Source organism: Mycobacterium sp. NGS34 (assembly GCF_059812845.1).
On the sequence record NZ_JCALDM010000005.1, the window covers coordinates 397,898 to 455,568 of the forward strand.

A 57,671-nucleotide genomic window follows, 5' to 3' on the forward strand; every position below is an offset into this window, starting at 1 on the left:
CGCGAGCCATCGGGGTGCGGCTGAACTGCCTCGTCGAGGTGGAGGTAGTCTTCTTCGGCGACCGACGCCCGTCGGACCCGGGATCGGGCAACCTGGACACCAGCGGCATCGACGTCGCGCGCGCGATGATGGACAAGGTCAGCGCCCTGAGCTGACGCGGCGCCTTACCGCGGCCTGAGACGTTGCTGCCTTGCCGCTGAGGCTTCGGTGTGTCCTACTGCGGCCCGGACCTTTCAAAAGTAAACTTTCGGTGAACTAAAAGGAGCCGAAAGATGAATGACGCGCGTATGAGAGGTAAATCACAGCGACGATGTCCCACGCGCCTGGCACGGCACTGGTGCAGCGTGGCCGCGCTGCTTGTCGTGATGTCGACAGCCGGCTGCGCCACGGTTGTCGACGGCACGGCTCGGCCGGCGCCGGGCATGGCTCCGCGATCGCTGACCGGGCAAACCATCAAACAGGTGCTACTCGGTCACCGGGCGCTGTCGCGAATCCTCAACCAGTCCTTCAGGATTGACCCCCACTTCCGGCCGCGGTTCGGCGGACCCGACGCGTTGCTGGACGACGGATGGCTCTCGCCCGGCGACTGCCTGGGCGTCGCGTCCATGCTGCAGCGAGCCGTCTATCAATCCAGCAAGGTGCGCCACGTCGCGGTGCAAACCTGGCGGCACGCGCCCAAGTCCGTTGAGGTGACCAGCGTGCAGGAGGGCGTGGTCAGCTTGCCGGGCCCCGCGGAGGCCCAGGCGCTGTTCGACAAATTCGCCCGGCAGTGGCAGCAATGCGATGGCACGACGATGCCCTTGTCCGGCACGGTTTTCCGGCTCAAGGCCACGATCGCCAGCGTTCAGACCGCGGATTCGGTTGTGGCGGCCGACATTTCGATGGGGTTTGCCTCGCGCAGCACGGATTCGGCGTCGCTCCCGTCGGGTCGTGCGCTTGGCGTCCGTGGCAATTGCCTGGTCGAGGTCGAGGTCGCCTTCTTCGGTAACACGGAGCCGTCGGACCGCGGCGCCGATCCCCGGGCCCGTGCCGTCGACATCGCGCACGCCATCCTCGACAAGGTCGGCGCGCTGAGCTGAGGCGTTCTAGACCGGCGCGTTGGCCGGCTGGAACGTCCCCGAACCGTCGGCCTCCTCCTCGGCCCGGATGACGTGGACGACGGCGTTGATGAGGGCCAGGTGGGTGAACGCCTGCGGGAAGTTGCCCAGGTGCCGCCCGGTGCGCGGCTCGATCTCCTCGGCATAGAGGTGCAGCGGGCTGGCGTAGGACAGCAGCCGCTCGCACAGCCGCTTGGCGCGGTTCACCTCGCCGATCTCGACCAGCGCGGACACCAACCAGAACGAGCAGATCGTGAACGTGCCCTCCTCGCCGGACAGCCCGTCGTCGGTCTGCTCGACCCGGTAGCGCAGCACCAGGCCTTCCTCGGTGAGTTCGTTGGCGATCGCCAGGACGGTGTTGCGCACGCGCGGGTCGTCCGGCGGCAGGAACCGGGTCAGCACCACCAGCAGCAGCGAGGCGTCCAGCGCGTCGCTGCCGTAGCGCTGGGTGAACACGCCGCGGGAGTCCACCCCGTGCTCGAGGATGTCGTTCTTGATCTCCTCGGCGATGGCCCGCCACTGCTGCGCGTAGCTCTTCTCGCCCTGCCGCTCGGCGAGCTTGGACCCGCGGTCGAGCGCCACCCAGCACATCACCTTCGACGACGTGAAGTGTTGCGGCTCCCCGCGCACCTCCCAGATCCCGCGGTCGGGCTCGCGCCAGTGCTTGATCGCCTCTTCCACCTGCTTCTTCAGCACCGGCCACAGGGTCTCCGGGATCTGCTCACGCGACTTGGCGTGCAGGTAGAACGAGTCCAGGATCGAGCCCCAGATGTCGTGCTGAACCTGGTCGTAGGCGCCGTTGCCGATCCGCACCGGCCGGGCGTGGTCGTAGCCGGAGAGATGGTGCAGCTCCTCTTCGACCAGGCTGCGCTCGCCGCCGACGCCGTACATCACCTGCAGCGGGTGGCGCTCGTTGCTGTTGGCGCCGGACACGTCGGCGATGAAGGCGAAGAAGTCGTCGGCCTCGCGGTCGAGGCCCAGGGTGTAGAGGCCCCACAGCGCGAACGTCGAGTCGCGGACCCAGGCGTAGCGGTAGTCCCAGTTGCGCTCGCCGTGCGGCGTCTCGGGCAGCGACGTGGTGCTGGCGGCCAGCAGTGCGCCGGTCGGCGAGTACGTCAGGCCCTTCAGCGTGAGCGCGCTGCGCTGCAGGTAGGCGCGCCACGGGTGGTCGGGGAAGTTGCCGATGTTTATCCACTGCCGCCAGCACTCGGTGGTCTGCCACATCTTGTCGGCGGCCTCTTCGTAGGTCTGCGGCGCCGGGTGCTTCGTCCAGCTCAGCGCGACGAACACGTCGTCGCCCTCTTTCATCCGGGTCCGCGCCCGCGCCTCGCGGCCCTCCAGCCCGATGCGCAGGTTGGTGGTCAGCCGCAGCGTCGGGTGCGCGTCGGGCTGTTTGCTGGCGCGCGCGATGGCCTCGCCGTAGGCGTTGGCCGAGTACTCCCAGGTGACGCCGACACGGTGGTAGTCGAAGGCCGGCTCGCAGCTCATCATCAGCTCGACCGTGCCGCTGACGCAGCGAACCGTGCGCAGCAGGATGTGCTCGGCGTCCCAGTCCATCGGGGTGCGGCGATGGGTTCGCGAGCGGCGCTCGATGTCGTGCCACGGGCCCATCACCAGCGCGTCGCGCACGATCAGCCACCCGGTGTGGGTCTGCCAGGTGGTCTCCATGATCAGGCTGCCCGGCAGGTAGCGGCGCGCCGACGGCACCGAGACGCCGTAGGGGCCGAGCCGGAAGTGGCCGGCGCTACGGTCCAGGATCGCGCCGAACACGCTCGGGGAGTCGGGTCGGGGCACGCACAGCCATTCGACCGACCCGGCGGGGGAGATCAGGCACGTCGTCTCCCAGTCGGAGAGGAACGAGTAGTCGGCGATCGGCGGAAACGGGTTCCGCAGCGACGTGCTGGGCGCGAGCGGCGCGGGCGCGCTGAAATCGATCGGCGAAGCCAGCGCCGTTTCGGGAGGCGCCTCGAACGCTTCCAGGCGTGCCTCCGCGGGAGCACCGTCGGCCGGCTGGTCGGCGGGTTGGGCGTGCAGGACCATGCCGACATCATCGACTGTCAACCTGCCCGGCGTCCAATGTTTCCATTAGGTGTCGGGGTGCCGTGGCGAATAGTGTGAGCCGGGTGGGCGGGTTCCTGAATTGGTGGGACGGCAACGAGCTGTGGCTCTCGGGCCTCGCGTTTGTGCTGCAAGCCATGATCGTGATGCCCGTCGTTTTGGCGGTGGCCTACGTCACGGCCGGCCTGCTGGACCGCCTGCTCGGCAGGGGCATCAAGTTGATGCGCCGCGTTCGGCACGCCGATGGGGCGCCCGGGTAACGCGCATGCCTCGGTCGCACGTGACGTTGATTCTGGTCACGCTGGTGGTGCTGGTGATCGTCACATGGCTAGCGACGCACTGATGCGCAAGCCGGCGCGCGGTGGCGGCCCGGCGAATTCCTGTTAGGCTTCGCGACATGCACATGGCAACCGGCGTCGTCGAATGCGCCGTCTTTGTGCACTGTTGTCGCTGACTTCCCACCCGTGCGCGGTTTGGTAGGAGTCGTCGACTCTCCTGAAGTCGTATCGCCTTTCCGCTACAACGGGATCCCGAAAGTTGTCCCGCTTGAACAGCAATGAAAGGCCACCAATGCTCACCGACATCGGCAGCACTGCGCGCTGGCGGCCTGTCGTCTTACTCGCGCTGATCGTCGGTGTCGTCGCCGCGTGCCAGGGCGGCCCCAGCGACGTCGTCGGCGGCAGCGGCCCCAGCAACGCGCACACGAGTCTCACGCTGGTCGCCTATTCCGCCCCAGAACCCGGTTGGAGCAAGGTGATTCCCGCCTTCAACGCCTCCGAGGAGGGCAAGGGCATCCAGGTGATCACCTCCTACGGCGCCTCCGGCGACCAGTCCCGCGGTGTGGCCGAGGGCAAGCCGGCCGATCTCGTCAACTTCTCGGTCGAGCCCGACGTCACCCGGTTGGTGAAGGCGGGCAAGGTCTCCAAGGATTGGAACACCGACGCCACCAAGGGAATCCCCTTTGGGTCGGTGGTCTCGCTGGTGGTGCGCAAGGGAAATCCGAAGAACATCAAGGACTGGGATGACCTGCTGCGGCCCGGCATTGAGGTCATCACGCCGAGCCCGCTGAGTTCGGGGTCGGCCAAGTGGAATCTGCTCGCCCCGTACGCCGTCAAGAGCGAAGGCGGCGCCAACGGTCAGGCCGGCATCGACTTCATCCACAAATTGGTGAGCGAACACGTGAAACTGCGTCCCGGCTCGGGACGGGAAGCCACCGACGTCTTCGTCCAGGGCAGCGGCGACGTGTTGATCAGCTACGAGAACGAGGCCATCGCGACCGAGCGGGCGGGCAAGCCGGTCGAGCACGTCAACCCGCCGCAGACCTTCAAGATCGAGAACCCGCTGGCGGTGGTGACCACCGGCCCGCACCTGGCCGCCGCCGTCGCGTTCAAGAACTTCCAGTACACCGCGGCGGCGCAGAAGGTGTGGGCCCAGGCCGGCTTCCGGCCGGTCGACCCCGCCGTCGCCGCCGACTTCCGCGATCAGTTCCCCGCACCGGCGAAGCTGTGGACGATCGCCCAACTCGGTGGCTGGGGCACGGTGGACCCGCAGCTCTTCGACAAGAACACCGGCAGCATCACCAAGATCTACACGAAGGCCACCGGATGACGGCGACCGTTGCGCCGGACGCCGCCCGGGCCGCCTGGCGGCCCCGCGGAGCAGGCACCACATCGCTTCGGGTCGGCGTGGCGACGCTGTGGCTGTCGGTGATCGTGCTGTTGCCGCTGGCGGCGATCGCGTGGCAGGCCGCCGGCGGCGGCTGGCACGCGTTCTGGCTCGCCGTGACGTCGAACGCCGCGTTGGAATCGTTTCGGGTGACGCTCACCATCTCCGCCGGGGTGACGGCGGTCAACCTGGTCTTCGGGCTGCTGATCGCCTGGATGCTGGTGCGCGACGACTTCTTCGGCAAGCGGCTCGTCGACGCCATCATCGACCTGCCCTTCGCGCTGCCGACCATCGTCGCCAGCCTGGTGATGCTGGCCCTGTACGGGAACAACAGCCCGGTGGGGCTGCACCTGCAGCACACCGCGTGGGGCGTGGCGGTGGCGCTGGCGTTCGTCACACTGCCGTTCGTGGTGCGCGCCGTCCAGCCGGTGCTGCTGGAGATCGATCGCGAGACCGAGGAGGCGGCCGCGTCGCTGGGCGCCAGTGGCCCGAAGATCTTCACCTCGGTCGTGCTGCCGGCACTGACCCCGGCCCTGTTATCCGGTGCGGGCCTGGCGTTCTCGCGGGCGATCGGCGAATTCGGTTCGGTGGTGCTGATCGGCGGCGCGGTGCCGGGCAAGACCGAAGTGTCCTCCCAGTGGATACGCACGCTGATCGAGAACGACGACCGCACCGGCGCCGCCGCGATATCCATTGTGCTGCTGGCCATCTCCTTCGTCGTGCTGTTCCTCCTGCGGCTCGTGGGCGGCCGCGCGGCCAAACGCGAGGAGTTGGGTTGATGACGGCGTCGTCGACGAGGTCTCGCTACCTCATCCGATTCCTCGGGCTCGCATACATTTTCGTGCTGCTCGTCGTTCCCGTGTCGTTGATCCTGTGGCGGACGTTTCGCCCAGGGGTCGGTCAGTTCTTCGACTGGGTGAGCACGCCGGCGGCGGTGTCGGCGCTGAACCTGACGCTGCTGGTGGTGGCCATCGTGGTGCCGCTCAACGTGGTTTTCGGAATTCCGACCGCGCTGGTGCTGGCGCGCAACCGTTTTCGCGGTAAGGGCGTGCTGCAGGCCGTCATCGACCTGCCGTTCGCGGTCTCGCCCGTCATCGTCGGTGTGGCGTTGATCCTGTTATGGGGGGCGGGCGGCGCTTTCGGGTTCGTCGAGAACAACCTCGGCCTCAAGATCATTTTCGGGCTGCCGGGCATCGTGCTGGCCAGCATCTTCGTCACGCTGCCGTTCGTGGTGCGCGAAGTGGAGCCGGTGCTGCACGAGCTGGGAACCGACCAGGAGGAGGCCGCGGCCACCCTGGGTTCGAGTTGGTGGCAGACGTTTTGGCGGATCACGCTGCCGTCCATCCGGTGGGGACTGACCTACGGCATCGTGCTGACCGTCGCGCGCACGCTCGGCGAGTTCGGCGCGGTCATCATCGTGTCGTCCAACCTGCCGGGCAAGTCGCAAACGCTGACGCTGCTGGTCGCGGACCGGTACAACCGCGGCGCCGAATACGGCGCCTACGCGCTGTCGACGCTGCTGATGGGTGTGGCCGTGCTGGTCCTGATTTTCCAGCTGGTTCTCGACGTCCGCCGGGCACGAGCGACCAAGCAAGCCTGACAAGGAGACTCGCAGATGACAGACCACCCGACCGAGCGCCGCGAGCACGCGATCACGGTGCGGGACGCCTATAAGCGTTATGGCGATTTCGTCGCGCTGGATCATGTGGATTTTGTGGTGCCCAAGGGGTCGTTGACGGCGTTGTTGGGTCCGAGTGGGTCGGGTAAGTCGACGTTGTTGCGTGCGATCGCGGGGTTGGATCACCCGGATAGCGGGACGGTGACGATTAATGGGCGTGATGTGACGGGGGTGCCGCCGCAGCGCCGGGGTATCGGGTTTGTGTTTCAGCATTATGCGGCGTTTAAGCATCTGACGGTGCGCGACAACGTGGCTTATGGGTTGAAGATTCGTAAGCGGCCCAAGGCCGAGGTCAAACAGAAGGTGGACAACCTGTTGGAGGTGGTGGGGCTTAGTGGGTTTCAGACTCGCTATCCCAATCAGCTCTCGGGGGGTCAGCGTCAGCGCATGGCGTTGGCGCGGGCGTTGGCGGTTGATCCGCAGGTGTTGTTGCTTGATGAGCCGTTCGGGGCGTTGGATGCCAAGGTGCGGGAGGATTTGCGGGCGTGGTTGCGCCGCCTGCATGACGAGGTGCATGTGACCACGGTGTTGGTGACTCACGATCAGCAGGAGGCGCTGGACGTGGCGGATCGGATCGCGGTGCTCAACAAGGGCCGCATCGAGCAGGTCGGCTCGCCCACCGACGTCTATGACTCCCCGGCGAGTTCGTTCGTGATGTCCTTCCTCGGTGCGGTGTCCGAGCTGAACGGCGCGCTGGTCCGTCCGCATGACATTCGGGTGGGCCGCAAGCCCGACATGGCGGTGGCCACCGCCGATGCCACCGCCGAATCGATCGGGGTGGTGCGCGCGACCGTGGATCGGGTGGTCGCGCTGGGTTTCGAGGTCCGCGTGGAACTGACCAGCGCGGCCACCGGCGGCCCGTTCACCGCCCAGATCACCCGCGGCGACGCCGAAGCACTCGCGCTACGCGACGGCGACACCGTCTACGTGCGCGCCACCCGGGTGCCACCCCTCCCGAGCGACGTGGTTCCCCGTGGCGGAGTCGGCGACACGGACGAGGATCAGAACACGCTGACGTCGGCCTGAGCCACGCGGGACCCGCGTTATCCGTTGTCGCCCATCACCGCACCCTCGCGGCGCGGATCGGCGCCCCCGGTCCACATCGATGAACTCCGGGTGATCGCCGACAACCCGCTGGACTGGTCGGCCAGGTTGACCTGGTGCCCCAGCGCGCGCAGGCCAGTCACCAGCGGGTCATGGGCGCCGTCATCGGAGGTGTTGATCTCGGGGTCCTCGCCGCCGACGTTCGTCTGCGCTGAGTTCTGCGCACCGAAGTCGATCAGCGATACCGCCTGCTGCGGGTTCAGGCCCCAATCAAGCATTGCCACAAGCGTTTTCACGACGAACTGGATGATCGTCGAACCGCCGGGCGATCCCGTCACCGCGTACAGCGCGCCGCGCCCCGCCGGCGAGGAATCGAACACCAGCGTCGGCGCCATCGAGCTTCGCGGCCGTTTGCCGGGCTGCACGCGGTTGGCGGCCGGCGATCCGTCGGCCGCACGGGGGTCGGCCGCGAAATCGGTGAGCTGGTTGTTCAGCACGAACCCGTCGACCATGTGGAACGAACCGAACGCCGCCTCGACGGTCGTCGTGAACGCGGCCGCGTTGCCGTAGGAGTCGATGACGCTGACGTGGCTGGTGCCGTGCTCGGTCCCGGGCGGTGCGACGTCGGTGGGCACACCGAAGTCTCCCGGTTTGGCGGTTCCCATGCTGCGCTGCGGTGAAATCAGGGCGGCGCGTCCGGCCAGATAGCCCGGGTCGATCAGCGCGCTGAGGGAACCGCCGGGCATGCCGACGAAATCGGGGTCCGCGACGTACTTGTCGCGGTCGGCGTAGGCCAGCCGCTCGGCTTCGGACACGAGGTGGACGCCCAGCACGCTGGGGCGACCGCCGTTGAGGTCGACGTCGGTGGGCGGGTATTGGCCCATCGGAAAATGCTCGAGGATTCCCAGCGTGGCGGCCACCGCGACGCCGCCCGACGACGGCGCCGGCATGCCGCAGACCTGCCGGCCGCGATACGTCACGCACAGCGGGTCGCGCCGCTTGGCGACGTAGCCCGCCAGGTCCTCCTCGGTGATCAGGCTCGGCGTGCGGCCGTCCGAGGTGTCGCGCGCCGCCGCGACGATGTCGTGGGCGATGTCGCCGGTGTAGAAGGCGTTGGCGCCCGCGGAGGCGATGGCGGACAGGGTTTTTGAGTACGCCGGGTTCGTCAGCCGCGTTCCCGGGGCCTTGGGGCCGCCGTCCGGGTTGAGGAGGTATCCGCGCGCCTGCGGGTCGACGCGCAGTGCGGCCGCCGAGTCGGAGATGGCGGCGGCCATCCGGGGGCTGATGTCGAATCCGTTGTCCGCCAACGCCGTCGCGGGGGCGAAGAGATCGCGCCAGGGCAGGTGCCCGTGGTCGTTGTGCACGAGTTCGAGCAGCCGCGGAATGCCCGGGACCCCGATCGATCGTCCGGAGGCTCGCGCGGCGGGCATGGGCGCGGCGTGATCGGCGTCGCTGACCCAGCGCAGGTAGTTCTCGCTTGCCGCCGCGGGGGCCACCTCACGGCCGTCGTAGGCCTGAACGGAACCGGTGCGGGCGTCGTAGTAGAGCGCGAACCCGCCGCCGCCGATCCCCGACGACTGCGGTTCGACCAACCCCAGCACCGCCTGGGCGGCCACCAGCGCGTCGGCGGCCGTGCCGCCGTCGCGCAGCACCCGGCATGCCGCCTGGGTCGACAGCGGGTTGGCCGTGGCCACGGCGTAGTGCGCCGTTCGCACGACGGTCATGTCGCGGCGGTAGCCGGTCGCGTTCTCGGGGTTGGTCGCAATGCCTGCCGAAACCGAAGGCGCCGAGGGCTTTTGGGGAACCGGTGTGCCGTTGGGAACGATCTCGCATGGCCCTGACGCGATGGGCGTCGCCGCGTGCTTGCCGCCGCCACACCCGGCCAGCCCCACCACCAGCGCTGCCAGCAATGCCCCAATCGAGCGGGTGTTCAAGCCACGAAGTTTACGCGGGATCAGTTCGGGCGAATCAGGCGGCGATCCCGTCAGCGCGAGTCCTGCGGGCCGCATCGAAGCGATCCAGCACCGTCTCGGCCACCAACCGGTGCGCGCCCAACGGCTCCGCCAGCTCGATGCCGGCATAGTCGGCGAACCTCCGCACCCGATCCGGCAGCACCCCCGGCGCCAGGAACCACGGGGCGATGACCACCCGCCGGGCGCCCTGCCGCCGCAACCGGCCGGCGGCCTCGGCCAGCGACGGTTGCGGACGGGTCACGAACGCCGTCGTCGCCCCCGCCCAGCCGGTGCCCGCCAGCAGACGGGGTGCCACCTGCCGAGTCCGCGCGTTGGCCATCGGGTCGGACGACCCGATCGCCGCCACGAGCACGCCGACCCGCTCGTCGTGCCGGGAGACGCCCAAGTCCGTAACCCGCTGCCGCAGCAGCGTGATCAGCCGCGGATCCTCGCCCAGCACGTCGGCCTGGGCGGCATCGACACGTGTCTGGGCGATCTGGGCCGGGATGTCTACGCGGGCGTGGTAGGCATCGGCCAGCAGCAACGGGGTGACCACCGCCTCGCCCGACAGGCCGCCGAGCACCTCGGCCAGGCTGGGGGCGTTCAGCTCACAAAAGGCCAGCCGCACGTCCAACTCGGGCCGCATGCGCGCCACCCGATCCGCGACGTCCCGCGCGTTGGCGGCCGAGCGTGGATCCTCGCTGCCGTGCGCGGTGAGCACGAGGGCGGTCACGACGCGTGCAGCCCGCATTCCGTCTTGGCGTGCCCCTGCCAGCGCCCGCTGCGCGGGTCGGCTCCCTCGGCCGGCTTGGCCGTGCAGGGGGCGCAACCGATCGACGGATAGCCGTCGTAGACAAGGGGATTGACCAGCACGTCATGCTCGTCGATGTAGTTCTCCATGTCCTCGTCGGTCCACGTCGCGAGGGGGTTGATCTTCACCAGCTTGTAGCCCTCGTCGAAGCTGATCACCGGGGCGTTGGCCCGGGTCGGCGAGTCGCTGCGGCGCAGCCCGGTCACCCACGCCGAGTAGCCGCGCAGGGCCTTGCCGAGCGGCGCCACTTTCCGCAGCCGGCAGCACTCGCTCGGGTCGCGCGCGAACAGGTCCTTGCCCAGCAACCTGTCCTGCTCGGCCACCGTGTGCTCGGGCGTGACGTTGACCACCCGGATGTCGTAGACGGACTCGATGGCGTCCCGGGTGCCGATGGTCTCCACGAAGTGATAACCGGTGTCCAGGAACATCACCGGCACGCCCGGGCGCACCTTGGCGGCCAGATCGATCAGCACGGCCTCCTGCATGCTGGACGCCACGACGTAGTTACACGTCGCCCAGCCGCGCGGCCCGTTGACACCGCCGAAGTTCTCGTCGGTCCAGCGCAGCAACTCGGTGGCGCTGGCGCCCTCGAGTTCGGCCGCGCCCCGCGCCGCCAACTGGCGCAGTTGGGCTTCCGTCGGAATCGTCAGTTCTCCGTTCAACGCAAATCGCCTTCCTCGGCGCGAACGACCCACTGCGCGAATCGTTCACCGTCGCTTCGGTGCTTGATGAAGTTGCGTACCACCCGCTCGATGTAGTCGCCCAGCTCGTCGCTGGTGACCTTGTGCTGACGCAGTTTTCGGCCGAAACCGCTGTCCAGGCCGAGGCTGCCGCCCAGATGCACCTGGAAGCCCTCGACCGACCCGCCGTGGCCGTCGTCGACCATCTGACCCTTGAACCCGATGTCGGCGACTTGAATCCGCGCGCACGAGTTCGGGCAGCCGTTGATGTTGACCGTGATCGGCACGTCCAGGCGGGAGTTGATGTCTTCGAGGCGACGCTCCAACTCCGGCACCAACGACTGTGCCCGCAGCCGGGTCTCAGCGAAGGACAGCTTGCAGAATTCAATCCCGGTGCACGCCATCAGGTTTCGGCGCCAATGTGAAGGCCGCGACTGCAACCCCAGCGCCTCGAGGCCGGCGACGAAATCATCGAGCTTCTCGTCGGCGATGTCGAGGATGACCAGCTTCTGATACGGGGTGAACCTAATGCGGTCGGATCCGGCCCGCTCGGCCAGGTCGGCCACCGCGGCCAGGATGGTGCCGGACACCCGCCCCGCGATCGGGGCGACCCCGACGGCGTTGAGACCATTCTTGAGCCGCTGCACCCCGACATGGTCGATCGGATGCGCGACCGGCTCGGGCGCCGGCCCATCGATCAGCGGACGCTTGAGGTATTCGGTCTCCAGGACTTCCCGGAACTTTTCTATGCCCCAGTCCTTGATCAGGAACTTCAGCCGCGCCTTGGCACGCAGCCGCCGGTAGCCGTAATCGCGGAACACCGAAGTGACCGCCGCCCAGACCTCGGGCACGTCTTCCAGCGGAACCCAGGCGCCGACCCGCTGACCCAGCATCGGGTTCGTCGACAGGCCGCCGCCGACCCACAGGTCCAGGCCGGGGCCGTGTTCGGGGTGGTTGACGCCGATGAACGCGATGTCGTTGACCTCGTGGACGACGTCCTGCTGGCCCGAGATCGCGGTCTTGTACTTGCGCGGCAGGTCGGCGAAGTCGGGCTTGCCGATGTAGCGGCGCACGATCTCGTCGATCGCCCAGGTGGGGTCGAGTACCTCGTCCAGCGATTCGCCGGCCAGCGGCGAGCCCAGGATCACGCGTGGGCAGTCGCCGCATGCCTCGGCGGTCTGCAGGCCGACCGCGTCGAGCCGCCGCCAGATCTCGGGGACGTTCTCCACTTCGATCCAGTGGTATTGCACGTTCTCCCGGTCGGAGATGTCGGCGGTGTCGCGGGCGAACTCGATCGAGATCTGTCCGAGCGTGCGCAGGGCGGCAGCGGACAGCGCGCCACCGTCGCAGCGCACGCGCATCATGAAGTACCTGGCCTCGAGCTTGTCCATGTTCTCGTCGCCGGTCCAGCTGCCGTCGTAACCCTGCTCACGCTGGGTGTACAGGCCCCACCAGCGCATCCGGCCGCGAAGGTCGTTCTTCTCGATGCTGTCGAAGCCTTCTTTGGCGTAGATGTTCTCGATGCGTTCCCGTACCTCAAGTGGCGGACCGGCCTGCTTGAACTCTTCGTTGGCGTTGAGCGGCTCGCGATTCCCGAGCGCCCACTGGCCCTCGTCGCGAGCCTTCGCGGGACGGGCTGTGGTCATCGGGATCTCCTTCGCGAACATCGCAGGCTTGGACGCGCAGCACACCGCTTTTATTTCGGCTGCGCAGATCCGGCAGCCAGCTGAGTACAGGTGGGGCGGGTCTACGGCATCAAGGCAGACAGCGACAACAACAGCTGCAGACGCGCTTGAGATCAATGTGCCGCCGGGCCACGAGGGCGATTCGCAGGCTGCGATTGGCGACGGTCACGGCAGCCATTGTGCCATGGGTCGCGCCGGGCTTTGTCATCAGGTCATATTTTTTCTCACGCTGACCCAAAGTAGCGAGCGATCCTGGACGTCCGGGCAAACGCAGCCGCGAATCACCTGGGAACGCGTTCCCCGTCGTCGGGCGGCGCTTTACCCCGTGTGGCCTGCAGGGATTCGTCTCGCGCGACGGCGCGGGCCGGCGCCGTGGGAAAATTCGGCATGACCCTTCGCGAGGCCACGGTGGACCTGCCCGCCCTGCGGCCCAACCCCGGGCAGCCGTTCGGGCTGTACGTGCACGTCCCGTTCTGCATAACCCGCTGCGGATATTGCGACTTCAACACCTACACCCCGGCCGAGCTGGGCGGCGTCAACCCCGACGCCTGGCTGGAGGCGCTGGGAACGGAGCTGGGGCTGGCGGCCGAGCGGTTGGGCGGCCCGACCCTGAGCACCGTGTTCGTCGGCGGCGGCACGCCTTCGCTGCTGGGCGGCGCGCGCGTGGCCAAGCTGCTGGGCATGGTGCGGGAGCACTTTGCTCTCGCGCCGGATGCCGAGGTCACCACCGAGGCCAACCCGGAGTCGGCGTGGCCCGACTTCTTCGCGGCCATCCGCGCGGCCGGGTTCACCCGGGTGTCGCTTGGCATGCAATCGGTGTCCCCGCGGGTGCTGGGCGTGCTCGACCGGGTGCACACTCCGAACCGGTCGGCGGCCGCCGCCCGCGAGGCGCTGGCCGAGGGCTTCGAACACGTCAGCCTCGACCTGATCTACGGCACGCCGGGGGAGTCCGACGACGACCTGCTGCGCTCCGTCGACACCGCGATCGACACCGGCGTCGACCACGTGTCCGCCTATGCGCTGGTCGTGGAGGAGGGCACCGCGCTGGCGCGGCGGGTGCGGCGCGGGGAGCTGGCCGCCCCCGACGACGACGTGCTGGCACACCGCTACGAATTGGCCGACGCCCGGCTCTCCGGGGCCGGCCTGTCGTGGTACGAGGTGTCCAACTGGTGCCGCCCGGGCGGTGAATGCCGGCACAATCTCGGTTACTGGGACGGCGGCCAGTGGTGGGGTGCGGGCCCGGGCGCCCACGGCTATGTCGGCGCGACGCGCTGGTGGAATGTCAAGCACCCGAACGCTTATGCCGAGAAGTTGGCGGCCGGTGAACTGCCGGTCTCCGGTTTCGAGCAGTTGGACACCGATGCGTTGCACACCGAGGATGTGCTGCTGAAAACCCGACTGCGCCAAGGGCTTCCGCTGAATCTGTTGACCGCCGCCGAACGCGAACGCGCCGAAACCTCGGTCGCGGACGGGCTGCTGGTATCCGAGGGCGACAGGCTGGTGCTCACCCCGCGCGGCCGCCTGCTGGCCGACGCGGTGGTGCGGACCCTGCTCGGGTAGTACTCAGTCGGCCGTCAATCCGTGGCCTGAGCGACCCTCAACTCTTGTTCGGCTCGATCCATCGCGGCCACCTTCTCGAGATCGATGATGGCGACCTTCTCGATCTCCGTGAGGGCCACCTTTTTGATATCCGCGGAGGAGACCTTCTCGACGGCGGCTATGGCGATCCGCGTGCTCGTCTCGTGTTTGGACAGGGACCGCATGTGGTCCCACCCCTCGATCACCAGCCTCGGACTCTCGTCCTGACCGCTGAACTCGTCCAGGTAATAACGGAGAGACTCACCCGTCGTGTGATCGACAAGAGGCACCTGGGAACTCAAGTGGAGATACACCGTCCGTGTGCCGTTCGGAAGCTGTCCCAGCTCCCGAATCATGTGGAACAGGTTGAAACACACCAGGGGACCATCCAGGTACAGGTGGTACGTGTCTTCATCGACTTCCCGTTTGGACACCGGATTGCGGAAGAGACTGAGGAAACGCACGCCGAAATTCGGCTTGGCGCATTCCGACGCGTTGCTCAGGGTGTGCCAGAGGCCCAGGTACCACAGGTTCAGCACCAACTCCAGGACGATGCCGGTGACGATGCCCACCAGTAGGTCCGTCGCCACGGTCACCAGCACGGTGGTGACGAAGACGACGAACTGCTCCGTCCCGATCCGCGCCATCTTGAGCCACAGCGCGGGCTTACACAGCTTGTAGCCGATGAATACCAGGATGGCCCCCAGGACCGCTTTCGGGACCATGTTGATCACCTCGCGGCCGAGCAGCACGAACGCCAACAGGAAGCAGGCGTTGTAGAAGTTCGCCCATTGGGTCCGGCCGCCGGCCATGATATTCGCCGTGCTCTTGACCATGCCGGGGATGATCGTCAGTCCACCGAGCAGGCTGGAGGCGCCGTTGGACGCGCCCATCGCCAGCAACGTCTTGTCCGGATCGGAGCGGCGGCGATATGGGTCGATATTGTCCACGGCCGCGATCGTCGCCAGGGACTCGGTCGCGTCGATCAAAAGCAGGGTGATAACCAGGTATGCCAAGGGCAACAGCAGTGCGGGAGTGCTGAATGCCTCGGCGAAGTGGGGGAATACGATCCCGTGAAACAGCGAATCGGGCACGTTGATGAGCTTGGATTTGTCGAGTTTCAGGATGAATGTGCTGACCACCGTGCCGCCGACGAACACCCAGACCGGAGCCGGCATGATCTTCAGCAGCCGCCCGGGTAGGGCCGACAGCACAAAGAGCGCCACCAAGCAACCAACTCCGAGGGCGAAGCACTTGCCGCTCATCGACGAGAGATGGCTGGGCACTTCCTCCAGAACCGTCAAGAATTCGTGGGCCTCGAACTTCGCACCCATGAAGTGAGGAATCTGCCTCACGATGATCATCAGGCCGATCGCCGTCAGCATGCCGTGGATGGCCGCGGCCGGGAAGATGGCGCTCAGGCGCGCCACCTTCAACTTGGCAAGAATCACTTGAATCACACCAGCGATAGCGATCGCCACCAGGATCAGGGGGTAACCCACGGCAAGCAAATCGGATGTCGGGGCGCCGTGCCCGAGGCGGGCCTGTCCCAGCGTGATCATGCCGGCGAACAGGGTCGGCGCCAGTCCCGCGGCCGGGCCGCTGATGGTCACGTACGAGCCGCCCAATACCGGCAGGATGAACCCGGCGATGATCGCCGACATGATCCCGCAGACCGGCGGCGCACCCGAGGTGATTGCGATTCCCATCGAGAACGGAAGCGAGATCATCGCCACCGTGAGACCCGAGCGAAGGTCGTAGCGCCAGTGTTTGAGACCGGCCAGGCCGTTGCGGGGCTTTTCGGTCGGAACGGTTGCCGGAACGGATACGGCTTGTAGCACGGTGAGCGCCCTCTCGACAACGGCTCGAACATGTTGTGGGTCGAATTCATATGGAACTCATGTAGTTTCCACCCCACCGAATCCGCGGAGCCCTCAGTTAACCGGTCTTTACGAATAATTGACATCACTTTTACGAACAGCCGACGCGCACTGTGCCAGCTTGGAAACACCCCGGAAACATCCGGTCCGCTTGGGGTGTCGAACCACCGGCCTGCCTGGCGTGATCAGGGCGTTTAGTCGGGTTCGCACCCGGCACTGTGTAGTTTGGGCTCACAGACTTCGCACCCGCCGCGAGACAGGCTGCTCGATCCCGAGATGACGTTTTCTCAGACGCCCGGGAACCAGTGCGCGATCAGGCGATTGAACTCGATGTAGAGCGGGATTCCGATGGTGACGTTGTAGGAGAACGTCAAACCGAGTGAGGCCGCCAATGGCAGCGTCGGGCTGGCCTCGGGGATCGCCAGCCGCTGCACGGCCGGCACGGTGATGTAGGACGCGGCGCCGCACAGCACCGCGAACAGCACGTAGGTGCCCGGCTGGAAGTGGGTGTCGGTGAGGTCGGCGTAGGTGTAGGCGGCCAGGATCCCCAGCGCCGCAAAGAAATTCGGGGCCAGCAGACCGAAGACGATGAAGCCTCGCCCGGCGAGCTTGAGATCGTGCAACTTGCGCGACGCCGTCATGCCCATCTCGAGCAGGAACAGGCAGAGCACACCCTGGAACGCCGCGACGAAGAGCTCGTTCTGGTCGTGAACGACCTTCTGTCCCTGCAGCGCGCTGACGAAGCCGACGATGATGCCGCCGATGAGGAGCACGAGGCCGGGATTGAGGAACACCTCCTGCATGAGTTCGCGGGAGAAGATCGGCATCCTCGTGGCCTTACCGCGGGGCGCGCTGTCGTCGGGCTCCCAGTTCGGATGCTCCAGCTTTTCCAGCGAGAGTTCCAATTCCTGCTCGACGCCTCGTTGGCGCTCGGCGCTGAGGCTCTCGCCGGGCCGCGGCCGCGTAGCGGTGCCGGGACCCACCCCGACCGCTACCGGCGCGGCGTAGCCGGGCTCGTCGGGCATGTAGCCAGCGTCGTTGAGACCGCGGTGGCGCAGTCGCAGCACCAGGTACAGCGCCACCAGGCAACCCGGAATCTCCATGATGGCCAGCAGGACCGGCATGTAGGCGTTGAATGCGATACCCACGCCCGACAGGACGGCCACGCAGGTGGCGAAGGTTCCCGCCGAATCCGAACCGTAATAGCCGGCGACCGTGGCGCGGTCGACTCGACGCATGCGGGTCGTGTACTTGAGCACCACGTACGCAAGGACTCCGATGACGAAGTTCAATGCGAAGCCCATCAGCGCAAAGCCGGCGATGTTGTCGATGTCGGCCGGTTGGATCTTGGCGAGTTCTTCGCCCCCCTGCCAGCCGATCGACACCAACAGGTACATCGTCAGACCCTGATAGATCACATAGGGAAACTCGAACCGCACCTTCATGATCGGGATCAGGAAGCCGAAGTAGAAGAACAGCAGCAGCGGCTTGAAGAGATTGTGGGTGAAGTTCTCCCAGAACTCATGAAGCATTGGTGCCTCCGACGGTTGATTCGGCCGTGCCGCGCGCAGCATCCAGCGCCGGGGAGTCCACGAACATCATTAGTACCTTGGGGACTCACGGGACTTGGGTCAACGGAGTGAAGGTGTCTTTACGAATCGTTAACAACGCGTAACGCGGCTGCACAAATGCCCCGCCCGCCGCAACGGTGGGCGCCGCGCCGGCCCAATCGCGTTGTGAGCCATTGGGCCTCGCGCGACGCGGTTCTCAGGTGAACCAGTGCCCGACCAGGCGGTTGATCTCGATGTAGAGCGGGATGCCGATGGTGACGTTGTAGGAGAACGTCAAACCCAGCGATGCGGCCAGCGGCAGGGTGGGGCTGGCCTCGGGGATCGCCAGCCGCTGCACCGCGGGCACGGCGATGTAAGACGCCGCGCCGCACAGCACGGCGAACAGCACGTAGGTTCCCGGCTTGAAGTCGCTGTGCGTGAGCGAGGCGTAGGCATGGGCGACCACGATCCCAAGCGGGGCAAAGATATTCGGCGCGAGCAAGCCGAAGAAGATGAAACCCGGGCCCGCCGATCGCAAGTCCTTCAGCTTGCGCGACGCCGTCATGCCCATCTCGAGCAGGAACAGACACAGCACACCTTGGAAGGCCAGCACGAAGAACTTGTCGTCGTCCGCGACCACCTTCTGTCCCTGCAGCCCACTGATGAGGCCGATCAGGATGCCGCCCATGAGGAGCACGAGCCCGGGGTTGAGGAACACCTCCTGCAACAGCTCACGGGAGAAGATGGGCATCCGCTTGGGCTTGCCCATAGCCGGGGTTTGATCGGGCTCCCAGTTGGGGTGCTCCAGCTTTTCCATCGAGAGCTCGAGCTCCTGCTCGACTCCGCGCGCGTTCTCGTCCGCGAGGCTCTGGCCGTGCGGCGGGCGCGCGGCGGTGCCGGGGCCGATCCCGACCTTGACCGGCGCGACGTAGCCGGGCTCGTCGGGCATGTAGCCGGCCTCACTCAGGCCGCGATGCCGCAGCCGCGCAACGAGATAGAGCGCCACCAGGCAGCCCGGGATCTCCATGACGGCCAGCATCACCGGCATGTAGGCGTTGAACGCCATTCCGACCGCGGTCAGCACGGCCACACAGGTGGCGAAGGTTCCCGCGGAGTCGGACCCGTAATATCCGGCGACCGTCGCCTTGTCTATTCGTCGCATGGAACTCATGCGGCCCAGGAGCAGGTAGGCCAGCCCGCCGATCACGAAGTTCAACACGAAGCCCACGACCACGAACCCCGTGATGGTTCCGATCTCCTCGGGCTTGATCTTGGCGAGCTCCTCACCGCCATGCCAACCGATTGCCAGCAGCAGGTACATCGTCAGGCCCTGATAGATCACGTACGGGAACTCGAACCGGACCTTCAGGATCGGGATCAGGAACCCGAAGTAAAAGAACAACAGCAGCGGCTTGAACAGGTTATGGGTGAAGTTGTGCCAAAACTCCTGCAGCATTTGGTGCCTCTCTTCAGTGATCCGGCGATCAGGGAAAGCACCGCCCGCCAGCGATCCACCGCGAACATCCCGATGATCGTGCCAAAATTTAGCCTCGCCCTCGGGGGCCCGCCACTCAGAAATCGCCCGGGAATCCCGCGTTTAACGTCAGCGAAACGCAATCGCGGATTCTGCCAAAGCCAATGGTCACAGCGGTGCTGGTAGGGGCGGGTGTGGCCCGCTAGGCGTGAATCCTCTGTGACTTTTCTGGGGATTAACTGTGGGGATGGCGCGGCGGCCCCGGGCGGCGCGTTTCCGCCTCCGCAGGGGAGGGTTGCGCGGCGTTACATAGGTTAGGCTACATTTACTAACCGTGACCGATGTCAGCGTCGAGACGAGTTCCGCCGGCACCACGTCACCGATTCCGTTGCCTCCCGACATCCATCCGGCCGACCTGGCGGCCCGGCTGGCCGCCGCGCTGCCCGAGCGCTCGGGCGAGGAGTACCTCCTCTACGAGCGCACCGGGCAATGGGTCCTGGCCAGCGGTGTGCGGGCGATGGTCGAGCTGGACAGCGACGAGCTGCGGGTGATCCGCGACGGCACCACGCAGCGCCAACAATGGTCGGGGCGGCCGGGACCCGTGCTCGGTGAAGCCATCGACCGGCTGCTGCTCGAAACCGACCAGCTTTTCGGCTGGGTCGCATTCGAGTTCGGCGTCTATCGCTACGGGCTGCAGCAGCGACTGGCGCCGCACACCCCCTTGGCCCGGGTGTTTTGGCCCCGCACCCGCATCGTGGTGACGCAGGAGGCGGTCCACCTCGACGGCGCCGACGTCGCCCACGCCGACGCCGTACGCCGATTGTTGAGCGACGGCGCCGACGGGATGCCGGACGCCCGCGCCATCGACCTGAGCGACGACCCGTCCGGCTACCGCGCCCGGGTCGCGGCGGCCGTCCGCGAGATCGCCGGGGGCGAGTACCACAAGGTGATCCTGTCGCGCTGCGTCGAAGTGCCTTTCCCGCTTGACTTCCCGTCCACCTACCGGCTGGGCCGCCGGCACAACACACCGGTGAGGTCCTTCCTGCTGCGGCTCGGCGGCATGCGCGCCGTGGGCTACAGCCCCGAACTCGTCGCGGCCGTTCAACACGATCGGACGGTGGTGACCGAGCCGCTGGCCGGGACCCGGGCGCTCGGTCGCGGCCCGGTGCATGACCGTCAGGCCCGCGACGAACTGGAGTCGAACTCCAAAGAGATTGTCGAGCATGCCATTTCGGTACGCAGCTCGCTACAGGAGATGACCGAGATCGCCGAACCGGGGACCTCGGTGGTCAGCGATTTCATGACGGTGCGGGAGCGGGGGAGCGTGCAGCACCTCGGCTCGACGGTCAGCGCCCGCCTGGACGCGTCGAGGGACCGGATGGACGCGCTGGAGGCGCTGTTTCCCGCCGTCACCGCCTCGGGCATCCCGAAGGCGGCCGGCGTCGAGGCCATCCTGCGCCTCGACGAAGGGCCGCGCGGCCTCTATTCCGGTGCGGTCGTGATGGTTTCGGCGGACGGCGGCTTGGACGCGGCGCTGACGCTGCGCGCGGCCTACGAGTGCGACGGCAGGACGTGGTTGCGCGCCGGCGCGGGCATCATCGAAGAGTCCGAACCCGAGCGCGAGTTCGAGGAGACCTGCGAAAAGCTGTCCACGCTCGCGCCGTACCTGATCGCCCGGCAATAGCGCCCGACCTGCGGCGGTAAGGCGGTTCGCCTTTGCCGCGCCGCTGTTGTGCGGCAGCTCTCCCTCCCCATGGGACTTTCGGCCCTATTTCGGCTCCTTCCGGCGTGTCATCTTGGTGTAACTGGCTGACACACGTAAATTCAGTGTTACTGATCGAAACACATAACTGGGAGGGCTCCGTGTCCGATGCCTTGACCAACTTGCAGCTACTTCGTGAGCTCGAACCCGTGGTCGAGAAGTTGCTCGACCGCCATCTCTCGCTGTTCAAGGAATGGAACCCGCACGACTACGTTCCGTGGTCGGACGGCAAGAACTTCTACGCGCTGGACGGCCAGGACTGGGAGCCGGGACAGAGCCGGCTGTCCGACGTGGCGCAGGTCGCGATGGTGCAGAACCTGCTGACCGAGGACAATTTGCCGTCGTATCACCGCGAGATCGCGATGAACTTCACCATGGACGGCCCCTGGGGCCAATGGGTGAACCGGTGGACCGCCGAGGAGAACAGGCACAGCACCGCGCTGCGCGACTATCTGGTCGTCACGCGCGCGGTCGACCCGGTCGAGCTGGAGAAACTCCGCCTGGAGCAAATGACCCGGGGCTTCAGCCCCGGCCAGAACCAGCAGGGTGACCTGTTCGCTGAGAGCCTCTTCGACTCGGTCATGTACGTGTCGTTTCAGGAGTTGGCCACCCGCGTCTCGCACCGCAACACCGGCAAAGCCGCCAACGACACCATCGCGGAACAGTTGATGGCCCAGGTGTCGCACGACGAGAACCTGCACATGATCTTCTACCGGGACGTCAGCGCCGCCGGTCTGGACATCGCGCCCAACCAGGCGATGCGCTCGGTGCACCGGATCCTGCGCAACTTCAAGATGCCCGGGTTCACCGTGCCGGAGTTTCGGCGCAAGGCCGTGATCATCGCGGTCGGTGGCGTCTACGACCCGCGCATCCACCTCGACGAGGTGGTCATGCCGGTGTTGAAGAAATGGCGGATCTTCGAGCGCGAGGATTTCACCGGCGAGGCCGCGCGGATGCGCGACGATCTCGCGGTGCTGATCAAGGAACTCGAAGTCGCCAGCGACAAATTCGACGAATCCAAGCAGCGCTACCTCGAGCGGGAGGCCCGCAAGACCGAGCGGATCACCGCCAACAAGGTCCTCAAAACCGAAGGGACGCTGACGCTTAGCGGCCGCTGACCGCGGCCGGCGAGCGGCTCTTACGGTCCGCCGAGCTGCCGCGCGATCGCCTTCTTGTCGATCTTGCCGATCGGGGTGGTGGGCAGCGCCGCCATCCCGACCAGCATGTCGGGCCGGGCGTGGGCGGCCACGCCGCGCGCGTCGAGGTGGGCATTGAGCTCGGCGAGAGTCAACGGTTCCCGGGTGAAAACAACGGCGGCGCAGATCTTTTCACCCAGGTAGGGATCGGGCAGCGGAACCGCCGCGGCCGAGCCGATCGCCGGATGGCTCAGCATGTGCTCCTCGAGGTCGGCCGCCGCGATGGTCTCGCCGGCGCGGCAGATGACGTCCTTGATCCGGCCGGTGACCACCAGGTAGCCGTCGTCCCTGCGGCGGACGAGATCGCCGCTGCGGTAGAAGCCGTCGGGATCGAAGCAGCGCTCGTTGTCGCGTTCGGCGCGGAAGTAGCCGTTGAGCGTGTACGGCCCGCGCACCAGCAGCTCGCCCTCTTCGCCCGGTGCCACCGGCTCGCCGGCCTCGTCGACGATGCGCAGTTCGTCGGCGGCGCACAGCGGCCGGCCCTGTGTGTTCTCGACGATTTCCGGCGGATCGTCCAGGCGGGTGTAGCAGAGCAGCCCCTCCGCCATGCCGAACACCTGCTGCACGCCCGGGGTCAGCGTGGCGCGCGCCAGGCGGGCGTCGCCCGGTTCCAGTCGCGCCCCGCCAATCTGCAGGAGCCGCAACGACTTCGGGGTCACCGGCTCCCACTCGCAGGCCTGGGCCCACAGCTTGGCCAGCGCCGGCACCAGGGCCGTCACGGTCACGCGGTGGCGCGCGATGGCGGCAAAGGCGGCCTCCGGGCTGGGGTCGGCGCCGAACACCGTGGTGGCGCCGACGGACATGGCGCCCAGCAGGCCGGGACAGGCCAGCGGGAAGTTGTGGCCCGCGGGCAACACCGCGAGATAGACGTCGTCCGCCGTCAGCCGGCAGAGCTCGGCGCTGGCGGTCGCGTTGAACACATAGTCGTCGTGGGTGCGGGGGATCAGCTTGGGGGTGCCGGTGGTGCCGCCCGAAACCAGCAGCAGGGCGGGCATTTCCGGGTCGGCCGCCGGGGCCGGCGGGTCGACGGCGCCCGGTCCGCACAGCTGCGTCCACGCCGTGAACTCCCCGGGGTCGCCGTCGACGATGACATGCTTGAGCGCCGAGTGCTGCTCGACGAGCTCGCGCGCCATCGCCGGGTGGTCGAAACCGTTTGCGGCGCCGGGTATCACGACAGCGGTCGCCGCGCTGACCGCGGCGAAGTGGCCCAGTTCGGCGGCCCGGTGGCCGGGAAGGCACATCACGGGAATGGCTCCGGCCCGCACGAGCCCGAACAGCGCCGCGGCGAACTCGCGGCCGTTCGGCAACTGCAGCAGGACCCGGTCGCCCGGCGCGACGCCCAGCCGGCGCAGGCCGGTCGCCGCGCGGTTGGCCCGCTCGTCGAGCTCGGCGTAGCTGAACCCGGCGTCCGTCCCGGCGTCGACGACGGCGGTCCGGTTCGGCCAGCGCCGCGCCGCGTCGGTGAGGATCGTGTCCAGGGTTCGTCCCGTCCAGTAGCCCGCCGCGCGATAGGACGCGGCCCGGCCGGCCGGGAACGGCACGAATCCCGCTACGCCCGCCGAGGGCCGCGTCGTGTTCGGGACCATCTGTCTCCTTGGGGGGTGGTAGCGGGCGGCGCAGGGATGAGGATAGGGTAACCAAACAACTTAGGGCAGCCTTTGCTAATTCCAGGGAGGATTTCGTGGTGCGTGCCCCGGCGTGCTCGGAGGACATCCGCGCGGAGGTCGCCGAGCTGCTCGGTGTCCGGGCCGATGCGATCCACCCGGCCGGCAACCTCATCGGGCAGGGCCTGGACTCCATCCGGATGATGACGCTCGCCGGTCGCTGGCGCCGCCAGGGCATCGCCGTCGATTTCGCCGCACTGGCCGCGGCGCCGACGATCGAGGCCTGGTCCGAGCTGGTAACGGCCGGACCGCCAGTTGCCGACGAACCGCACCCGCCCGTCGACGCCGAGCCGTCCGGGGAGGGCGAGCCCTTCCCGCTGGCCCCGATGCAGCACGCGATGTGGGTCGGCCGCCAGGACAACCAGCAGTTCGGCGGCGTGGCCGGGCACCTCTACGTCGAGTTCGACGGCGGCCCGATCGACCCCGCCCGCCTGCGGGCGGCGGCCAACCGGCTGGCGCTTCGTCATCCGATGCTGCGGGTGCGCTTCCTGCCCGACGGCACGCAACGCATCGCCGCCGCCGGCGAATGCGGGGACTTCCCCGTCACGGTCGAGGACCTGCGCGACCAGCGGTACCCGGTCGAGCCGCGGCTGGCGGCCCTCCGCGAGGCCAAATCGCACCAGCAACTCGACGGCGCGGTGTTCGAGCTGGCGCTGACGTTGCTGCCCGACGGTCGTTCTCGCTTGCACGTCGATCTGGACATGCAGGCCGCCGACGCGATGAGCTACCGCACCTTGATGGCCGACCTGGCCGCGCTCTATCTCGGCCGGGACCTACCCGAATTGGGTTACACCTATCGCGAATACCGCCGGGCCGTCGCGCGCGAGGAGGCGCAACCCCAGCCGCGCTGCGACGCCGACCGGGATTGGTGGGCCCAGCGCATTCCCGACCTGCCGGACCCGCCGGCGCCGCCGTCGACCGGCGCGCGAGACTCACGCACCAGCACACGTCGCTGGCATTGGCTGGACCCGGCCACCCGCGACGCGCTGTTCGCCCGCGCCCGGGCCCGGGGCGTCACCCCGGCGATGGCGCTGGCCGCGGCGTTCGCCGACGCGCTGGCCCGCTGGTCGTCGCCGCGGTTCCTGCTGAACGTGCCGCTGTTCGGGCGCCAGGCGCTGCACCCCGACGTCGAGAAGTTGGTCGGCGACTTCACGTCGTCGCTGCTGCTCGATGTCGACCTGGCGGGCGCCGAGACCCCGGCGGCGCGGGCCCGCGTCGTGCAGGAGGCGATGCGGACCGCGGCCGCCCATTCCTCCTATCCCGGGCTGTCGGTGCTGCGCGACCTCAGCCGCCATCGCGGCACCCAGGTGCTGGCGCCGGTGGTCTTCACCAGTGCGCTCGGTCTCGGGGAACTGTTCAGCGCCGACGTCACAACGCAATTCGGCGCACCCGCATGGATCATTTCCCAGGGCCCGCAGGTGTTGCTGGACGCGCAGGTCACCGAGTTCGACGGCGGGGTGCTGGTGAACTGGGACGTGCGCGACGGCGTTTTCGCGTCGGGCGTCATCGACGCGATGTTCGCCCACCACATCGACGAACTGCTGCGGCTGGCGGCCAGCGACGGCGCCTGGGACGCGGCCGCACCGGCCGCGCTGCCGGACGCGCAACGCGCGGTGCGCGAGGCGGTCAACGGCCGCAGCGCCGCGCCGAGCGGGGAGGCCCTGCACGACGGGTTCTTCCGGCGCGCCGAGCAACAACCCGACGCGCCCGCCGTGTTCGCGAGCTCCGGTGACCTCACGTATGCGCAGCTGCGCGAGCAGGCGCTGGCGCTGGCGGCGGCGTTGCGGGCGGCCGGAGTCGGCGCCGGCGACACCGTCGCGGTGATGGGTCCGAAGACCGCCGAACAGCTGCCGGCCCTGCTGGGCACCCTGGCCGCCGGCGGTGTGTACCTGCCGATCGGCGTCGACCAACCACCCGACCGCGCGGAGCGCATCCTGCACACCGGTGGCGTGCGGCTGGCTCTGGTGTGCGGCGGGCGGCCGCTGTCGGTGCCGGTGCCCGCGTTGGTGATCGCGGACGTGCTGGGCGCGGCGCCGCGGACCGCCGAATTCACTCCCGCCAGAACCGATCCCGCCGAGCTCGCCTACGTGTTGTTCACGTCGGGCTCGACCGGGGAGCCCAAGGGCGTCGAGCTGACCCACGACGCCGCCATGAACACCGTCGAATTCCTCAGCCGCCACTTCGACATCGGCGCGGCCGACCGTTGCCTGGCCCTCTCGACGCTGGAATGCGATCTGTCGGTGCTCGACATCTTCGCAACGCTGCGGGCCGGCGGCGCGATCGTCGCGGTCGACGAGGCGCAGCGACGCGATCCCGATGCGTGGGCCCGGCTCATCGACGCCCACCGGGTCACGGTGCTGAACTTCCTGCCCGGCTGGCTGGAGATGCTGGTCGAGGTCGAGGCGGGCGGGCTGTCGTCGCTGCGGGTCGTGGCCACCGGCGGCGACTGGGTGCGCCCCGGCCTGGCCCGCCGGCTGCAGGCGCAGGCGCCGCGGGTGCGCTTCGCCGGGCTGGGTGGCGCCACCGAGACCGCGGTCCACGCAACCATTTTCGAGGTCGACGCCAGCATGCCCGACGACTGGACCGCGGTGCCCTACGGCAAGCCGTTCCCCAACATCGCCTGCCGCGTCGTCGGCGACGGCGGTGCCGACTGCCCCGACTGGGTGGCCGGTGAGCTGTGGGTGTCCGGACGCGGCATCGCCCGGGGCTACCGGGGACGCCCCGAGTTGACCGCCGAGCGCTTCGTCGTCCACGACGGCCGAACCTGGTATCGCACCGGCGATCTGGCGCGCTACTGGTCGGACGGCACCCTCGAGTTCGTCGGCCGCGCCGATCACCGGATCAAGGTCAGCGGGTATCGCGTCGAGCTCGGCGAGATCGAGGCGGCGTTGCGCCGGGTGCCCGGCGTGCGCGCGGCCGTGGCCGCCCTGGTTCCCGGCTCCGGTGGCGCCGACGTGCTGGCCGCGGCCGTCCGGCTCGACGACGCCGCCTTGACCGCGGCGCGGATCCGCGAGCTCATCGCCGATCTCGTTCCCGCACACATGGTTCCGCAACACGTTGCGCTGACCGACCGCATCCCGTTCACCGACGGCGGCAAGATCGATCGGCGCGCGGTCGGCCGCCAGCTGGCGGCGGCGGTGGACGCCGGCGACGCGCCTTACCAGGGCCCGCGGACGCAACTGGAACGCGCGCTGTGCCACATCATCGCGGACCTCCTGAACCGTGACCCCGACGCGGTGGGCGTGCACGACGACTTCTTCTCCCTTGGTGGCGATTCCGTGCTGGCGACGCAGGCTGTGGTCGGCATCCGCCAGTGGCTCGACTCGCCGAGCCTGATGGTCGCCGACGTGTTTGCCGCCCGCACCGTCGCCACCCTGGCCGAGCTGCTGACCGGCCGGGAAGCCGACGCCGAACGACTCGAGCAGGTCGCCGACGTGTACCTGGAGATCGCGGACATGTCGAGCGTCGACGTGTTGTCCGCGCTCGATGTGGGACCCGCGCGACGGGAGTTCCAGCCCTGGGTGAAGCGGTTCACCACCGGCACCGCGCGCGGCTCGGTGGTCGTCTTCCCGCACGCCGGCGGTGCCGCCGCGGCGTATCGGTCGCTGGCCAAAGCGTTGTCGGCCAACGACGTCGACGCCTTCGTGGTGCAGTACCCGCAGCGGGCCGACCGGCGGACTCACCCGGCGCCCGAGAGCATCGATGCGCTGGCGCTCGAGTTGTTCAAGGCCGGCGACTGGAGCTCGGCGGCTCCGCTCACCCTGTTCGGCCACTGCATGGGGGCCGTGGTCGCGTTCGAATTCGCCCGGATCGCCGAACGCAACGGGGTCCCGGTGCGCGTCCTGTGGGCCTCCGCCGGGCAGGCCCCGTCGACGGTCGAAGCGTCCGGACCGCTGCCGACCACGGCCGGCGGCGTGCTGGCGGACATGATCGACCTCGGCGGCACCGATCCGGAGCTGCTGGACGACGAGGAATTCGTCGAGCTCCTGGTGCAGGCGGTGCAGGCCGACTACCGGGCCCTGAACACCTACTCGTGCGGGCCTGACGTGCGCATCGCCGCCGACATCCACGCGGTCGGTGGCGATCGCGACCACCGGATCAGCCGGGAAACCCTGGCCCACTGGGAAACCCACACGGCCGGCCGATTCACCGTGACGGAATTCGAGGGCGGCCACTTCTACCTCGACCATCACCTCGACGCGGTGGCCCGGATGGTGAGCGCCGATGTCCGATAACGACCCGATCGTCATAGTCGGGATGGCGCTCGAGGCGCCCGGCGGGGTCGAAACCGCGGACGATTTCTGGGCCCTGCTGTCCGAACAGCGGGAGGCGCTCGGCCCGTTCCCCACAGACCGGGGCTGGGCGCTTCGCGAGCTCTTCGACGGGTCCCGGCGGGACGGCTTCAAACCCATCCACGACCTTGGCGGATTCCTTTCCAGCGCAACGACATTCGACCCGGAGTTCTTCGGAATCTCACGACGGGAAGCGACGGCCATGGACCCCCAGCAGCGGGTCGGGTTGCGGGTCGCGTGGCGCAGCGTGGAGAACAGCGGCATCAACCCCGACGACCTGGCTGGTCACGACGTGGGCTGTTACGTCGGCGCCTCCGCGCTCGAATACGGACCCGCCCTTTCCGAATACTCCCACCACAGCGGGCATCTGATCACCGGGACATCCCTCGGCGTGATCTCGGGGCGCATCGCCTACACGCTCGACCTGGCCGGGCCCGCGCTGACCATAGACACCGCCTGCTCGTCGGCCCTCGCCGCGCTTCACACCGCGGTGCAAGCGATCCGGGCCGGCGACTGCGACCTCGCGCTCGCCGGCGCCGTGTGCGTGATGGGCACCCCGGGCTATTTCGTCGAGTTCTCCTCGAAACACGCGCTGTCCGATGACGGGCATTGCCGGCCGTACAGCGCGCTCGCCAGCGGAACCGTCTGGGCGGAGGGCGCGGCCATGTTCGTGCTTCAGCGCCGGTCCCGCGCGGTGGCCGACGGGCGTCGCATCCTCGCGGAGGTGCGCGCCAGCTGCCTGAACTCCGACGGACGCAGCAGCGGGCTGATGGCGCCCAGCGGCGACGCGCAACTGCGACTGTTTCGGCGCGCCATCGCGCAGGCCGGCGTCGACCCCGTCGACGTCGGGATGGTCGAAGGGCACGCCACCGGGACCCGGCTCGGGGACCGCACGGAACTGCGTTCCCTGGCGGCCAGTTACGGCTCCGCGCCGCCCGGCCGTGGACCGCTGCTTGGCTCGGTCAAGTCCAACATCGGTCACGCCCAAGCCGCCGCGGGCGCGCTGGGCCTCGCGAAGGTGATCCTGTCCGCCGAGCACGCCGCCGTGCCCCCGACCCTGCACGTCGACGAACCCAGCCGCGAAATCGACTGGGAGGGCCAGGGTTTGCGATTGGCCGACAAGCTGACCCCGTGGCGGTCCATCGACGGGTGGCGAACCGCGGCGGTGTCCGCGTTCGGGATGAGCGGCACCAACACCCATCTGATCGTCTCGATGCCGGATAACGGGCCCGCGTGATGCCCCTCAAACGACTGCCCGACGGTCGCGTCCCGGTGCTCCTCAGCGCGCACGCCGACGAACTCCTTTCCGCGGACGCCCGCGCGATTGCCGACTACCTCGAGCGCCGTCCGGAAACCACGGTCGCCCAGGTGGGCCGGCAGCTGCGCGCGACCCGACGGGTGCGCCGGCACCGTGCGGTGCTGCGCGCCGCGGATCGGCCGGAGCTGATCGGCGGGCTGCGTGCGCTGTCCGCGGGGCGCGAGCATCCGCTGGTCGCCCGGTCGGAGCTGGATTCGGCCCCGCGGCGGGCGTTCGTGGTTCCCGGTCAGGGCGTCCACTGGCCGGGCATGGGTGCCGTCGCGTACCGGGAGCTCCCGGCCTACCGGGCGGCCGCCGATGCTTGCGTGGCGGCGTTCGAGGCCGCCGGCCACGCGTCACCCCTGCGCTACCTGACGGCGGGGGACGACGCGCGGGCCTTCCCCGAAATCGAGGTGCAGGGCGCGCAATTCGTCCACGCGGTGGCGCTTGCGGAGGTCTGGCGGTCGTGCGGCGTGCTTCCCGACCTCGCCATCGGCCAGAGCCTCGGCGAGGTCGCCGCGGCCCTCATCGCCGGCACCATCACTTTGGCCGACGCCGTCGCCGTCGTCGCGGCGCGGGCCGGCGTGGTGGACCGCCTTCCGGACCGCTACGCGATGGCCACGCTGGGCATCGGCGCCGACGCGGCGAGCGCGCTGATCGCCGAGACGGACGGCTGGGTCGAGCTGTCGGTGGTGCACTCCGGCTCCACCGTGGCGGTGTCGGGCGAACAAGACGTGGTGCGGGCCATCGCCGACGCGGTTCGCTCCAGCGGTCGGTTCGCCCGCGAGATCACCGCCGGCTTCCCGGGGCACACCAGTGTGCTCGAGCCGCTCCGCGACGAATTCGCGGCGCGGCTGCCCGCCTCCGAATTCGCCGACGCCCCCGTGCAATTCATCGGCGGCACCACCGGCGACGTGGTGGCGCCCGACGAGCCCTTCGGCGATTACTGGTATGCGAACCTGCGCAACACGGTGCGACTGGACCGCGCGTTCGCGACAGCAATCCGGTGCGGCGCGGGGTCGTTCGTCGAGTTGTCGGCCCACCCGGCGCTGTTGTTCACGATCGGCCAGATCTTCGAGGCCGACCTGCCCGATGGCCCGGCGGTGCTGGTCGGCTCGGCTCACCGCGACGAGCCCGTGCTCGAGGCGCTGTCGGCGAACATCGTCACCGCAGCGGTGGCCGACCCGGGCCACGCCTGGGACGACTACCTGGACGGCCCCACCGCCGGCGACCTTGGCCTACAAGGGTTCCCGAACGCGCCGATGCACGCGATCCCGATGTGGGCGCACCCGGCGCCGCTGCCGGCCGGGTCCGGGCCGGTCCCCGGGCCCGACGTCATGCTGGAGCACTGGGTGCGGTCGGCGCCGCCCGCGCGGGTCGCGGGACCGCCGACGCGGCTCGCGGTGATCGATATCGGGGCCGAAGGCCCGCTGGCCCGACCGCTGCGCGCGGCGATCGAGTCCCACCCCGCCGCCGAACTCGGTACACCGCGGGACGCGGAGATCATCGCGGTGATCGCGCCGGTCGTCGACGCCGCGGGCGCGCACCGGGCCGCCCGGGCCCTCACCGGTCTGGCCGGGGCCGGCCTGCTGGACTACGCGAACGCGGTGGGTCCCCGCAGCCACACGGTCTGCCTACTCACGGTCTCAGCCGAGCGCGTTGGCCCGCACGACGCGCCGGCGTCGGCCGCCCACGCGGGGCTGGCCGCGATGCACCGCAGCGCCGGACTCGACCACCCCGAACTGACTTTCACGCATCTTGACCTGCCGTCGTGGGAGCTACCTCCCGTCGCCGTCGACGCGGTGCTGTCCGGCGCCGGCGAAGTCGCGCTGCGCGGGGACGCCGTGTTCGAGCGCTCGTTCCGCGACGCGCCCGCCGCCGCGCACTGGCCGCTGGACTCCGGGGTGCTCGACGACGTCGTCATCACCGGCGGCGCCGGCGCCATCGGCCTGCACTACGCCCGCTACCTCGCCGAGCGCGGCGCGCGGCGCATCGTCCTGCTCAGCCGCCGCTCGGCGGATCCCGGGCTGCTGAAGGCGCTGGCGGGCGAATTCGGCACCGAGCTGGTGCCCGCGCCGTGCGACATCACCGATCCGGCCCAATTGGCGCTCACCGCAGCGCAATACGGTGGCGCCGGCGCGACGTTGATCGTGCACGCGGCGGGCAGCGCCGCCTTCGGCTCTGCACGGCTGACGGGGCCCGCGTTCGCCGACGCCGTCGCCGCCAAGGTCGGCGGCCTGGCCCACCTCGCCGAGCTGTGGCCGGTCCGCGCGAAAGCGCGAATGCTGTTGTGCTCGTCGCTGTCCGGGCTGTGGGGCGGACGCGGACACGCCGCCTACTCAGCGGCCAACCGGCTGCTGGACGTGATGGCCGCCGAGCTGCGCGCCGCGGGCCGGCACTGCGTGGCGGTCAGATGGGGCCTGTGGCAACCCTCGACCGGCGACGGATCGGGCCGGGGCATCGTGGACGCGGCCGAGATGGCGAACATCGAGCGTTCCGGGCTGCGCCCGATGACGCCGCGCGACGCGATCGAGGCGAGCCTGCGCGACTGGCAAGAAGACCCGCTGGTGTTCTCGGCCGACACGGCAAGGCTGCGGACCTTCCTGGACGGCGGGCGGTCCGAACCGGCCGAACACCGCAACGGCACGGAGCTTCCGGTCGTCGATGCGGTACGCAACCAATTGGCGGCCGTGCTCGGCATCGAGCGGCCGAGCGAATTGAACCTGGGGGACTCGCTTTTCGACCTGGGCGTCGATTCGATGCTTGCGCTGGACCTGCGCAAGCGCCTCAACCGGACGATCGGCCGGACGGTGTCCCTGGCGATGCTGATGGGCGAGATCACCGGCGCCGAACTTGTCGAACAACTCGAGGGCGCCGGCGGGCGTTCCGACCGAGCACAGAAGGTGGACGCTTCGCGTGACTGACATCGCCGATACCGGCGCCCGGCTGGAACTGCTGCGTCGCCGGCTCGCCGACCGCGGCCTCTCGTCCGGCGCCGACGGTTCCGACGAGCCGGCCCCCGCCGACGACCGGCTCTCCGACGGTCAGGCCCGGATGTGGTTCGTCCACCTGGCCGACCCCAGCGGCGCGCTGCTCAACGTCTGCGTCTCCTATCGGATCACCGGCGACGTCGATCTCGGCCGCCTTCGCGACGCGGTCGCCGCCGTCGGCCGCCGGCATCCGATCCTGCGCACCACCTACACCGTCGGCGACGACGGCACCCCCCGGCCGACGGTGCAAGACGACCTGCGCCCGGGCTGGGCCCAGCACGACCTGACCGACCTGTCGGAGCACGCCCGCCGCCTGCGGCTCGAGGTGCTCGCCCAGCGCGAATTCTCCACGCCCTTCGACCTTTCCACCGACGCGCCGCTGCGGATCACCGCGGTGCGCACCGCGCCCCGCGAACACGTCCTGCTGTTGGTGGCCCACCACATCGCCTGGGACGACGGCTCGTGGCGGGTGTTCTTCGCCGACCTCACCGACGCGTACGAGGGCGCCGAATTAACGCCCTACCGCCGCACCGCGGCGCCGTCAGTGCCTGACACCACCGACGCCGACCTCGACTACTGGCGCGCCGTCATGGCCGACCCGCCGGAGCCCCTGGAGCTCCCCGGCCCGGCCGGGACGACCATGCCGACCAGCTGGCGGGCCGCCCGCGCCGAGCTGCGGCTGTCCGGCGACACCGCGCAACGGGTGACCGCGATGGCGCGCGACACCGGCTGCACCCCATACATGGTGCTGCTCGCCGCTTTCGGCGCCCTCATGCATCGCTATACCCACAGCGACGACTTCCTCGTGGCCGCCCCGGTCCTCAACCGCGGCGCCGGAACCGACGAGGCCATCGGATATTTCGGCAACACGGTGGCGATGCGGCTGCGACCGCGGCCGGCGATGACCTTCCGCGAGTTGCTGAAGTCGACGCGCGACATCGCCACCGGGGCGTTCGCGCACCAACGCGTCGGCCTGGACCGCGCCGTGCGCGAACTGAACCCCGATCGCCGCCACGGCGCCGAACGAATGACCCGGGTCAGCTTCGGATTCCGCGAACCCGACGGCGGTGGATTCCGCCCGGCCGGCGTCGAGTGCGAGCGCTACGGCCTGCGCAGCAACCTCACCCAGCTGCCACTGGGTTTCATGGTCGAATTCGAGGGCACCGGCGTACTGGTCGAGGCCGAACACCTGCTGGAGATCCTCGAACCCGCGCTGGTGCGCCAGCTGCTGCAGCACTTCGCCGTGCTGCTGGACGACGCCTTGGCCGAACCGGACCGGCCGTTGTCCGGGCTGGCGCTGCTGGACGAGGCCGCCGCAACCTGGCTGCGGGAGGTGTCGCACGGCGAGGCCTTCGAGACCGCCCCCAAAACCCTCGCCGACCTGGTGTCCGAGCAGGCCGCGCGGACCCCGGACGCCGTTGCCGTCGGGTACGAAGGCCGCCGGTTCACCTACCGCGACATCAACGAGGCCGCAAACCGGTTGGCGCGCTGGCTGATCGGCCAGGGGATAGGCAGCGAGGACCGCGTCGCCGTGCTGCTCGACAAGTCACCGGACCTGGTCGTCACCGCGGTCGGCATCGCCAAGGCCGGTGCGGTGTACGTGCCCGTGGACCCCACCTACCCGCCGGACCGGCTGCGGTTCATCCTCGATGATTGCGACGCCAAGCTGGTGCTGCGCGAGCCGGTGACCGACCTGGCCGCCTACGGCGCCGACGACCCCACCGACGCGGACCGGGTGCGGCCGCTGCGGCCGGAAAACACCGCGTACCTGATCTACACGTCGGGCACCACCGGACTGCCCAAAGGCGTTGCGGTGCCGCACCGCCCGGTCGCCGAATACTTCGTCTGGTTCAAGGGCGAGTACGCCGTCGACCACACCGATCGGCTGCTGCAGGTTGCCTCCCCGAGCTTCGACGTGTCGATCGCCGAGATCTTCGGCACGCTGGCCTGCGGGTCGCGCATGGTGATCCCACGCCCCGGGGGACTCAACGACATCGGCTACCTCACCGCCCTGCTGCGCGACGAGGGAATCACGGCAATGCATTTCGTGCCCTCCCTGCTCGGCTTGTTCCTGTCGCTGCCCGGCGTCAACCAGTGGCGGACTTTGCAACGCGTGCCGATCGGCGGCGAGCCGCTACCCGGCGAGGTGGCGGACAAGTTCCACGCCACCTTCGACGCGCTGCTGCACAACTTCTACGGCCCCACCGAAACCGTGATCAACGCCAGCCGGTTCAAGGTCGAGGGCCCGCAAGGCACCCGCATCGTGCCGATCGGCCGGCCCAAGATCAACACCACGATGCACCTGCTCGACGACGCGCTGCGGCCCGTGCCGGTCGGCGTCATCGGCGAGATCTACCTCGGCGGAACTCATCTGGCGCACGGCTACCACCGCCGGGCCCGGCTGACCGCGGAGCGATTCGTCGCCGACCCGTTCAACCCCGGCGCCCGCATGTACCGCACCGGGGACCTGGCACGCCGCAACGCGGACGGCGACGTCGAATTCGTGGGCCGCGCCGACGAACAGGTCAAGATCCGCGGTTTCCGGATCGAACTGGGCGACGTCGCCGCGGCCATCTCGGTCGATCCGACGGTCGGGCAGGCCGTCGTGGTGGTCAGCGACCTGCCGGGTCTGGGCAAGAGCCTGGTGGGCTACGTGACGCCCGCGGCGGGAACGTCCGAGGTCGATCTCGACCGCATCCGGGCCCGGGTCGCCGCGGCGCTGCCCGAGTACATGGTGCCGGCGGCATACGTTGTGCTCGACGAGATTCCGATCACCGCGCACGGCAAGATCGACCGGGCCGCGCTGCCAACCCCGGAGGTGAGTTCGGGCGCGCAGTTCCGCGAACCGGGATCGGCCACCGAGCGGCGCGTCGCCGAACTGTTCGCCGAGCTGCTCGACCGCGACCGAGTCGGCGCCGACGACTCGTTCTTCGACCTGGGCGGCCACTCGCTGCTCGCGACGAAGTTGGTTGCGGCGGTCCGCAACGCGTTCGGCGTCGACATCGGCGTGCGCGAGGTTTTCGAACTGGCGACGGTGGCGCGGCTCGCCGCGCATATCGACCCCGCGGATCAGGCGTCGGCGCGGCCACGGCTGGTCGCGCTGAACCACGACGGGCCGGCGCGGCTGTCGTCGTCGCAGCTGCGGAGCTGGTTCACCTATCGCTTCGACGGGCCCAACGCCGTCAACAACATTCCGTTCGCCGCGGCGTTGCGGGGTCCCTGCGACGCCGGCGCACTGGTGGCGGCCGTTACCGACGTCGTGGCGCGGCACGAGATCCTGCGCACCACGTACCGCGAGATCGACGGCGTGCCCCACCAGATCGTCCACCCGCCCGCCGAGGTGCCGGTGCGGCAGGCCGACGGACCCGACGAGGACTGGCTTGGGGCGCAACTGGATACCGAGCGCCGCCACGTGTTCGACCTGGAGACCGACCCGCCGATCCGGGCGGCGTTGCTGAGCACGCCGGGCCGCAACGTTTTGTCGGTGGTGATGCACCACATCGCCGGTGATCACTGGTCCGCCGGGGTGCTGTTCACCGACCTGCTCACCGCCTACCGGGCCCGCCGCGGCGGCCGCGCCCCCGACTGGGAACCGCTGCCGTTGCAATACGCCGATTACGCCGCGTGGCAGGCGGCGCTGCTGGAGGACAGCGCCGGCATCGCCGGACCGCAGCGCGACTACTGGACCCGACAGCTCGAGGGGCTCGCGGGCGAAAACGGCCTGCGCCCGGACTTCCCGCGGCCGCTCGCGTCCACCGGCGCCGGTGCCGCCGTCGAATTCGGTTTCGGGGCGGCGACCCGCGCCAAGCTGACCGCCCTGACTCGCGAGCTCGGCGTCACCGAGTTCATGCTCCTGCAGGCGGCCGTTGCGGTGGTGCTGCACAAGGCCGGCGGCGGCCCGGACGTGCCGCTCGGCACCCCGGTCGCCGGCCGCAACGAATCCGAGTTGGATCGCCTGATCGGGTTTTTCATCAACATCGTGGTGCTGCGAAATGACCTGCGCGGCAACCCCACACTGCGCGAGCTGCTGGCGCGGACCAGGGACATGGCACTGGCCGCGTACGCACACCAGGACCTGCCGTTCGACCAGGTGGTGGACGCCGTCAGGCCCGCCCGGTCGCTGTCGCGCAACCCGCTGTTCGACGTGGTGGTGCACGTTCGCGAACAGCTGCCGCAAGATCGTGTGATCGACAGCGGGCCGGAGGGTGACACCACCTTCACCGCGCTGGAGCCGGAATTCGACGTGGCGCACGCCGACATGTCGGTCAATTTCTTCGCGTCCGAGGACGGCTACCGGGGCCACATCATCTATCGCCCCGAGCTGTACCGGCGTGGCACCGCGGAACGGTTCGCCCAGTGGCTGGTCCGGGTCATCGAGGCGTTCGGCGAACTTCCCGATCAACGGTTGCGCGACGTCGAGATCGCCAGTGCGCAAGAACGACAGCACGTTCTGGCCCGGTCCAAGGCGGCCGCTGTGTACCTGCTGGACGCTTGGCTGAGCCCCGTCCCGGTCGGGGTGGTGGGCGACGTCTACTTCGGCGGCGGTCCGGCGGTCATCGGCCGGCTGGCGCGGGCATCGCTGACCGCGACCCGCTTCGTCGCCGATCCGTTTGCCGCCCAACCGGGTGCGAGGCTGTACCGCAGCGGCGAGCGCGGCGTGTGGACCGACGACGGTCAACTGCAGCTTGTCGTCGACGTCGAGGGACCCCCGCCGGCGGCGGCCGTCGCCGACCCGGCCGAACCGCCCGGCACCGCCACCGAGCGCGCGCTCGCGGCGATCTTCGCCGATCTGCTCGAAGCCGGCGAAATCGGCCGCCACGACGAATTTTTCAATCTCGGTGGGGACAGCATCCTCGCCGTGCGGGTCGCCGCGCGGGCCCGCGACGGCGGAATGCCGCTGACCCCGCGGATGATCTTCGAACATCCCGTGCTCCATGAGCTCGCCGCCGCCCTGGACGCCAAGTCGGCGAGCGAAACCGAACCCGAGAACGGCGGCTCCCACGCACCGATGAGCACCTCGGGGCTTTCCGCCGAGGAGCTCGCCGCACTGACCTCGTCATGGGGTGATCGGGGATGACCCGAGCCGATCCCCGGCCGGCGATCGAGGATGTGATGGCGCTCAGCCCTCTGCAGCAGGGGCTGTTCTCGATGGCGACGCTGACCGCCGAGGAGGGGTCGGGCGCGGACCCGTATGTCATCGCGATGGCCGCCGACGTGCTGGGCCCGCTCGACGTCGCCTTGTTGCGCGAATGCGCCGCGGCACTGCTGACCCGGCACCCCAACCTGCGGGCAAGCTTCATCCACGGCGAACTGAGCCGGCCCGTCCAGGTGGTGCCCAGCAGCGCCGAGGTGCCCTGGCGGTGCGTGCGCGCCGGGCCCGGCGAGGTCGAGGCGCTGGAAGCCGAAGAGCGCCAGCGCCGTTTCGACGTCGGTCGCGGCCCGCTGATCCGCTTCCTGCTCATCGAATTGCCGGAGCAACGGTGGCGCCTGGTCATCGTCGCGCACCACATCGTCATCGACGGGTGGTCGCTGCCGCTTCTGGTGTCCGAGCTGCTTGCCTTGTATCGGGCGGGGGGAGACGCCGCCGCGCTGCCGCCACCGCCGCGGCCGTACCGCGACTACATCGGGTGGCTGGCCACCCGGGACCAGGCGGCCAGCCGCACCCTGTGGGCCGAGCATCTTCAAGGCACGGACGGGCCCACCCTGCTCTCGCCCGCGCTGGCCGCAACCCCGCCACCGGCAGGCATCCCGCGCCGCACCACACTGCGCCTCGACCCCGAGTCCACCGCCGCACTGGCCGACGCCGCCCGGGCCCGCGGCGTCACCCTCAACACGCTGGTCCAAATGGCCTGGGCGAAAATACTTTCGGTCTTCACCGACCGCGACGACGTGACGTTCGGGGTGACGGTATCCGGCAGGCCGGGCGAACTGCCGGGCGTCGAGACCATGGTCGGCATGTTCATCAACACCGTGCCATTGCGGGTGCGGCTGGACCCCCGCCAAGCAACCGGGGCGCAATGCCTTGCGCTGCAACGCGGATCCGCCGCGCTGCGCGACCACAGCTACCTGGGGCACGCCGAGCTGCGCGCCATCGCCGGCGTCGGTGAGATGTTCGACACCCTGCTGGTGTACGAAAACTTCCCACCCGGCGAGGTCGTGGGGGCCGCCGAATTCGTCGCAAACGGGGCGACGTTCCGCCCGGTGGCGCTGGAGAGCGTGTCGCACTTCCCCGTGACCATCGCCGCCCACCCGAGCTCCGGCGGGCTCACGGTGCTGGTGGAGACGCTCGACGGTGCGCTGGGCGCGATGGCGCCCGAAGACCTCGGCGGGCGGCTGATCGCTGTCGTGCAACGGTTGGTGGACAAGTGGGACCGGCCGCTGCGCGAGGTCGACGTCCTGCTCGACGACGAGCGCGATGCGGCCGCAGCGCGTCCGCCGGAGACCGCCACGCCGGCGGTCTCGGTGCACGACCGGTTCGCCGAAATCGCCGCGGCGCAACCCGATTCGCCGGCGGTCAGCTGGGCCGACGGGCGGCTGACCTACCGCGAGCTGGACGCGTTCGCCGACCGGCTGGCGGCCGCGCTGCAGCGGGCGGGCGTGGGCAGCGAGACCCCGGTGGCGATCCTGCTGTCGCGGGGTCCCGGCTACGTCGCCTCGATGCTGGGGATCCTCAAGGCCGGCGGCATGATCGTGCCGCTGGACCCGGGCATGCCGGGCGAGCGGGTCGCCGAGATCCTGCGCCAGACGTCGGCGCCCATCGTCGTCGACGAGGAATTCATCGAGAATTCCATTGCCGGGAAAGCCGATTACCGGGCCGCGACGGTGCCGGCGGACCACGCGGCGTACGCGGTCTTCACCTCGGGCACCACCGGCGCACCGAAGGGCGTCATCGGTACGCACCGAGCGGTTGCGGCGTACGCCGACGACCACATCGAGCGCGTCCTTGCGCCGGCGGCCGCGCGATTGGGGCGACCGCTGCGCATCGCGCACGCCTGGTCGTTCACCTTCGACGCGGCGTGGCAGCCGTTGGCGGCCTTGCTCGACGGCCACTCGGTGCACATCGTCGACGACGAGCATCAGCGCGACGCCGAGACGCTGGTCGACGTGATCGACCGCTTCGGCCTGGACATGATCGACACCACGCCGTCGATGTTCGGCCAACTGCACGACGCGGGACTGCTGCGGCGGGTGCCGCTGGCGGTTCTCGCGCTCGGCGGCGAGGCCCTCGGTGTCGCCGCGTGGCGCGCGATCCAAACTGAGTGCGCCCGAACGGCGATGGCCGCCTTCAACTGCTACGGACCCACCGAGACCACGGTCGAGGCCGTCGTCGCGGCCATCGCCGAGCACGCCCGGCCGTCCATCGGCCGTCCCACCCGGACCACCCGCGCCTACATCCTGGACTCCTGGCTGCGGCCGGTTCCCGACGGCGCGGCCGGGGAGTTGTACCTGGCGGGCGATCAACTGACCCGCGGCTACCTGGGGCGCGCGGCCGAAACCGCAACCCGTTTCGTCGCCGAACCGAACGGCGGCGGCACCCGGATGTACCGCACCGGAGACGTGGTGCGCCGCATGCCCGACGGCGGCCTGGAGTTCCTCGGCCGCAGCGACGCCCAGCTCAAGATCCGCGGATTCCGCGTCGAGCCCGGTGAGATCGCGGCGGTGCTCTGCGGCCACGAGGCGGTGCGCGCCGCCCACGTGATGGCCCATGACCACCCCAGTGGGCCCCGGCTCACCGCCTATGTGGCCGGCGGGCCCGACCGGCCCGCGGCGGCCGAACTGCGGAAGATGCTGCTCGACCGGCTGCCGCGCCACCTCGTTCCCCATCACATCGTCGTCCTCGACGAGCTGCCGCTGACCCCGCACGGCAAGATCGACGAAAAGGCATTGGCGGCAACGGATATCGCCGACGGTCCGGCCGTCGCGCCCGATACGCCGACCGAGCAGGCGCTGGCCGGGGCGTTCACCGACGTCTTGGGCAGCGCCGACGTCGACGTCACCGCGGGCTTTCTGGAAATGGGCCTGGACAGCATCTCGGCCCTGTCGGTGGTGCAGGCCGCCCGGCGGCGCGGTCTCGCGCTGCGGGCACGGTCGATGGTGGAGTGTGACACCATCCGCGAACTCGCCGCGGCGATCGACTCCGACGAGGCCCGCCACCCGTCTTCGGACGGCGCGGCCGAGGCCGGCGAACCAATCCCGGTGTTGGCTGGTGCCCATTGGCTTTACGAGCACGGCGATGCCCGACGACTCGCGCAGACCGAAGTCATCAGGCTGCCCGACACGATCACCCGGGACGGCCTGGAGGCGGTGCTGCGCGCGGTCGTCGACGGGCACGAGGTGTTGCGATGCCGGCTCGACCGCGACGCGATGACGCTTGTCGCACAACCGGAAGTCGACATCCTCAGCGAGGCGTGGGTCGGCGGCGAACCGACCAACGACGTCGCCAAGCATGTCCACGAGGCGGTGCAGAGTCTCGACCCGCAGGCCGGGCGGCTCCTGTCCGCGGTGTGGCTGCGCCGACCGGACCAGCCCGGCGTGCTGGTGCTGACGGCGCACGTGCTGGCGATGGACCCGGCCTCGTGGCGCATCGTGCTGGGCGAACTCGACGCCGGCCTGCACGCCCTGGCCGCGGGGCGCGCGCCCACTCCGGCGCGCGAGCACACCACCTACCGGCAGTGGTCGCGGCTGCTGGCGGAGCGGGCCAAAATGCTGGACACCGAATCCTTTTGGGCCGCCGAGCTGCGTGGCGCCGATCCGCCGCTGGGCGCGCGCAGGCTGCGGCCGTCGACCGACCGCGCCGGCGACCTGGCGGTCAGCGTCTCGGCCTGCGGAACCGACATCACCGGGCGGCTGCTCTCGGCGGGACAGCCGATGGGCGAACTGCTCATCACCGCGGCCGCGCGCACCGTGACCGCGTGGCGGCGGCGGCGCGGCCAGGACACCCCGGCGCCGTTGTTGGCGCTGGAGACGCACGGCCGCATGGAATTCGGCGTCGACACCGATACCGGCGACACCGTCGGGCTGCTCAGCACGATCTACCCGTTGCGCATCCACTCCGACGGGGCCACCGACGTGGCCCGAATCCCCGGCAGCGCTGTCGATTACGGCCTGCTGCGTTATCTCCGGCCCGACACGCGGCTGCGCGAGCTGCCCGAGCCCCAACTGCTGCTCAACTACCTCGGCAACCTGCACGTCGGCGTCGGGGACCTCGAGCTGGATCGCGAGCTGATGGCCGAGGTCGGCCGGCTGCCCGAGCCCGAACAGGCGGTGCGCCACGAGCTGACCGTGGTGGCGGGCATCCTGGGCACCGGCGCCGCTCGCGTGCTGGCCACCCAGTGGCGGGCGCTGCCGGGCATTCTGGACGAGACGGAAATCGAGGAGCTGCAAGGACTTTGGACCGAGACACTGCGGGAGATGGCGGAATGAGCACACTTGCGGTTCTGGGCGCGGGAGCCAAGGCGGTGGCCGTCGCGGCAAAGGCATCGGTGCTGCGCGACATGGGAGTCGCGGTTCCCGACGTGGTCGCGGTCGAACGCATCGGGGTGGCCGCGAACTGGCAGGCCAGCGGCGGCTGGACCGACGGCGCGCACCGGCTGGGCACCAGCCCGGAAAAGGACGTCGGATTCCCGTACCGCTCGTCGCTGGTGCCGCGGCGCAACGCCGAACTCGACGAGCGGATGACCCGCTACAGCTGGCAGTCGTACCTGATCGCCACCGCGTCGTTCGCCGAGTGGATCGACCGCGGCCGCCCGGCGCCGACCCATCGCCGGTGGAGCCAGTATCTGGCCTGGGTCGCGGGCCAGGTCGGCCTGAACGTGGTGCACGGCGAGGTCGAGCGACTGGCCGTCAGCGGCGACCGCTGGGCGCTGCAAACCCACGAGACCACCGTGCACGCCGACGCCCTGATGATCACCGGTCCCGGCCAGGCCGAAAAGTCGTTGCTGCCCGGCAATCCGCGCGTGCTCTCGATCGCCCAGTTCTGGGACCGCGCCGCGGCCGACGACCGGATCAGCGCCGAGCGGGTGGCGGTGATCGGTGGCGGCGAGACCGCCGCGTCGATGCTCAACGAGCTGTTCCGGCACCGGGTTTCGAGCATCACCGTCATCTCCCCACAGGCAACGCTGTTCACCCGCGGCGAGGGGTTCTTCGAGAACTCGCTGTTCTCCGATCCGACCGACTGGACCGACCTGACGCTCGACGAGCGCCGCGACGCGCTGGCGCGCACCGACCGCGGGGTGTTCTCGGCCAACGTGCAGGAGGCGCTGCTGGCCGATGACCGCATCCACCACCTGCGCGGCCGGGTCGCGCACGCCGTGGGCCGCGACGGGCAGATCCGGTTGACCCTGTCCACCAACCGCGGCAGCGAGAACCTCGAGACGGTGCACGGATTCGATCTGGTCATCGACGGCTCCGGCGCCGACCCGCTGTGGTTCACCACGCTGTTCGGCCAGGACGCGCTGGACCTGCTCGAACTCGGGCTGGGTGGGCCGCTGACCGCCGACAGCCTGCAGGAGGCGATCGGCTACGACTTGGCCGTCACCGACGTCAACCCAAAGCTGTTCCTGCCCAACCTGTCCGGGCTCACCCAGGGCCCCGGGTTTCCCAACCTGAGCTGCCTCGGATTGCTGTCCGACCGGGTGCTGGGCGCCACCGGGGTTTCGGCGGGCCCCGCCACACAACGAACGACAAGGAGAAGCGATGAGCACCAACCCCTTCGATGATGACGGCGGCGCCTTCTACGTGCTGATCAACGGCGAGGAGCAGCACAGCCTATGGCCCGCGTTCGTCGACATCCCGGCCGGCTGGCGCGCGGTATTCGGCGAGGCGAGCCGCTCGGCGTGCCTGGATTACGTCGACGAGAACTGGGCCGACCTGCGCCCGAAGACCCTGCGCGAGGCGATGGCGGGCGACTGAGCGCCGGTAGCGTGCCCGTACCGTGACCCGCCCGAGACCAAGAACAGAAGGCTCCGAGGGCAGAATCACAACTCTTACTCACCAGGGGGAGGACCTGACCATGAGAACGAAACCAACGAGACTCGTGCAATCCTTGGCGATCGGCGCGATAGCCGTGGGCGCGGCGGCCGCCGGCGTGACGCCCGCCGGCGCGACGCCTCCACAGGATCCGCCGCCGGCGCCGGGACTGCCCAGCCCGGACCAGCTGTCCAACCTGTGCAACCAGGCCACCGATCCCGGCGTGTCGTACACCACCAAGACCAACCTGGTGCAAAACGGCATCGCCCCGGACGAGGGCCACGTGGCCGACCACGACCTGCGCAAGGCGTACCGCAACGGAAACTTCCCGGAGACGTTCGCCGTGACGAACATCGCGCCGGCCGGTCCGAACATGGCCCAGGCCGACGTGGCCATCTCGGGTCCGAAGTTCGCCGGGCCGGTGGAAAAGCACCTCGCGTTCGTCAACGAGGGCGGCAACTGGATCCTGCAGCACGACGCCGCGATCGCCCTGATACAGGCCGCCACCGCGACGAACTAGCAAACCCGGGCAGCCTGTGCACCCACACAGTGGGCGCACAGGCTACTCACATGGCGTGGCCGTAACGTCTCGGTGCGCAGACACGAAACAACAGTCGAAAGACGCACACTGGCACCGTCCGTCGACGCGTGCCCACCCAAGGGGGGACCATGAGAAACGTTAAATTCTTCGCCGGCGGTGCGGCGGCGTTGGCCATCATCGGAGGAGCGGCCGCCGGCATCACGTCCGTCGTGGCTCCGGGTGATGAGGCCGCGGTGCACCTGATCGCGGTCGGGGCGCCGCTGCCGCAGGATCCGCCGCAGGCGGTGAACGTGCCCACGGCCGATCAGTTGACCGGCGTGCTGAACAGCCTTGCCGACCCGAGCATTTCGTTCTCCAGCAAGAGCAACCTGGTCGAAGGCGGAATCAGCGGGCTCGAAGCGCACGTCGCCGACAAGAAGCTGCAGAAGGCGGCCAAGAACGGCGACCTGCCGCTTTCGTTCGGCGTCACCAACATTCAACCGGCCGCGGCCGGGTCCGCGACGGCCGACGTGGCGGTCTCGGGTCCCAAGCTGACGTCGCCGGTCACCCAGAACGTCACGTTCGTCAACCAGGGCGGCTGGGTGCTGTCGCGCGCCTCGGCGATGGAGTTGCTGCAGGCCGCCGGTCAGTGACCGGCGCGCACGCCGCGCAGGTCTAGTTTGGCGATCCGGTCCGGGTCGGCCAGCACGTCGATGCTGGCCACCCGCCCGTCGCGCACCACGAAACCCATGATGGCCGTTGGCCGCCCGTCCACGAACACGACCGCGCCGGCGGCGCCGTTGACGATGGCGCGGCGCACCTCGCGTTCCGGGCCCGCGTAGCCGCGGGCCAGCTTGGCCACGGAGTGCGCACCCTCGGCACGAAATACGTTGGCGCCCTTGCCGAAATCGCCGCGCAGCACGACGCCGGGGTCCAGCACCGACACGAGCCGGTCGAAGTCGCCGGCACGGCCGGCGGCGAAGAAGGCGTCCACGGCCTCGCGTTGCGCGGCGACGCCGCCGTCGGGGGCCGGGTCGGCCTCCTCGATGCGCCGGCGCGCCCGGCTGGCCAGCTTGCGCGTCGCCTCCGGCGTCCGCTCGACGATGGGCGCGATCTCGTCGAACGGGACGGCGAACACGTCGTGCAGGACGAAGGCCAGCCGCTCGGCCGGCGGCAGCGTGTCCAGCACCACGAACAGAGCCAGCCCCACCGCGTCGGCCAGCATCGCCCGGTGTTCGGGGTCGAATTCGCCCTCGGCATCGACGATCGGGTCGGGCAGGTGCCCGAGCGGCTCCTCGCGGCCGCGCCCGCGCAGCGCGTTCAGGCAGATGCGGGCCACCACGGTGGTCAGCCAGGCGTCGAGGTTGGCGATACCGTCGGCGCCCCGGCCGGCGCTGAGCCGCAGCCACGCCTCCTGCACGGCGTCCTGGGCGTCGTCGACCGATCCCAACATGCGGTAGGCGAGGGCACCCAGCCTCGGCCGCGCCGCCTCGAAGCGCGCGGACAGCGAAGCGTCCGCCGCCGTCACGCGCGACCGGCTTCGGGCAGGGCGCACACCCGGTTGCCGGAGAAGCCGGACGAGCCGATGCCCAGCGCGATGTTGAACCGGGCGCGCATGTTGCCCAGGTTGATGACATGCGTCAGGCCGACCAGTTGCGCCGCGTCGAAGTGGGCGCGCAGCGCGTCGAACAGCTCGTCGGTCACCTCGACCGGGGTGCGGCTCATCGCGGTGGCGTACTCCATGATCAGCTTGTCGAGCTCGGAGAAGCAGGACGCGTTGCGGTAATCGGCCATCGCGAGCAACTCCTCATCGGCGATTCCCCACTGCCGCGCGATCTGCGAACCCAGATCGATGCAGTACTCGCAGCGCACGGTAGTCGCCGCCTTAAGTTCGGCCAGCGCGCGGTGGCGGGGGCTGAGGATGTCCAGCTTCGACTCGGCCTGCTCCAGCTTGCTGTAGGCGCTGAGCAACCGCGGGATGTGCGCGTACATGCGCAGCGGTTCCAGCATCCCCGCCGTCTCCAGGCCGGCCAGCTGCGAAAGCTTGCGCTTGGCGAAGAAGAAGGCGATCTTGGCGCCCAATCCGGCGTCGTGGTCCGAGACTCCTTGCAGCCGAGCCATGGCGGTCCTCCTTGAATGTCGTCCTTTCTAGGTCGACACCCGTCGGCGCCCAAACGTGACCGCCGAAGACTAGTCCGATGGTGGCGACCCGCTGCGCCCGGCTACGCCGCGCTTGCGATCGCCACTACGTCTGCTGGCTCAGCGGCATGTCCATGTCGAAGATCCGGGCGTGCAGCACGGTGCGGTTCCGCAGCGCGGCGCGCACCGCGCGGTGCAGGCCGTCCTCGAGGTAGGTGATCCCCCTCCAGCGCACCGCGTGCGGGAAAAGGTCGCCGTAGAACGTGGAGTCCTCCGAGAGCAGGCGGTCCAGGGCCAGCACGGTCGTCGTCGTGACCAACTCGTCGAGCCGGATCTGCTGCGGCGGTATTTGGGACCAGTCCTTGTAGGACAGCCCGTGATCCGGATACGGCTTGCCGTCGCGCACGCCCTTGAAAATCATTGGCGGGCCTTGCGCGACGTCCGCGAAGCGTCGCTTCGGCCCGACCGGTACATGCTGGACAGGCTAGCCGGGAACTCGCCGGAGTTCGCCGCCAGAGGCCTGCTTATGGCGCTTGGCACCTTCAGCGACCCGTAAAATGGACGCGATCAAGGAGGTGGGAGCCGATGGGAAGCGCGGACGAGCGTCGCTTTGAGGTGCTGCGCGCCATCGTCGCCGACTTCGTCGCCACCCAGGAACCGATCGGCTCGAAGTCGTTGGTGGAGCGGCACAACCTGGGGGTGTCGTCCGCCACGGTGCGCAACGACATGGCGGTGCTGGAGGCCGAGGGGTACATCACTCAGCCGCACACCAGCTCCGGGCGGGTGCCCACCGAAAAGGGCTACCGCGAGTTCGTGGACCGGCTCGACGACGTCAAGCCGCTGTCGTCGGCCGAGCGCAGCGCGATCCAAAGCTTCCTGGAGTCCGGCGTCGACCTCGACGACGTGCTGCGCCGCGCGGTGCGCCTGCTGGCGCAGCTGACCCGCCAGGTGGCGGTGGTGCAGTACCCGACGTTGTCGACGTCGACCGTCCGACACCTGGAGGTGGTCGGGCTGACACCGGCGCGGCTGTTGATGGTGGTCATCACCGACTCCGGCCGGGTGGACCAGCGCATCGTCGAGCTCGGCGACGTCATCGACGACCATCAGCTTTCCCAGCTGCGCGAGATGCTGGGCCAGGCCCTGGTCGGCAAGCGGCTGTCCGCCGCGTCGACCGCGGTCGCCGACCTGGCCGGGGAGCTGCACGGGCGCAGCGGGCTGGCCACCAACCTGAGCGACGCCGTCGGCCGCTCTGCGACCGTTTTGCTGGAGTCACTGGTAGAGCACACCGAGGAACGCCTGCTGATGGGCGGCACCGCCAACCTGACCCGCAACGCCGCCGATTTCGGCGGTTCGTTGCGGTCCATCCTGGAGGCCCTCGAGGAGCAGGTGGTAGTGCTGCGGTTGCTGGCGGCACAGCAGGAGGCCGGCAAGGTGACCGTGCGCATCGGCCACGAGACGGCCGTCGAGCAGATGGTCGGGACCTCGATGGTGTCCACCGCCTACGGCCACTCGGATACCGTGTACGGCGGCATGGGTGTGCTGGGCCCCACCCGGATGGACTATCCGGGAACTATCGCCAGCGTGGCTGCGGTTGCTCTGTACATCGGCGAAGTGCTGGGTGGCCGATGACCGCTCACCCGCACCAGAGTTTGTGGACGGCCGCGTAGCGCGGCTTAAGACCTTTCAGGAGAGTCAGGCGTGGCACGCGACTATTACGGGCTGCTCGGTGTGAGCAGAAACGCCAGCGATGCGGACATCAAACGCGCCTACCGCAAGCTGGCGCGCGAGCTGCATCCCGACGTCAACCCCGACGAGGCCGCGCAGGCGAAGTTCAAGGAGATCAGCGTCGCCTACGAAGTGCTGAGCGACCCGGAGAAACGCCGGATCGTGGACCTGGGCGGCGATCCGCTGGAGAACGCGGCCGCGGCCGGCGGCGGGTTCGGCGGCTTCGGCAACTTGGGCGACGTGTTCGAGGCCTTCTTCGGCGGCGGTTTCAGCGCGGGGTCGGCCTCGCGCGGCCCGATCGGGCGGGTTCGGCCCGGCTCGGACTCCCTGCTGCGGATGCGGCTGGACCTCGAAGAGTGCGCGACCGGGGTGACCAAGCAGGTCACCGTCGACACCGCGGTCCTGTGCGACCGCTGCCAGGGCAAGGGCACTAACGGCGATTCCGCGCCCGTCCCCTGCGACACCTGCGGTGGCCAGGGCGAGGTGCAGACCGTGCAGCGTTCGCTGCTGGGGCAGATGGTGACGTCGCGTCCGTGCCCGACCTGCCGCGGCGTGGGGGTGGTCATCCCTGACCCCTGCCACCAGTGCATGGGCGACGGCCGGGTGCGCGCCCGCCGCGAGATCAGCGTCAAGATCCCGGCCGGCGTCGGCGACGGCATGCGCGTGCGGCTCGCCGCCCAGGGTGAGGTCGGGCCGGGCGGGGGACCTGCCGGTGACCTCTACGTCGAGGTCCACGAGCAGGCCCACGACATCTTCGTCCGCGAGGGCGACGACCTGCACTGCACGGTCTCGGTGCCGATGGTCGACGCGGCGCTGGGCGTCACCGTCACCGTCGACGCCATCCTGGACGGCAAGAGCGAGATCAACATCCCGGCGGGCACGCAGCCCGGCGCCATCATCACGTTGCGCGGCCACGGGATGCCGCACCTGCGTTCGGGCGTCCGGGGCAACCTGCACGTCCACGTCGAGGTGGTGGTGCCGAGCCGGCTTGACCACCGCGACACCGAACTGCTGCGCGAGCTGAAGGACCGCCGCGCCCGCGACGTGGCCGAGGTCCGCTCGACGCATGCCGGCGGTGGCCTGTTCAGCCGGCTGCGCGAGACCTTCACCGGGCGCTAGCCACGCCCATGGTGGCGACGCTGTTCTACGTCGACGCACTGCCCGACGCCGGCGGGCTGGCCGTCGTCGAGGGCGACGAGGGCTTCCACGCCGCCACCGTGCGCCGGATCCGGCCGGGCGAGCGGCTGGTGCTCGGCGACGGCGCCGGTGCGCTCGCCCACTGCGAGGTCGAGCAAGCGGGCCGCGACGGCCTGCGGGCCCGGGTCCTGGAACGGTGGAACGAGCAGCCCCCGCGCCCGGCGGTGACCGTGGTGCAGGCCTTGCCCAAGTCCGACCGCTCGGAGCTGGCGATCGATTTGGCCACCGAGGCCGGCGCCGACGCGTTCCTGGCCTGGCGGGCGGCCCGCTGCGTGGCCAGCTGGGAGGGCGCCCGGGTCGACAAAGGCCTGCGCCGCTGGCGCGCCGTCGCCAGGGCGGCGGCCCGGCAGTCCCGCCGGGCGCGCATCCCTCCCGTCGACGGCGTGGTGTCCACCGCCGCGCTGACGCAGCGGGTTCGCGATGAGGTGGCGGCCGGGTCCACGGTGCTGGCGCTGCACGAATCGGCGACCGACCGGCTAGCGGATTCCCATGTGGCCCAGGCGGATTCGGTGCTACTGGTGGTCGGTCCCGAAGGAGGCATCGCGCCCGACGAGATCGCCGCGTTGACCGAGGCGGGCGCCACGGCGGTCCGGCTCGGCCCGCAGGTGCTGCGGACGTCGAGCGCGGCCGCGGTGGCGCTCGGGGCGCTGGGCGTGCTCACCCCGCGATGGGCGGCGCACGAAGCATTGGGAGACGCTCCTGACCGGCGGTAGACTGGCAATCCAGGATTTCACCACGTCAGACGATAGGCAGGCATCGGAAACCACGTGACGCCCCGCGAGACCAGCGCTGCTGACGCAGCATCGACCTCCCAGGTTCGCAGCAGCATCAACGTTCCGCCCGATCTCGTCGTGGGCCTGCTCGGTTCGTCAGACGAAAACCTGCGCGCCCTGGAACGCACCCTCAACGCCGATCTGCACGTGCGGGGCAACGCGGTCACCATCTCGGGTGAGCCGGCCGACGTGGCCCTTGCCGAGCGGGCGGTCTCCGAGCTGGTGGCCATCGTGGCCAGCGGCCAGCCGATGACCCCGGAGGTGGTGCGCCACAGCGTGGCGATGCTCGTCGGCACCGGCAACGAATCACCCGCCGAGGTGCTCACCCTGGACATCCTGTCGCGCCGCGGCAACACGATCCGGCCCAAGACGCTTAACCAGAAGCGCTACGTCGACGCCATCGACGCCAACACGATCGTGTTCGGGGTCGGCCCTGCCGGCACCGGCAAGACGTATCTGGCCATGGCCAAGGCCGTGCACGCGCTGCAGACCAAGCAGGTCAGCCGGATCATCCTGACCCGCCCGGCGGTGGAAGCCGGTGAGCGCCTTGGCTTTTTGCCCGGGACGCTGAGCGAAAAGATCGACCCCTATCTGCGCCCGCTGTATGACGCGCTCTACGACATGATGGACGCCGAGCTGATCCCAAAGCTGATGTCCGCCGGGGTAATTGAGGTCGCACCGCTGGCGTACATGCGTGGCCGGGCCCAACCGGTGTTCACCAAGGTATTGACGCCCAGCGGTTTCCGGCCGATCGGTGAATTGCAAGTTGGCGACTCTGTGATCGGTTCCGATGGAACTCCAACGGAAGTTCTCGGCGTCTATCCGCAGGGCTTTAAGGAGATCTACCGGGTCCACACGCAAGACGGTTGCTCGACGCTCGCGTCCGGTGACCACTTGTGGTCGGTGTCGACTCGTGATGATCGGCGTCGCGGCAAGCCTCGGCGCGTCCTTCAAACCAAGGAGATGATCGGCAATCTCCGCGCGGCGCATTACCACCGCTACGAATTGCCCTTGCTTAGCGCACCGGTGAGGTTCGAGAGTCGGGCGGTGCCTTTAGATCCGTACGCTTTGGGTCTGCTCTTGGGCGACGGGTGTCTGACATGTGCGACGACACCGAGTTTCTCGACAGCTGATCCTGAGCTTGCTGCCTCGTTGGGGCAGCTGATCCCTGGGATCAAGGTACGGCGCAGGACAGAGGTCGACTACATACTGAATCGCTTCGCTGGTCCCGGTGAGGTCAGCACCCGAGAGAACCCGGTGACCGGTGCCTTGCGTCGACTTGGATTAGCCGGCATGCGGTCAAATATCAAGTTCGTCCCCTCGGACTACCTGTTCAATACACCCGATGTGCGGCTCGCGGTTCTTCAGGGTCTTCTCGATTCCGACGGCGGTCCGGTCACCCAGCGGGGGCGCACTTGCCGCGTCCAGTTCACGACTGTGTCCGATCGACTCTGTGACGACGTGGTGTTCCTGGTCCAGTCATTGGGCGGCGTCGTCTACTGGCGGACCAGGCCAGCGGAAGGGCGTAAGCCGGGACTCGCACGGGGCCGCGACGTGCATCACCGCTCCGATGCACACATCCTCGACATCCGTTTGCCTGAGGGCGTCGTCCCGTTCCGGCTGGCCCGCAAAGCCGCGAAGTACGGCGCAACTGGCGGTGGTCGGCCGATGCGTTACATCGACCGGATCGAGCCCGCGGGGACTGAGGAGGCGGTGTGCATACGGGTCGCGGCAGCGGATTCCCTTTATGTCACTGAAGATTTCTTGCTCACACACAACACGTTGAATGATGCCTTCATCGTGCTCGACGAGGCGCAGAACACCACCGCCGAACAGATGAAGATGTTCCTCACCCGACTCGGTTTCGGGTCGAAGGTCGTCGTCACCGGGGATATGACCCAGATCGACCTACCCGGCGGCGCGCGGTCGGGCCTGCGGTCGGCGGTCGAGATCCTCGAGAGCGTCGACGACATCTACATCGCCGAGCTGACCAGCGTGGATGTGGTGCGCCACCGGCTGGTTTCGGAGATCGTCGACGCCTACGCCCGCTACGAAGAGCCCGGCTCGGGGATGAACCGGGCGGCCCGTCGGGCCTCGGGTGGCCGAAGCCGCCGATGAGCATCGAAGTCTCCAACGAGTCGGGCATCGACGTCTCCGAAGCGGAATTGGTCAGCGTCGCGAAGTTCGTCATCGCCAGGATGGACGTCAACCCCAGCGCCGAGTTGTCAATGGTGCTGCTCGACACCGCGGCGATGGCCGATTTGCACATGCGCTGGATGGACCTGCCGGGGCCGACCGACGTGATGAGCTTCCCGATGGACGAGCTCGAGCCGGGTGGGCGCCCCGACGCCCCCGAACCGGGGCCGTCGATGCTGGGCGACATCGTGTTGTGTCCGGAATTCGCCGCCGAGCAGGCGGCCGCGGCGGGTCACACCCTGGGACATGAGTTGGCGCTGTTGACGATTCACGGCGTGCTGCATCTGCTCGGCTACGACCATGGCGAGCCGGACGAGGAAAAAGAGATGTTCGCCTTGCAGGACCGGTTGCTCGAGGAATGGGTCGCCGAGCAGGTCGAGGCCTACCAGCAGGATCGCCAGGAGGAACGCGACCGCCGATTGCTGGACAAGTCACGGTATTTCGACAATTGACCGGCCTGTATCAGCTGTTCGGCGCGATCGCGTTGATCGGTCTCGGCGGGCTTTTCGCGGCGATTGACGCCGCGGTCAGCACGGTGTCGCTGGCCCGGGTCCAAGAGCTGGTTCGCGAAGAGCGACCCGGCGCGGTGTCGCTGCTCAGGGTGATGACCGAGCGTCCCCGCTACATCAACCTGATGGTGTTGCTCCGCATCATCTGCGAGATCACCGCGACCGTCCTGCTGGTGGTCTTTCTCTACGACAACTGGGGCATCAAGTGGGGGCTGGCCGGCGCGGCGGCCATCATGGTGGTGACCAGCTTCGTGGTCATCGGAGTCGGCCCGCGCACCCTCGGCCGCCAGCACGCGTATTCCATCTCCCTGGTGACGGCCCTTCCGTTGCGAGCGATTTCGTGGCTGCTGATGCCGCTCAGCCGGTTGCTGGTCGTCCTGGGCAACGCGCTGACGCCGGGCCGCGGATTGCGAAACGGGCCGTTCGCCTCGGAGATCGAACTGCGCGAAGTCGTCGACTTGGCCCAGCAGCGCGGCGTGGTCGCGGCCGACGAACGCCGGATGATCGAGTCGGTATTCGAACTCGGCGACACCCCGGCCCGCGAGGTGATGGTGCCGCGCACCGAAATGATCTGGATCGAAAGCGACAAGTCCGCCAGCCAGGCGACCACCCTGGCCGTGCGCAGCGGGCACTCCCGCCTCCCGGTGATCGGCGAGAACGTCGACGACGTCGTCGGCGTGGTGTACTTGAAAGACCTTGTCCAACAGACGTTTCTGTCGCCCGACGGCGGCCGCGAAACCAAGGTGTCGCAGGTGATGCGCCCGGCGGTCTTCGTGCCGGACTCCAAGCCGCTGGACACGCTGCTGCGTGAGATGCAACGCGACCGCATCCACATGGCCCTGCTCGTCGACGAATACGGCGCGATCGCCGGCCTGGTCAGCATCGAGGACGTGCTGGAAGAAATCGTCGGCGAGATCGCCGACGAATACGACCAGGCGGAGACGGCCCCGATAGAAGACCTGGGGGACAAGCGATTCCGGGTTTCCGCGCGCCTGCCGATCGAGGACGTCGGGGAGCTCTACGACGTGGAATTCGACGACGACCTCGACGTCGACACCGTGGGCGGCCTGGTCGCCCTGGAATTGGGGCGGGTGCCGCTGCCGGGGGCCGAGGTCGTCTCGCATGGCCTGCGGTTGCGCGCCGAGGGCGGCCCGGATCACCGCGGGCGGGTGCGGATCAACACCGTCCTGCTGAGCCCGGCGGAAGCCGACGAATCGACGGACAGGGAGGCCGATCACCATGGCTGACGAATTGGACGCCGAGGACGCCAAGCTGGTGGTGCTGGCGCGCGCCGCGATGGCCCGCGCCGACGCACACAGCGGCGCGGCGGTGCGCGATGCCGACGGCCGCACGTATGCGGCCGCGCCGGTGGACTTGCCGACGCTGAAGCTGACCGGGCTGCAGGCCGCGGTCGCCGCCGCCGCATCCAGCGGGGCGACCGGGCTGGAGGCGGCCGTGCTGGTGGCGGGATCAGCCGACGATCCGGGCATCGTCGCGGTTCGCGAACTGTCGCCCACCGCCCTGATCATCGTCACCGACCGCGCCGGCAACCTGCTGTGACCGAATTCCGTTCGGGCTTCGTATGTTTGGTCGGCCGTCCGAATACCGGCAAGTCGACGCTGACCAACGCGCTCGTCGGCGCCAAGGTCGCGATCACGTCGACGCGCCCGCAGACCACCCGTCACACCATTCGCGGGATCGTGCACCGCGACGACTTCCAGATCGTCCTGGTCGATACCCCGGGCCTGCACCGGCCGCGCACCCTGCTGGGCAAGCGGCTCAACGAACTGGTCCGCGATACCTACGCCGAGGTCGACGTGATCGGGCTGTGCGTCCCGGCCGACGAGGCCATCGGCCCGGGTGACCGCTGGATCGTCGAACAGATCCGAGCGGTCGCGCCCAAGACCGCGCTCGTCGCGGTCGTCACCAAGATCGACAAGGTGCCCAGGGACCGGGTGGCCGCGCAGCTGGTCGCCGTCAGCGAATTGGTCGGCGGCTCGGCCGAAATCGTCCCGGTGTCGGCGGTCACCGGAGCGCAGGTCGACGTGCTGATCGACGTGCTGGCCGCCGCGCTGCCCGTCGGCCCCGCGTACTACCCCGACGGCGAGCTGACCGACGAGCCCGAGGAGGTCCTGATGGCCGAGCTCATCCGCGAGGCCGCCCTGGAAGGGGTTCGCGACGAGCTGCCGCACTCGCTGGCCGTGGTGATCGACGAAATCAATCCCCGCGAAGACCGCGACGACCTGATCGACGTGCACGCCATCCTCTACGTCGAGCGGGACAGCCAGAAGGGCATCGTGATCGGCAAGGGCGGCGCGCGGCTGCGGGAAGTGGGTACCGCCGCGCGCGCCCAGATCGAGAAGCTGCTGGGCACCAAGATCTACCTCGATCTGCGCGTTAAGGTGGCCAAGAACTGGCAGAGCGACCCCAAACAGCTTGGCCGGCTAGGCTTTTAGCACCCGCACGGTCTTCAGCGACGGATCGGCCGCGTCGGGGACGTTCATCCCGGCGCGCACGCCGGAGCACAGGTAGTCCAGCACGGCGTCATTGAGGCACTCGCCGGGTGCGTGCCCGTCGCGGCGGCCCTATCTGCGCGGCGGCGCGCCCGCCGGCGGTGTGTCGCCGCCGGCATGCCACCACACCGTCGGCTGCTTGGAAACCCAGCCGCAGACGGCCTCCAGCTCGGCGGCCAGCGAGATGAGCAGCCCCTCGCTGTTTGCCGGGCCCATCAATTGCACGCCAATCGGCAAACCATCCGAGGTGAACCCGGCCGGCACGTTGATGGACGGCCAGCCCAGCAGGTTCCACGGCCAGGTCAACGGACACGCCGCGATCATCGTGCGGTCGGTGCCGAAGCCGCCCAACCGGTCGAAGGCGCGCGCCAGCGGCGGTGGCTGCGCCGTGGTCGGGGCGAGCACCACGTCGACAATGTCGAAGATCGAGCCGACCCGCCGCTGGTCGGCGGCCTCGTGGCGGCGCGCGCTGCGCAGGATCGCCTCGCCCATGACGTGGCCCACCCGCAGGTTGGACAAGGTGCGGGGATCCCAGATGACGCCGTCGCCCAGCCGCTCCTCCCACGCCCGCAGCCCCGCGGTGGACCGGGCCAGGAAATTCCACGACAACCGCAGGCCGTAGTCGGGATTGCCGGGCACCACGGTGTGGCCCAACAGCTGCAGTTGCTTGCCGACGGACCGGGTCGCGGCCAGGATCTCGGGGTGCAACTTGGCCCGGAAGCCGGTGTACGGGAACCGCGTCGAGAGCGCGATGTTGAGCGGGCCGGGGGCCTTGCCGACGTAGTCGGATGCCGTGATCGGCGGCGGCTTGTGCCGGTCGCCCTCGACGTTGCCCGACGCGGCGTCCAGCACCAGCGCCGCGTCGGCCACCGTGCGCGCCAACACGCCGTTGACCGTGATCCCGTTGAACGCCTCCGGCAACGGCCAGGTGGAGATGCGGCCGCGCTGCGGCTTGATGCCCACCAGGTGCGTCCATGCCGCCGGGATGCGCACGCTGCCGGCGCCGTCGGAGCCGATCGCGGCGGTGACGAGGCCCGCGGCCACCGCGGCCGCACTGCCCCCTGACGAGCCGCCCGGCGTGTGCCGGCGCGACCAGGGGTTGCGGGTGTGCCCGAAGCCGGGGCCGCTGGTGAACGGCCATTGGCCCAATTCGCAGGTGTTCGTCTTGCCCACGATCACCGCGCCGGCGGCCTTCAGGCGGCGCACCACCTCGGCGTCCTGGGTGGCGGGCGCGACGTACCCCTCGGTGCCGAACGCGGTCGGCACACCCGCGACGTCGACGTCGTCTTTGACCGCGATCGGGATGCCCAGCAGCGGGGCGGTGTCGCCGGCCGCGCGTCGCCGATCGGCCTCCGCCGCGTCGGCCAGCGCCGATTCGGTCAGCACCACCCGGAAGGCGTTCAGCGTCGGCTGGCTGTTGTGGATGGCGTGCAGGGACCGGCTCACCAGCGTGGTCGACGTCACAGCGCGGCTGGCCAGCTGATAGAGCAGGTCAGTCAGCGTGGGCAGGCGCTGATAGCCGGATCCCGCGAGGGACCCGGCGCCCGACCCGGAAGCGCCAATCACGGGGTACGAGACTAGACGGCGCGGATACCCGCATTGTCGCGGCGGGGTGCAAAACTATTGTGATGCGGCTATATCGAGACCGGGCTGTTGTGCTGCGCCAGCACAAGCTCGGCGAAGCCGACCGGATCGTCACCCTGCTGACCCGCGATCACGGGCTGGTTCGCGCGGTGGCCAAGGGCGTTCGCCGCACCCGCAGCAAATTCGGTGCGCGACTTGAGCCGTTTGCTCACATCGACGCGCAGCTGCACCCCGGGCGCAACCTGGACATCGTCACCCAGGTCGTCGCCATCGACGCGTTCGCCACCGACATCGTCAGCGACTACGGCCGGTACACCTGCGGCTGCGCGATGCTGGAAACCGCCGAACGCCTCGCCGGTGAGGAACGGGCCCCGGCCCCAGCCCTGCACCGGCTCACCGTGAGCGCGCTGCGCGCGGTCGCCGACGGACGCCGGCCCCGCGACCTGCTGCTGGACGCCTATCTGCTGCGCGCCATGGGCATCGCCGGATGGGCGCCGGCGCTCACCGAGTGCGCCCGCTGCGCCACACCCGGTCCGCACCGCGCGTTTCACATCGCCGCCGGGGGCAGCGTCTGCCCGCACTGCCGCCCGGCCGGCTCGACCACCCCGCCGCCGGGTGTGCTGGATCTGATGGCCGCCCTGCACGACGGCGATTGGGAGGCCGCCGAAGCGTCGCCGCAATCGCACCGCAGCCACGTCAGCGGGTTGGTGGCCGCGCACCTGCAGTGGCATCTGGAACGACAGCTCAAGACGTTGCCGCTGGTGGAGCGGACGTATCACGCCGACCGCACAATCGCCGAACGGCGCGCAGCGCCGATCGGGCAGGATAAGGCCTGTGGCTGAGCGCAAGCCGAAGTCGACCGACTTCCCGCAACTGCCCCCCGCACCCGACGATTACCCGGTCTTTCCCGACACTTCGACCTGGCCGGTCGTTTTCCCGGAGCTGCCGCCGTCCGCCGACGGTGGCCCGCGCCGCCCGCCGCAGCACATTTCGAAGGCGGCCGCGCCGCGGATCCCCGCGGACCGCCTGCCCAACCACGTCGCGATCGTGATGGACGGCAACGGTCGCTGGGCCACCCAACAGGGGCTGAGCCGCACCGACGGCCATCGGGCGGGCGAGGCCGTCGTGATCGACATCGTCTGCGGCGCAATCGAAATCGGCATCAAATGGCTCAGCCTGTACGCCTTTTCCACG

Annotated in this window: 42 protein-coding genes and 3 pseudogenes (2 of these 45 running past the window's edge); 31 read left to right on the plus strand and 14 right to left on the minus strand. The window is 69.3% G+C overall.

What is annotated here, in order from left to right; genetic code table 11:
* Positions 1-155 carry the end of a sensor domain-containing protein gene (locus AC5Y7V_RS15840; RefSeq protein ID WP_499880968.1) on the plus strand. 613 nt of this gene lie to the left of the window's left edge, so 155 of the gene's 768 nt are visible here — the last part of the coding sequence; its start codon lies beyond the left edge, outside the window; the stop codon is at positions 153-155.
* A gap of 189 nt (positions 156-344) precedes the next feature.
* Positions 345-1,079, plus strand: coding sequence for a sensor domain-containing protein (locus tag AC5Y7V_RS15845; protein ID WP_499880969.1), 735 nt, complete (start codon positions 345-347; stop codon positions 1,077-1,079).
* A 6-nt stretch (positions 1,080-1,085) separates the two neighbouring features.
* Here AC5Y7V_RS15845 and AC5Y7V_RS15850 read toward each other — a convergent pair whose 3' ends face one another.
* On the minus strand, positions 1,086-3,137 hold the full coding sequence (locus tag AC5Y7V_RS15850) for a glycoside hydrolase family 15 protein (RefSeq protein ID WP_499881038.1): 2,052 nt from the start codon (positions 3,135-3,137) through the stop codon (positions 1,086-1,088).
* Positions 3,138-3,220: 83 nt separating this feature from the next.
* Between AC5Y7V_RS15850 and AC5Y7V_RS15855 the strand changes: the two genes are divergently transcribed.
* The 5 genes from AC5Y7V_RS15855 (at position 3,221) to AC5Y7V_RS15875 (ending at position 7,524) form a co-directional block, all read left to right on the plus strand.
* Positions 3,221-3,415 carry a hypothetical protein gene (locus tag AC5Y7V_RS15855; RefSeq protein WP_499881039.1) on the plus strand — a complete coding sequence of 65 codons (195 nt, stop codon included), beginning with the start codon at positions 3,221-3,223 and terminating at the stop codon, positions 3,413-3,415.
* 310 nt (positions 3,416-3,725) lie between these two features.
* Entirely contained in the window at positions 3,726-4,763 is a 1,038-nt protein-coding gene (locus AC5Y7V_RS15860; protein WP_499880970.1) for a sulfate ABC transporter substrate-binding protein, read from the plus strand.
* The gene (gene cysT, locus AC5Y7V_RS15865; RefSeq protein ID WP_499880971.1) at positions 4,760-5,599 is read left to right on the plus strand and encodes a sulfate ABC transporter permease subunit CysT; all 840 of its coding nucleotides are present in this window, start codon (positions 4,760-4,762) and stop codon (positions 5,597-5,599) included. The genes AC5Y7V_RS15860 and cysT overlap by 4 nt, the downstream gene beginning before the upstream one ends.
* Positions 5,599-6,420 (plus strand): sulfate ABC transporter permease subunit CysW, encoded by an 822-nt coding sequence (gene cysW, locus AC5Y7V_RS15870; RefSeq protein WP_499880972.1) that lies wholly within the window; start codon positions 5,599-5,601, stop codon positions 6,418-6,420. The genes cysT and cysW overlap by 1 nt, the downstream gene beginning before the upstream one ends.
* A 15-nt stretch (positions 6,421-6,435) precedes the next feature.
* The gene (locus tag AC5Y7V_RS15875) at positions 6,436-7,524 is read left to right on the plus strand and encodes a sulfate/molybdate ABC transporter ATP-binding protein (RefSeq protein ID WP_499880973.1); all 1,089 of its coding nucleotides are present in this window, start codon (positions 6,436-6,438) and stop codon (positions 7,522-7,524) included.
* Between the two features lie 17 nt (positions 7,525-7,541).
* Here the strand turns inward: AC5Y7V_RS15875 and AC5Y7V_RS15880 are convergent, their stop codons facing one another.
* From AC5Y7V_RS15880 to AC5Y7V_RS15900, 5 genes are all read right to left on the minus strand, one after another.
* On the minus strand, positions 7,542-9,551 hold the full coding sequence (locus tag AC5Y7V_RS15880; RefSeq protein WP_499880974.1) for a gamma-glutamyltransferase family protein: 2,010 nt from the start codon (positions 9,549-9,551) through the stop codon (positions 7,542-7,544).
* Positions 9,511-10,245, minus strand: a complete 735-nt coding sequence (locus AC5Y7V_RS15885) for a sirohydrochlorin chelatase (RefSeq protein ID WP_499880975.1) — start codon at positions 10,243-10,245, stop codon at positions 9,511-9,513. The genes AC5Y7V_RS15880 and AC5Y7V_RS15885 overlap by 41 nt, the downstream gene beginning before the upstream one ends.
* A complete protein-coding gene (locus AC5Y7V_RS15890; protein ID WP_499880976.1) occupies positions 10,224-10,967 on the minus strand; it encodes a phosphoadenylyl-sulfate reductase in 744 nt (247 codons plus the stop codon). Before AC5Y7V_RS15890 ends, AC5Y7V_RS15885 begins: the two co-directional genes overlap by 22 nt.
* Positions 10,964-12,631 carry a nitrite/sulfite reductase gene (locus tag AC5Y7V_RS15895; protein ID WP_499880977.1) on the minus strand — a complete coding sequence of 556 codons (1,668 nt, stop codon included), beginning with the start codon at positions 12,629-12,631 and terminating at the stop codon, positions 10,964-10,966. The genes AC5Y7V_RS15890 and AC5Y7V_RS15895 overlap by 4 nt, the downstream gene beginning before the upstream one ends.
* 109 nt (positions 12,632-12,740) lie before the next feature.
* Entirely contained in the window at positions 12,741-12,878 is a 138-nt protein-coding gene (locus AC5Y7V_RS15900) for an Ms4527A family Cys-rich leader peptide (protein WP_499880978.1), read from the minus strand.
* A gap of 179 nt (positions 12,879-13,057) precedes the next feature.
* On the opposite strand from AC5Y7V_RS15900, the gene hemW reads away from it, so the two are divergent.
* The gene (gene hemW, locus AC5Y7V_RS15905; protein WP_499880979.1) at positions 13,058-14,230 is read left to right on the plus strand and encodes a radical SAM family heme chaperone HemW; all 1,173 of its coding nucleotides are present in this window, start codon (positions 13,058-13,060) and stop codon (positions 14,228-14,230) included.
* Between the two features lie 14 nt (positions 14,231-14,244).
* Here the strand turns inward: hemW and AC5Y7V_RS15910 are convergent, their stop codons facing one another.
* The 3 genes from AC5Y7V_RS15910 to AC5Y7V_RS15920 all read right to left on the minus strand — a co-directional run bounded on the left by AC5Y7V_RS15910 (position 14,245) and on the right by AC5Y7V_RS15920 (position 19,134).
* On the minus strand, positions 14,245-16,089 hold the full coding sequence (locus tag AC5Y7V_RS15910) for a SulP family inorganic anion transporter (protein ID WP_499880980.1): 1,845 nt from the start codon (positions 16,087-16,089) through the stop codon (positions 14,245-14,247).
* A 326-nt stretch (positions 16,090-16,415) separates the two neighbouring features.
* Positions 16,416-17,660, minus strand: a complete 1,245-nt coding sequence (locus tag AC5Y7V_RS15915; protein WP_499880981.1) for a sodium-dependent bicarbonate transport family permease — start codon at positions 17,658-17,660, stop codon at positions 16,416-16,418.
* 235 nt (positions 17,661-17,895) lie between these two features.
* The gene (locus AC5Y7V_RS15920; protein WP_499880982.1) at positions 17,896-19,134 is read right to left on the minus strand and encodes a sodium-dependent bicarbonate transport family permease; all 1,239 of its coding nucleotides are present in this window, start codon (positions 19,132-19,134) and stop codon (positions 17,896-17,898) included.
* A 352-nt stretch (positions 19,135-19,486) separates the two neighbouring features.
* Here AC5Y7V_RS15920 and AC5Y7V_RS15925 point away from each other — a divergent pair, with 352 nt between their 5' ends.
* On the plus strand, positions 19,487-20,836 hold the full coding sequence (locus AC5Y7V_RS15925) for a salicylate synthase (RefSeq protein ID WP_499880983.1): 1,350 nt from the start codon (positions 19,487-19,489) through the stop codon (positions 20,834-20,836).
* 179 nt (positions 20,837-21,015) lie between these two features.
* Positions 21,016-22,032 (plus strand): acyl-ACP desaturase, encoded by a 1,017-nt coding sequence (locus tag AC5Y7V_RS15930; protein WP_499880984.1) that lies wholly within the window; start codon positions 21,016-21,018, stop codon positions 22,030-22,032.
* 20 nt (positions 22,033-22,052) lie between these two features.
* Here the strand turns inward: AC5Y7V_RS15930 and AC5Y7V_RS15935 are convergent, their stop codons facing one another.
* Positions 22,053-23,696 (minus strand): (2,3-dihydroxybenzoyl)adenylate synthase, encoded by a 1,644-nt coding sequence (locus AC5Y7V_RS15935; protein WP_499880985.1) that lies wholly within the window; start codon positions 23,694-23,696, stop codon positions 22,053-22,055.
* Between the two features lie 95 nt (positions 23,697-23,791).
* Here AC5Y7V_RS15935 and AC5Y7V_RS15940 point away from each other — a divergent pair, with 95 nt between their 5' ends.
* The 9 genes from AC5Y7V_RS15940 to AC5Y7V_RS15980 all read left to right on the plus strand — a co-directional run bounded on the left by AC5Y7V_RS15940 (position 23,792) and on the right by AC5Y7V_RS15980 (position 44,494).
* Positions 23,792-28,009, plus strand: a complete 4,218-nt coding sequence (locus AC5Y7V_RS15940; RefSeq protein ID WP_499880986.1) for a non-ribosomal peptide synthetase — start codon at positions 23,792-23,794, stop codon at positions 28,007-28,009.
* Positions 27,999-29,303, plus strand: a complete 1,305-nt coding sequence (locus tag AC5Y7V_RS15945) for a beta-ketoacyl [acyl carrier protein] synthase domain-containing protein (protein ID WP_499880987.1) — start codon at positions 27,999-28,001, stop codon at positions 29,301-29,303. The genes AC5Y7V_RS15940 and AC5Y7V_RS15945 overlap by 11 nt, the downstream gene beginning before the upstream one ends.
* Positions 29,303-32,287 (plus strand): mycobactin polyketide synthase MbtD, encoded by a 2,985-nt coding sequence (mbtD, locus tag AC5Y7V_RS15950; RefSeq protein WP_499880988.1) that lies wholly within the window; start codon positions 29,303-29,305, stop codon positions 32,285-32,287. Before AC5Y7V_RS15945 ends, mbtD begins: the two co-directional genes overlap by 1 nt.
* Positions 32,280-37,430: an amino acid adenylation domain-containing protein gene (locus tag AC5Y7V_RS15955; protein WP_499880989.1), complete on the plus strand. Its 5,151-nt coding sequence runs from the start codon at positions 32,280-32,282 to the stop codon at positions 37,428-37,430. The genes mbtD and AC5Y7V_RS15955 overlap by 8 nt, the downstream gene beginning before the upstream one ends.
* A complete protein-coding gene (locus tag AC5Y7V_RS15960) occupies positions 37,427-41,776 on the plus strand; it encodes an amino acid adenylation domain-containing protein (RefSeq protein ID WP_499880990.1) in 4,350 nt (1,449 codons plus the stop codon). The genes AC5Y7V_RS15955 and AC5Y7V_RS15960 overlap by 4 nt, the downstream gene beginning before the upstream one ends.
* The gene (mbtG, locus tag AC5Y7V_RS15965) at positions 41,773-43,071 is read left to right on the plus strand and encodes an NADPH-dependent L-lysine N(6)-monooxygenase MbtG (protein ID WP_499880991.1); all 1,299 of its coding nucleotides are present in this window, start codon (positions 41,773-41,775) and stop codon (positions 43,069-43,071) included. Before AC5Y7V_RS15960 ends, mbtG begins: the two co-directional genes overlap by 4 nt.
* Positions 43,049-43,264 (plus strand): MbtH family protein, encoded by a 216-nt coding sequence (locus AC5Y7V_RS15970; protein ID WP_499880992.1) that lies wholly within the window; start codon positions 43,049-43,051, stop codon positions 43,262-43,264. The genes mbtG and AC5Y7V_RS15970 overlap by 23 nt, the downstream gene beginning before the upstream one ends.
* Before the next feature lie 100 nt (positions 43,265-43,364).
* A complete protein-coding gene (locus tag AC5Y7V_RS15975) occupies positions 43,365-43,841 on the plus strand; it encodes an MTB12 family secreted protein (protein WP_499880993.1) in 477 nt (158 codons plus the stop codon).
* Positions 43,842-43,990: 149 nt separating this feature from the next.
* Complete coding sequence (locus tag AC5Y7V_RS15980) at positions 43,991-44,494, plus strand: MTB12 family secreted protein (RefSeq protein ID WP_499880994.1); 504 nt, start codon at positions 43,991-43,993, stop codon at positions 44,492-44,494.
* On the opposite strand, the gene AC5Y7V_RS15985 is transcribed toward AC5Y7V_RS15980, so the two are convergent.
* From AC5Y7V_RS15985 to AC5Y7V_RS15995, 3 genes are all read right to left on the minus strand, one after another.
* Positions 44,488-45,369, minus strand: coding sequence for a sigma-70 family RNA polymerase sigma factor (locus tag AC5Y7V_RS15985; protein WP_499880995.1), 882 nt, complete (start codon positions 45,367-45,369; stop codon positions 44,488-44,490). The genes AC5Y7V_RS15980 and AC5Y7V_RS15985 overlap by 7 nt on opposite strands.
* Entirely contained in the window at positions 45,366-45,962 is a 597-nt protein-coding gene (locus tag AC5Y7V_RS15990; protein WP_499880996.1) for a carboxymuconolactone decarboxylase family protein, read from the minus strand. Before AC5Y7V_RS15990 ends, AC5Y7V_RS15985 begins: the two co-directional genes overlap by 4 nt.
* Before the next feature lie 124 nt (positions 45,963-46,086).
* On the minus strand, positions 46,087-46,401 hold the full coding sequence (locus AC5Y7V_RS15995) for a type II toxin-antitoxin system VapB family antitoxin (RefSeq protein ID WP_499880997.1): 315 nt from the start codon (positions 46,399-46,401) through the stop codon (positions 46,087-46,089).
* Between the two features lie 164 nt (positions 46,402-46,565).
* On the opposite strand from AC5Y7V_RS15995, the gene hrcA reads away from it, so the two are divergent.
* The 10 genes and pseudogenes from hrcA (at position 46,566) to era (ending at position 54,836) form a co-directional block, all read left to right on the plus strand.
* On the plus strand, positions 46,566-47,609 hold the full coding sequence (gene hrcA / locus AC5Y7V_RS16000; RefSeq protein ID WP_499880998.1) for a heat-inducible transcriptional repressor HrcA: 1,044 nt from the start codon (positions 46,566-46,568) through the stop codon (positions 47,607-47,609).
* A 69-nt stretch (positions 47,610-47,678) separates the two neighbouring features.
* The gene (gene dnaJ, locus AC5Y7V_RS16005; RefSeq protein WP_499880999.1) at positions 47,679-48,824 is read left to right on the plus strand and encodes a molecular chaperone DnaJ; all 1,146 of its coding nucleotides are present in this window, start codon (positions 47,679-47,681) and stop codon (positions 48,822-48,824) included.
* Positions 48,825-48,832: 8 nt separating this feature from the next.
* A complete protein-coding gene (locus AC5Y7V_RS16010; protein ID WP_499881000.1) occupies positions 48,833-49,615 on the plus strand; it encodes a 16S rRNA (uracil(1498)-N(3))-methyltransferase in 783 nt (260 codons plus the stop codon).
* Positions 49,616-49,669: 54 nt separating this feature from the next.
* Positions 49,670-50,377 (plus strand): annotated as a pseudogene (locus tag AC5Y7V_RS16015) (PhoH family protein); the annotation flags it as partial.
* 591 nt (positions 50,378-50,968) lie between these two features.
* A pseudogene (locus AC5Y7V_RS16020) lies at positions 50,969-51,187 on the plus strand (LAGLIDADG family homing endonuclease); the annotation flags it as partial.
* 267 nt (positions 51,188-51,454) lie between these two features.
* Positions 51,455-51,793, plus strand: a pseudogene (locus AC5Y7V_RS16025) (PhoH family protein); the annotation flags it as partial.
* Positions 51,790-52,323: an rRNA maturation RNase YbeY gene (gene ybeY / locus AC5Y7V_RS16030; RefSeq protein WP_066931977.1), complete on the plus strand. Its 534-nt coding sequence runs from the start codon at positions 51,790-51,792 to the stop codon at positions 52,321-52,323. The pseudogene AC5Y7V_RS16025 and the gene ybeY, both read left to right, overlap by 4 nt.
* On the plus strand, positions 52,320-53,627 hold the full coding sequence (locus AC5Y7V_RS16035) for a hemolysin family protein (RefSeq protein ID WP_499881001.1): 1,308 nt from the start codon (positions 52,320-52,322) through the stop codon (positions 53,625-53,627). Before ybeY ends, AC5Y7V_RS16035 begins: the two co-directional genes overlap by 4 nt.
* Positions 53,620-53,940: a cytidine deaminase-like protein gene (locus tag AC5Y7V_RS16040; RefSeq protein WP_499881002.1), complete on the plus strand. Its 321-nt coding sequence runs from the start codon at positions 53,620-53,622 to the stop codon at positions 53,938-53,940. Before AC5Y7V_RS16035 ends, AC5Y7V_RS16040 begins: the two co-directional genes overlap by 8 nt.
* On the plus strand, positions 53,937-54,836 hold the full coding sequence (gene era, locus AC5Y7V_RS16045) for a GTPase Era (RefSeq protein WP_499881003.1): 900 nt from the start codon (positions 53,937-53,939) through the stop codon (positions 54,834-54,836). Before AC5Y7V_RS16040 ends, era begins: the two co-directional genes overlap by 4 nt.
* Before the next feature lie 129 nt (positions 54,837-54,965).
* On the opposite strand, the gene AC5Y7V_RS16050 is transcribed toward era, so the two are convergent.
* Positions 54,966-56,459: an amidase gene (locus AC5Y7V_RS16050; protein WP_499881004.1), complete on the minus strand. Its 1,494-nt coding sequence runs from the start codon at positions 56,457-56,459 to the stop codon at positions 54,966-54,968.
* A 62-nt stretch (positions 56,460-56,521) separates the two neighbouring features.
* On the opposite strand from AC5Y7V_RS16050, the gene recO reads away from it, so the two are divergent.
* Complete coding sequence (gene recO / locus AC5Y7V_RS16055) at positions 56,522-57,319, plus strand: DNA repair protein RecO (protein WP_499881005.1); 798 nt, start codon at positions 56,522-56,524, stop codon at positions 57,317-57,319.
* Positions 57,312-57,671, plus strand: the start of a protein-coding gene (locus tag AC5Y7V_RS16060; RefSeq protein WP_499881006.1) for a decaprenyl diphosphate synthase. 525 nt of this gene lie beyond the right edge of the window; the window shows 360 of its 885 coding nt (coding positions 1-360); it begins with the start codon at positions 57,312-57,314; its stop codon lies off the right edge, out of view. Before recO ends, AC5Y7V_RS16060 begins: the two co-directional genes overlap by 8 nt.

Coding starts and splice junctions, on each gene's coding strand:
- AC5Y7V_RS15860 (WP_499880970.1), top strand. CDS start 3,726: ATGCTCACCGACATCGGCAGCACTGCGCGCTGGCGGCCTGTCGTCTTA.
- AC5Y7V_RS15990 (WP_499880996.1), bottom strand. CDS start 45,962: ATGGCTCGGCTGCAAGGAGTCTCGGACCACGACGCCGGATTGGGCGCC.
- cysT (WP_499880971.1), top strand. CDS start 4,760: ATGACGGCGACCGTTGCGCCGGACGCCGCCCGGGCCGCCTGGCGGCCC.
- AC5Y7V_RS15960 (WP_499880990.1), top strand. CDS start 37,427: ATGACCCGAGCCGATCCCCGGCCGGCGATCGAGGATGTGATGGCGCTC.
- hrcA (WP_499880998.1), top strand. CDS start 46,566: ATGGGAAGCGCGGACGAGCGTCGCTTTGAGGTGCTGCGCGCCATCGTC.
- AC5Y7V_RS15975 (WP_499880993.1), top strand. CDS start 43,365: ATGAGAACGAAACCAACGAGACTCGTGCAATCCTTGGCGATCGGCGCG.
- AC5Y7V_RS15980 (WP_499880994.1), top strand. CDS start 43,991: ATGAGAAACGTTAAATTCTTCGCCGGCGGTGCGGCGGCGTTGGCCATC.
- hemW (WP_499880979.1), top strand. CDS start 13,058: ATGACCCTTCGCGAGGCCACGGTGGACCTGCCCGCCCTGCGGCCCAAC.
- ybeY (WP_066931977.1), top strand. CDS start 51,790: ATGAGCATCGAAGTCTCCAACGAGTCGGGCATCGACGTCTCCGAAGCG.
- mbtD (WP_499880988.1), top strand. CDS start 29,303: ATGCCCCTCAAACGACTGCCCGACGGTCGCGTCCCGGTGCTCCTCAGC.
- AC5Y7V_RS15875 (WP_499880973.1), top strand. CDS start 6,436: ATGACAGACCACCCGACCGAGCGCCGCGAGCACGCGATCACGGTGCGG.
- AC5Y7V_RS15895 (WP_499880977.1), bottom strand. CDS start 12,631: ATGACCACAGCCCGTCCCGCGAAGGCTCGCGACGAGGGCCAGTGGGCG.
- AC5Y7V_RS15900 (WP_499880978.1), bottom strand. CDS start 12,878: ATGACAAAGCCCGGCGCGACCCATGGCACAATGGCTGCCGTGACCGTC.
- cysW (WP_499880972.1), top strand. CDS start 5,599: ATGACGGCGTCGTCGACGAGGTCTCGCTACCTCATCCGATTCCTCGGG.
- AC5Y7V_RS15885 (WP_499880975.1), bottom strand. CDS start 10,245: ATGCGGGCTGCACGCGTCGTGACCGCCCTCGTGCTCACCGCGCACGGC.
- mbtG (WP_499880991.1), top strand. CDS start 41,773: ATGAGCACACTTGCGGTTCTGGGCGCGGGAGCCAAGGCGGTGGCCGTC.
- AC5Y7V_RS15850 (WP_499881038.1), bottom strand. CDS start 3,137: ATGGTCCTGCACGCCCAACCCGCCGACCAGCCGGCCGACGGTGCTCCC.
- AC5Y7V_RS15935 (WP_499880985.1), bottom strand. CDS start 23,696: ATGGTCCCGAACACGACGCGGCCCTCGGCGGGCGTAGCGGGATTCGTG.
- AC5Y7V_RS16040 (WP_499881002.1), top strand. CDS start 53,620: ATGGCTGACGAATTGGACGCCGAGGACGCCAAGCTGGTGGTGCTGGCG.
- AC5Y7V_RS15945 (WP_499880987.1), top strand. CDS start 27,999: ATGTCCGATAACGACCCGATCGTCATAGTCGGGATGGCGCTCGAGGCG.
- AC5Y7V_RS15880 (WP_499880974.1), bottom strand. CDS start 9,551: ATGCGGCCCGCAGGACTCGCGCTGACGGGATCGCCGCCTGATTCGCCC.
- AC5Y7V_RS16010 (WP_499881000.1), top strand. CDS start 48,833: ATGGTGGCGACGCTGTTCTACGTCGACGCACTGCCCGACGCCGGCGGG.
- AC5Y7V_RS15915 (WP_499880981.1), bottom strand. CDS start 17,660: ATGCTTCATGAGTTCTGGGAGAACTTCACCCACAATCTCTTCAAGCCG.
- recO (WP_499881005.1), top strand. CDS start 56,522: ATGCGGCTATATCGAGACCGGGCTGTTGTGCTGCGCCAGCACAAGCTC.
- AC5Y7V_RS15970 (WP_499880992.1), top strand. CDS start 43,049: ATGAGCACCAACCCCTTCGATGATGACGGCGGCGCCTTCTACGTGCTG.
- AC5Y7V_RS15920 (WP_499880982.1), bottom strand. CDS start 19,134: ATGCTGCAGGAGTTTTGGCACAACTTCACCCATAACCTGTTCAAGCCG.
- AC5Y7V_RS15995 (WP_499880997.1), bottom strand. CDS start 46,401: ATGATTTTCAAGGGCGTGCGCGACGGCAAGCCGTATCCGGATCACGGG.